Origin of the sequence: Vibrio sp. 1457 (assembly GCF_033340195.1) — a bacterium.
Classification (GTDB): Bacteria; Pseudomonadota; Gammaproteobacteria; order Enterobacterales; family Vibrionaceae; genus Vibrio; species Vibrio alginolyticus.
Map to the genome: position 1 here is coordinate 57672 of NZ_JAWOWA010000015.1, position 49816 is coordinate 107487.

The 49816-nt window shown below is 45.3% G+C and carries 32 protein-coding genes, 1 tRNA gene, 1 pseudogene and 1 riboswitch (1 of these 35 running past the window's edge); of the genes and pseudogenes, 9 read left to right on the forward strand and 25 right to left on the reverse strand.

Annotation, left to right across the window (positions count from 1 at the left end):
* On the reverse strand, positions 1–695 hold the 5' portion of the coding sequence (gene pmbA / locus R7Z41_RS16260) for a metalloprotease PmbA (protein ID WP_206970991.1). The gene continues 649 nt to the left of window position 1, outside the view; the window shows 695 of its 1344 coding nt (coding positions 1–695); its start codon is at positions 693–695; the stop codon falls past the left edge of the window.
* 110 nt (positions 696–805) lie between these two features.
* Here pmbA and yjgA point away from each other — a divergent pair, with 110 nt between their 5' ends.
* A complete protein-coding gene (gene yjgA / locus R7Z41_RS16265) occupies positions 806–1333 on the forward strand; it encodes a ribosome biogenesis factor YjgA (protein ID WP_005381124.1) in 528 nt (175 codons plus the stop codon).
* 88 nt (positions 1334–1421) lie between these two features.
* On the opposite strand, the gene R7Z41_RS16270 is transcribed toward yjgA, so the two are convergent.
* Positions 1422–2384: a D-2-hydroxyacid dehydrogenase gene (locus R7Z41_RS16270; RefSeq protein ID WP_225478038.1), complete on the reverse strand. Its 963-nt coding sequence runs from the start codon at positions 2382–2384 to the stop codon at positions 1422–1424.
* 103 nt (positions 2385–2487) lie between these two features.
* Positions 2488–3240 carry a bifunctional tRNA pseudouridine(32) synthase/23S rRNA pseudouridine(746) synthase RluA gene (rluA, locus tag R7Z41_RS16275; protein ID WP_042523486.1) on the reverse strand — a complete coding sequence of 251 codons (753 nt, stop codon included), beginning with the start codon at positions 3238–3240 and terminating at the stop codon, positions 2488–2490.
* Between the two features lie 342 nt (positions 3241–3582).
* Between rluA and R7Z41_RS16280 the strand changes: the two genes are divergently transcribed.
* A complete protein-coding gene (locus tag R7Z41_RS16280; RefSeq protein ID WP_005381130.1) occupies positions 3583–4848 on the forward strand; it encodes an NRAMP family divalent metal transporter in 1266 nt (421 codons plus the stop codon).
* A 109-nt stretch (positions 4849–4957) separates the two neighbouring features.
* On the opposite strand, the gene rapA is transcribed toward R7Z41_RS16280, so the two are convergent.
* On the reverse strand, positions 4958–7867 hold the full coding sequence (gene rapA / locus R7Z41_RS16285; protein WP_225478039.1) for an RNA polymerase-associated protein RapA: 2910 nt from the start codon (positions 7865–7867) through the stop codon (positions 4958–4960).
* A 561-nt stretch (positions 7868–8428) separates the two neighbouring features.
* Between rapA and R7Z41_RS16290 the strand changes: the two genes are divergently transcribed.
* Complete coding sequence (locus R7Z41_RS16290) at positions 8429–9805, forward strand: PhoH family protein (RefSeq protein ID WP_005381133.1); 1377 nt, start codon at positions 8429–8431, stop codon at positions 9803–9805.
* A gap of 66 nt (positions 9806–9871) precedes the next feature.
* Here the strand turns inward: R7Z41_RS16290 and tldD are convergent, their stop codons facing one another.
* The 18 genes and pseudogenes from tldD to R7Z41_RS16380 form a co-directional block, all read right to left on the reverse strand.
* Positions 9872–11317, reverse strand: coding sequence for a metalloprotease TldD (tldD, locus tag R7Z41_RS16295; protein ID WP_005381134.1), 1446 nt, complete (start codon positions 11315–11317; stop codon positions 9872–9874).
* A gap of 11 nt (positions 11318–11328) precedes the next feature.
* Positions 11329–12150, reverse strand: a complete 822-nt coding sequence (locus tag R7Z41_RS16300; protein ID WP_225478040.1) for a carbon-nitrogen hydrolase family protein — start codon at positions 12148–12150, stop codon at positions 11329–11331.
* A gap of 33 nt (positions 12151–12183) precedes the next feature.
* A complete protein-coding gene (locus tag R7Z41_RS16305; RefSeq protein ID WP_225478041.1) occupies positions 12184–16065 on the reverse strand; it encodes a YhdP family protein in 3882 nt (1293 codons plus the stop codon).
* A 12-nt stretch (positions 16066–16077) separates the two neighbouring features.
* On the reverse strand, positions 16078–17547 hold the full coding sequence (rng, locus tag R7Z41_RS16310) for a ribonuclease G (RefSeq protein WP_005381138.1): 1470 nt from the start codon (positions 17545–17547) through the stop codon (positions 16078–16080).
* A gap of 18 nt (positions 17548–17565) precedes the next feature.
* Complete coding sequence (locus tag R7Z41_RS16315; protein ID WP_206970985.1) at positions 17566–18135, reverse strand: Maf family protein; 570 nt, start codon at positions 18133–18135, stop codon at positions 17566–17568.
* Between the two features lie 4 nt (positions 18136–18139).
* Entirely contained in the window at positions 18140–18628 is a 489-nt protein-coding gene (mreD, locus tag R7Z41_RS16320) for a rod shape-determining protein MreD (protein ID WP_005381141.1), read from the reverse strand.
* Positions 18618–19514 carry a rod shape-determining protein MreC gene (gene mreC / locus R7Z41_RS16325; RefSeq protein WP_005381142.1) on the reverse strand — a complete coding sequence of 299 codons (897 nt, stop codon included), beginning with the start codon at positions 19512–19514 and terminating at the stop codon, positions 18618–18620. The genes mreD and mreC overlap by 11 nt, the downstream gene beginning before the upstream one ends.
* Before the next feature lie 150 nt (positions 19515–19664).
* The gene (locus R7Z41_RS16330; RefSeq protein WP_005381144.1) at positions 19665–20708 is read right to left on the reverse strand and encodes a rod shape-determining protein; all 1044 of its coding nucleotides are present in this window, start codon (positions 20706–20708) and stop codon (positions 19665–19667) included.
* Between the two features lie 151 nt (positions 20709–20859).
* Complete coding sequence (locus R7Z41_RS16335) at positions 20860–23526, reverse strand: DUF6701 domain-containing protein (protein WP_318141604.1); 2667 nt, start codon at positions 23524–23526, stop codon at positions 20860–20862.
* 139 nt (positions 23527–23665) lie between these two features.
* Positions 23666–24883 (reverse strand): annotated as a pseudogene (locus R7Z41_RS16340) (GspE/PulE family protein); the annotation flags it as partial.
* Complete coding sequence (locus R7Z41_RS16345; RefSeq protein ID WP_225478045.1) at positions 24880–25974, reverse strand: tetratricopeptide repeat protein; 1095 nt, start codon at positions 25972–25974, stop codon at positions 24880–24882. The gene R7Z41_RS16345 and the pseudogene R7Z41_RS16340, both read right to left, overlap by 4 nt.
* A complete protein-coding gene (locus tag R7Z41_RS16350; protein ID WP_053306808.1) occupies positions 25971–26816 on the reverse strand; it encodes an ExeA family protein in 846 nt (281 codons plus the stop codon). The genes R7Z41_RS16345 and R7Z41_RS16350 overlap by 4 nt, the downstream gene beginning before the upstream one ends.
* A gap of 44 nt (positions 26817–26860) precedes the next feature.
* Complete coding sequence (gene mshL / locus R7Z41_RS16355; protein WP_225478046.1) at positions 26861–28501, reverse strand: pilus (MSHA type) biogenesis protein MshL; 1641 nt, start codon at positions 28499–28501, stop codon at positions 26861–26863.
* Between the two features lie 20 nt (positions 28502–28521).
* The gene (locus R7Z41_RS16360; RefSeq protein ID WP_225478047.1) at positions 28522–28854 is read right to left on the reverse strand and encodes an MSHA biogenesis protein MshK; all 333 of its coding nucleotides are present in this window, start codon (positions 28852–28854) and stop codon (positions 28522–28524) included.
* Positions 28847–29497: a type II secretion system protein GspM gene (gene gspM, locus R7Z41_RS16365; RefSeq protein ID WP_005381197.1), complete on the reverse strand. Its 651-nt coding sequence runs from the start codon at positions 29495–29497 to the stop codon at positions 28847–28849. The genes R7Z41_RS16360 and gspM overlap by 8 nt, the downstream gene beginning before the upstream one ends.
* Entirely contained in the window at positions 29494–30939 is a 1446-nt protein-coding gene (locus tag R7Z41_RS16370; RefSeq protein ID WP_225478048.1) for an MSHA biogenesis protein MshI, read from the reverse strand. The genes gspM and R7Z41_RS16370 overlap by 4 nt, the downstream gene beginning before the upstream one ends.
* 11 nt (positions 30940–30950) lie before the next feature.
* On the reverse strand, positions 30951–32960 hold the full coding sequence (gene csrD, locus R7Z41_RS16375; protein WP_054728884.1) for an RNase E specificity factor CsrD: 2010 nt from the start codon (positions 32958–32960) through the stop codon (positions 30951–30953).
* A 242-nt stretch (positions 32961–33202) separates the two neighbouring features.
* Entirely contained in the window at positions 33203–33742 is a 540-nt protein-coding gene (locus R7Z41_RS16380) for a single-stranded DNA-binding protein (RefSeq protein ID WP_005381235.1), read from the reverse strand.
* A 277-nt stretch (positions 33743–34019) separates the two neighbouring features.
* Here R7Z41_RS16380 and R7Z41_RS16385 point away from each other — a divergent pair, with 277 nt between their 5' ends.
* The 4 genes from R7Z41_RS16385 (at position 34020) to R7Z41_RS16400 (ending at position 40517) form a co-directional block, all read left to right on the forward strand.
* Positions 34020–34664 carry a LuxR C-terminal-related transcriptional regulator gene (locus R7Z41_RS16385; protein WP_005381237.1) on the forward strand — a complete coding sequence of 215 codons (645 nt, stop codon included), beginning with the start codon at positions 34020–34022 and terminating at the stop codon, positions 34662–34664.
* Positions 34665–34823: 159 nt separating this feature from the next.
* Entirely contained in the window at positions 34824–35696 is an 873-nt protein-coding gene (gene galU, locus R7Z41_RS16390) for a UTP--glucose-1-phosphate uridylyltransferase GalU (protein ID WP_005381239.1), read from the forward strand.
* 149 nt (positions 35697–35845) lie between these two features.
* The gene (gene uvrA / locus R7Z41_RS16395; protein WP_005381241.1) at positions 35846–38668 is read left to right on the forward strand and encodes an excinuclease ABC subunit UvrA; all 2823 of its coding nucleotides are present in this window, start codon (positions 35846–35848) and stop codon (positions 38666–38668) included.
* A gap of 67 nt (positions 38669–38735) precedes the next feature.
* Complete coding sequence (locus R7Z41_RS16400) at positions 38736–40517, forward strand: PglL family O-oligosaccharyltransferase (RefSeq protein WP_021707781.1); 1782 nt, start codon at positions 38736–38738, stop codon at positions 40515–40517.
* A gap of 59 nt (positions 40518–40576) precedes the next feature.
* Here the strand turns inward: R7Z41_RS16400 and R7Z41_RS16405 are convergent, their stop codons facing one another.
* The gene (locus R7Z41_RS16405; RefSeq protein ID WP_206970979.1) at positions 40577–41698 is read right to left on the reverse strand and encodes a pyridoxal-phosphate-dependent aminotransferase family protein; all 1122 of its coding nucleotides are present in this window, start codon (positions 41696–41698) and stop codon (positions 40577–40579) included.
* Between the two features lie 220 nt (positions 41699–41918).
* Positions 41919–42097: riboswitch (Lysine riboswitch) on the forward strand.
* A gap of 101 nt (positions 42098–42198) precedes the next feature.
* Here R7Z41_RS16405 and lysC point away from each other — a divergent pair.
* Positions 42199–43551 (forward strand): lysine-sensitive aspartokinase 3, encoded by a 1353-nt coding sequence (gene lysC, locus R7Z41_RS16410; protein WP_017821324.1) that lies wholly within the window; start codon positions 42199–42201, stop codon positions 43549–43551.
* A gap of 86 nt (positions 43552–43637) precedes the next feature.
* Here lysC and metH read toward each other — a convergent pair whose 3' ends face one another.
* Positions 43638–47318: a methionine synthase gene (metH, locus tag R7Z41_RS16415; RefSeq protein ID WP_154204997.1), complete on the reverse strand. Its 3681-nt coding sequence runs from the start codon at positions 47316–47318 to the stop codon at positions 43638–43640.
* 191 nt (positions 47319–47509) lie between these two features.
* Between metH and R7Z41_RS16420 the strand changes: the two genes are divergently transcribed.
* Positions 47510–48841 (forward strand): cation:proton antiporter, encoded by a 1332-nt coding sequence (locus tag R7Z41_RS16420; protein ID WP_044129501.1) that lies wholly within the window; start codon positions 47510–47512, stop codon positions 48839–48841.
* Positions 48842–49589: 748 nt separating this feature from the next.
* Here the strand turns inward: R7Z41_RS16420 and R7Z41_RS16425 are convergent.
* Positions 49590–49666 (reverse strand) — tRNA-Asp (locus R7Z41_RS16425).
* Positions 49667–49816 lie beyond the last annotated feature (150 nt).

Genomic DNA, 49816 nt, shown 5'->3' on the forward strand with positions numbered 1-49816 from the left:
TCTAGGCGGTTAACCGTATTCTCTGCCGCCTTACGACCCACCGTTTCTGGGGTCCATAAGTCATCACGATGACGTGCCACGGTGTAGCTGTAATCACGTTCCATCTCGCCGTTTTGACCAACGCCAATTACACAACAGCTAGTACTATGTCGGCTAGACGCATAACTAGCTAATAAGCCATGGCTATTGCCATACACTTTCACGCCGTAATGACTATCATAACTCGCGCCATCACTTTGTTTGATTGCACTATTATAATTTAGCGCCTCTTTTTCTGCTGCAATCGCCACATTGGCAGCATAGTCTGGATCGGGTGCGTCAGGGTGGAAAAGATCAAGCTCAGGGATATCTTGCACCATGTATTCTTTTGCTGCAGGGCCTGCAAATGGGTCTTCAGATGTGTAATGTGCAATATCTAGCGCCGCTATAACGGTTTGCTCGATTGCCGCTTCACTTAAATCAGACGTGGAAGCACTGCCTTTGCGTTGACCTCGGTAAACGGTAATGCCCAGCGCACCATCGCTGTTGAACTCGACATTCTCTACTTCACCCATACGAGTTGAAACACTTAAACCAGTGCTTTTAGTAATTGCGACTTCGGCGGCGTCAGATTTTGCCGATGCAAGCTTTAAGGCTCTTGCGACGGCTTGCTCTAGCTCGGTACGTTGCTCAGCAACCTGCTGTTTAATATCCATTGTCTTTCACATCTTGTCTTTGATGAACAATAGGATAACAAGAATTTCGCTTTCTCCCCATGATTCTTGTTAAAATAGTCATAATATTAATCAAAACACAGGCAACTGAAATGGCACGTAAGAATCAAAAAGCGCCATGGGAACCAGAAGAAGAGATCATCTGGGTAAGTAAATCCGAGATGAAGCGAGACATGGAAGAACTGCAAAAGCTAGGTGAGGAGCTTGTCGGCCTCAAACCTTCAGTTCTAGAAAAGTTTCCATTGAGCGAAGATTTGCGAGAAGCAATTGCTGACGCGCAACGCTTTAAAAATGAAGCGCGTCGTCGCCAATTACAACGTATTGGTAAATTGATGCGTTACGAAGATCCAGAGCCAATCCAAGCCGCACTGGATAAAATTCGTAATAAGCACTCTCAATTAACGGCTGTATTCCACAAACTTGAAGCGTTGCGTGATCGCGTAGTGGAAGAAGGTGACAAAGCCATTGATGACGTAATGGAAATGTACCCAGAAGCGGATCGTCAGCGTCTACGCCAACTTGCTCGCCAAGCAGCGAAAGAGAAAAAAGCTGGGAAACCAGCAAAAGCGTACCGCGAAATCTTTCAGATCCTTAAAGGTCTAAACGAAGAAGAGTTTTAATTCGAGGGCTCACGCAATGAGCATTCGATTTAAACGCAAAAAGCAGACGTCAATGTCTGCTTTTTTATCTTTGGTTTTACAGTCAGCGTTACACTAAGCGATTCACGCGGTCTCCGCGCTCGAAAGCGTTAATGTTCTCAATCAAGATTTCCGCTAAACGTTGAATAGATGAGTCGCTGCCCCATGCAACATGCGGTGTCAGTAACAAATTAGGTAAACTCATATTGGCAATCAGCGGATTGCTCTCATCAGCCGGTTCTTGTGTAAAAACATCAAAACCAGCCGCTGCAATTTCTTGCTGTTTTAAGGCATCCACCAGTGCGCTCTCATCCACCAAACCTCCACGCCCTGTATTAATCAAAATGGAGTTGGACTTCATTTGTTGCAACTCTGCTTGACCAATTAAATTCTGAGTATGATCGTTGAGCGGGCAATGCAAGGTCAGCGCATCGGAGCGTTTTAATACTTCCTCAAACGACACATAACCTGGTCTACATTCTGCCGCCCCTTTACGCTCAGAAAACAAGACGGTCATTCCTAACGCTTGAGCCAGATTCGCCGTCGCTTGCCCTAGTGCCCCACTACCAACAACACCTAACGTGCTACCACCAATATCCCCGATTGGGTGAGTAAAAAAACAAAACTGCTGGTTACGCTGCCACTCACCTGCGGCAATATCTTGGTGGTACCCAAATAAATTCCGTCTTAAAGCGAATAACATTGCCATCACGTGCTCGGGCACCGAACGCGTCGCGTAACCACGTACATTAGCAACCGCAATATCATGATTAGCACAGTAGTTCACATCGACGTTGTTAAAACCAGTTGCGGCAACCGCGATCATCCGTAATTTTGGTAGTTGCTCTAATACATGTTGGTCAAGCAGGACTTTATTGCTAATCACGATATCGGCATCTGCTAACCTTTCTATTACCTGCTCAGGCGCAGTTAGGTCGTACTCACGCCAGTGGTGCGGAAAGCCAGGTCGTGGGACCTCAATATGTTCTGGGATGGTCGCTCGGTCTAAAAATACGATGCTTGGCAAAGACATAACAACTCCTTGTTCACGGCTGAAAGACAGGATACATCAACCACAGTAACGAAATAGCCAAAAATAGCGAACTAGAAAGAACCGCTGTTGAGTGCAATTGGCATTAAGGGTGTGGCAACGTTTTATAATCAGGCAATGTACGCTCTGGCGAAAAATAGTTAAAGATCATCGCCTCGGCTTCAGAATAAAAGTCACAGGGTACAAAAATACTGCTCAGCTGATCCGTAGCTGGATGATAAAAACTTAGCTCCGCAGCGTGCAACTCTAAACGTTCTGAAAACTGATACGCCTCTTCGCTTGCATAAAACTCATCACCCACAATCGCATGACCAATCGCCATCAAATGCACGCGTAACTGATGCGATCGACCAGTAATGGGGAGTAACCGCACAACGGTTGTATGGGTGCCATCAGGGTGCACTTCACGCTTCACTACTTGGAATAAAGTTTGAGATGGTTTGCCGTCGTCAAAACATACTTTTTGTCGTGGACGATTTGGCCAATCACAAATTAATGGAAGATCAATATTCCCTTCTTGCGGCTCAACATGCCCCCAAACACGTGCGTAATACACCTTGTGAGTGAGGCGATATTGGAACTGCTTTTTTAATGCTCGCTCCGCGGGTTTGTTTTTCGCCAGCAACATCAACCCTGATGTCGACATATCCAAGCGATGCACAACTTGAATTTCTGGATGCAACTCTTTGAGGCGGCTCCACATGCTGTCGTAATGCTCTGCAAGGCGACCAGGGACAGACAGCAGCCCTGATGGCTTATTCACTGCCAGAATGTCGTCATCCTCAAAAACGATATCAACCCAAGGGTCGGTGGGAGGGGTATATTCAAGCATTGCCATGGGAGATCTCTACAAAATAAAAACGCCACGATTATATACCCAAATAGCACCCAGATGCAGGATTCTGAAGAAAAGTTCAACCCAATAAAACAAAGTCAATCCTTTAGCATAAAAACTAAAAATAGCACGTTGTAAATTTAGTTTGACAACAAGACGCATAACTGAATAGAGTGCTAGATGCACACAGCATGATATTCGCAAAGAATACTTAAAATAAATACACCAAAACACAGCATTTAAAAGACATTACCGTTGCGCAGTATAGGGCGTTCGCTCAGCTTGTCATGTACTGCGGTATGTATCTCTTTAGAAAGATACATAAGATAAAAAGGACAATAAGCAATGGACTCCGCCGTTATAGATAAACCCCAATCCAAACTTTCCTTATTTTTTCGTTCGCTAGGCCCCGGCATATTAATGGCATCTGCTGCGGTCGGTGGCTCTCACCTCGTGGCATCAACCAAGGCTGGTGCGATTTATGGTTGGCAATTGGCTGCACTGATTCTGCTCGTAAACCTGTTTAAATACCCTTTTTTCCGAGCGGGCGTACAGTACACCATGGGGACAGGGCTGACCTTGGTTGAGGGCTACGCGAAATTAGGTCGGCCTTATCTATGGCTATTTCTATTTCTGAGCGTGGTATCGGCCGTCATCAATACCGCCGCTTTGTTGATGTTTAGCGCTAGCTTGCTGGGCTACTTCATTCCGTTTTCACTATCAATGGCATCACTCAGCATCATTGTGATTGTCACCTGCCTGATCATATTATTTGCTGGCCATTACAAAGCGCTCGATACGCTATCTAAGGTGATCATGTCGGTGTTAACCATCGCGACTTTACTCGCTGTTTCTATCGCCTTTGGTAACCCTGTTGAGCAAGTAGCCAACTTCGAGCCGCCGTCACCTTGGTCTATTGCGGCTATTGGTTTTATCGTCGTGACAATGGGGTGGATGCCTGCACCGATAGAGATCTCCTGTTTAACCTCAGCGTGGCTAAAACGCCAATCAAGCCAGCAAGAAGTAACATACCGCTCTGCTCTATTTGACTTTAATGTCGGTTATATTGGCACGGCGTTTCTTGCCATTATCTTTGTATCGCTAGGCTCTTTGATGCTTTATGGTTCTGGCGTTGCGCTTGAAAGCTCTGGCGTTGGCTTCTCCCACCAATTGGTTGGCTTATATGCGGCAACGATTGGCGAATGGTCTCGTTACTTGATCGCGGTAATTGCGTTTTTCTGTATCTTTGGCAGCACGATTACCGTTATTGATGGCTATTCGCGCGTTATTTCGGATTCTCAACGCTTACTGCGCTCGCAACCAGACACTAACCCTAAAACCACTTCAGCGATCATGCTGGTAGTCTCCTTACTTGCATTGGGTATTGTGGTTTTCTGGGCTTCTGCGTTATTGCCTATGCTGAACTTTGCGATGATCCTCGCCTTTATGACCACGCCATTCTTTGCTCTGCTAAATTACACCTTAGTGAGCAAAACTGAGTTACCTGAGCCTTTGGCTGTTGGACCTAAACTAAAGTGGTTGTCGATTGCAGGCCTGATTTACTTGTTTGGCTTCTTGGCTGTATTTATCTGGTGGAAGTGGTTGATGTAAATGAGATAGCTATCAGTGATTAATGCATTCCGCATAAAGAAACTAAACCGTAAATAAAGAAAAAGGTCTTCAACTGAAGACCTTTTTTTAATGAGCAATAAATACTTACTTAGTTGTGGCTCACCACAATCAAACGCAGCGAGTCGAGCTGAACCTGAGCTTGGTTGATATAACCAGTAAGCTCTTTAATTTGTACGTCGATAGCTTCAATTTCTTCGTCACGAATATTTGGGTTCACCGCTTTCAGTGCTTGCAAACGCTCAAGCTCTGCATTCAAACTGTGCTGCATATCTTGATGAGCTTGCTTGCGTACTTCTTCGACCTTCTCTTCAATAAGAACATCACCGGCTTCAATTAAGCGGTGTACGTCTTTCTGTACCGACGTAACCAACTTGCTACCTAAGTGACGGTTTACAGGGCTGAGCTGGCGGTTAAAGCTTTCAAACTCCACTTGAGCAGACAAATCATTACCACGCGAGTCCATCATCAAACGGATTGGCGTTTTCGGTAAGAAGCGCGCGATACCACTGCGTTTTGGCGCTTGCGCATCTACCGCGTAAATCAACTCAAGAAGAATAGTCCCGACTGGTAACGCTTTGTTTTTCAATAGAGATACCGCAGACGTCCCCACCCCTTCACTCATAAGAAGATCGATACCACCCTGGATCATTGGGTGTTCCCAACTGATAAAGTGCATATCTTCACGAGATAACGCTGTATCACGATCAAACGTGATCGTCGCTCCTTCGTATGGCAGACCTGGGTAGCTTGGCACCATCATGTGCTCAGATGGGGTCACAATCAGGGCGTTTTCACCTTTATCGTCTTGATTCAAGCCAATCGTGTCAAATAGAGAAAGTGCAAAGGTGACCAGATTGGTATCGCCGTCGGTTGATTCAATTTTCTCAACGATTTGTTGTGCTTTTTCCCCGCCATTTGAATGCATTTCTAATAGGCGATCACGGCCTTGCTCCAATTGGGATTTCAGCTCTTTATTCATTTTTGCTGACGCTTCAATGATCTCATCTAGCGTGCTGGTATCACCAGAGGCAAGAATTTCAATCAGATCATCGGAGTACTTATCGTAAACAGCACGGCCTGTTGGGCAGGTTTCCGCAAAAGCGTTCAGGCCTTCATCGAACCAACGTGCTAAGATCGCTTGCGATGTGCCTTTCAGGTAAGGAACATGAATGTCGATATCGCGATTTTGACCGATACGGTCCAAACGACCAATACGTTGCTCAAGCAAGTCTGGGTTGAATGGCAAGTCGAACATGACAAGTTGGTTGGCAAACTGGAAGTTACGACCTTCAGAGCCGATTTCGCTACAGATAAGAACTTGTGCTCCACCTTCTTCTTGCGCAAAGTAAGCCGCCGCTTTGTCACGTTCAAGAATCGACATACCTTCGTGGAAAACGGTGGCGCGGATACCTTCACGCTCACGCAGTGCTTGCTCCAATTGCAGTGCGGTACTCGCACGAGAAGCAATCACGAGGATTTTCTCGCTGCGCTTCTCTTTTACTTTTTCAAGCAACCAATTCACACGCGAGTCAAACTGCCACCAGCTCGCGTCATCGCCTTCAAATTCTTGGAAAATTTCTTCCGGGTAAAGGTTCTTCATCGCACGTGCTTCAGAACTCATCTTACCGCCAATCATCCCTGCAACACGCATTGATGTAGTGTATTGCGGTGGAATATCCATTGGCATCAGATGCACGTTACGCGTAGGGAAGCCTTTGATGGCCGCGCGCGTGTTACGGAACAGAACACGCCCTGTACCATGACGATCCATCAAGTTATCGATCAGCTCTTGGCGTGCCGACGCTTTAGCTTCTTCGTCCGCTTCACTTTCGATAATGCGGAAAAGTGGTTCTACGTCTTGTTCAGACAACAACTCAGTGATCTGGTTTTTTGCTTCATTAGGTAGCTTTTCACCGGAAAAGAGTGAAGTAATCGCATCTGCTACGGGCGCGTATTGCTCTTCTTCCTCAACGAATGCTTCGTAATCATAGAAGCGGTCTGGATCCAACAAACGCAGACGAGCAAAGTGACTCTCACGACCAAGCTGCTCTGGCGTTGCAGTCAGTAGCAACACACCAGGAGTACGTTCAGCCAAGCCTTCTACCACTTGGTATTCGCGACTTGGTTTGTCTTGGCTCCACTCTAGGTGGTGCGCTTCATCGACAACCAGTAGGTCCCATTCACCTTCCAGTGCTTGTTCAAAACGCTTGCGGCTCTTGCGTAGGAAATCCAAAGAACACAGCACATATTGCTGAGTATCAAATGGGTTTTCTGCATCCGCAAACGCTTCGATACAGCGCTCTTCGTCAAAGATAGAGAAATGCAGATTGAAACGACGCATCATCTCAACCAGCCATTGATGCTGCAGTGTTTCAGGCACCACAATCAAAATGCGTTCGGCACGACCAGACAGAACTTGTTGGTGGATGATCATGCCCGCTTCGATGGTTTTACCCAAACCTACCTCATCCGCCAACAAGACGCGTGGCGCGTGACGACGGCCAACTTCGTGCGCGATGTAAAGCTGATGAGGGATCAAACCTGCACGCATACCACATAGGCCACGCATTGGGCTCTTATGCTGCTCAAACTGGTTGGTTAGCGCACGATAACGCAGAACAAAGTTGTCCATACGGTCGATTTGACCGGCGTACAACTTATCTTGAGGTTTGTTAAAACGAATTTGGTTGCTAAGAAAAATCTCACGCAGAACAACAGCGGTTTCTTGCGTGTCTTCACGAGTACCGAAATAGGTGTAAAGACCTTCATCTTCCAGTACTTCTTCTACTTTTAGAGACCAACCTTCTTGGCAATCGATGACATCCCCAACATTAAAGGTGACTCGGGTAACAGGTGCATCGTTACGTGCGTAAACTCGGTTTTCCTCTGACGCTGCAAACATCAATGTCACAGTACGAGCATCCATTGCTACAACGGTACCTAAACCTAAATCGCTTTCCGTATCGCTAATCCAGCGCTGCCCCAAAGCAAATGTCATGAATTGACTACCTCGTTATTAGTTCTTGATTCGTATTTCTTGTTGGTCTACTCATGCCCGTGGGCATGGATAATAGTTTAGATCTGATTCTGGCTTCTGCTATGCCGATAGCATTCGTCATTTCAGTATGAACTGAGTATTTTTTAAGCCAGCTCAACATGATAAATCGGACGTAGCCTATACGCAGAAAAAGGTCGCTAATCTTACTTGAAGCTGTGATTTAGGTCACGCCGAAACCGCACCAAGCAGAAACTTTTTTTCCCAAACTCTAAATGCAATCAAATTGTAAAATACTCATGCCAATTATTAAGTTGTAGAACGTAAATATTACGTATACTTCTAATGAGGGGCGTTTAAAACCATTGCATATGATTTAAGCGCGTTAGTACACGATTAGGATCAACACGGGTTTGCAGTAAGTTGTCTTGCTACTCGGTTGCACACTAGCCGACATCAGCCCGACAACCTCTATTGCAAGCAATCAGAGTTAGGTCACTTCACACCTATTTGGAAACGACCTAACAACTCGCATGCAGAGCCGTACTACGGCAAGGAGACGCTATGGGCGATACCGATCGGAAACTGTTTGTACTCGATACCAACATTCTTCTTCATGAACCCTTTGCCATCTTCTCTTTCCAAGAACACGATGTCGTTATCCCCATGACCGTGTTGGAAGAACTCGACCGAATCAAAGACAGTAAGCGCGACGTTGCAAGAGATGCGCGCGTGGCTATTCGCACCTTGGAAGATTTGTTTAAAGAAGCAACGCCAGATGAAATCTCTGAAGGCATTCCTGTTTCTAAAGACAACCCCGACCAAGGTACCATTTCCATTTTGGCGGATTTTGAACTGCAGGAAACCGTCAAAGCCTTCGCCGACAAAGCCGGTGACAACCGTATTCTCAACGCGGTGCTTTATCTGCAAAATAAACGTGCACCACGTGAAGTGGTACTGATCACGAAAGACATCAACATGCGTCTGCGAGCCAAAGGGGCTGGTGTACGCTTTGTTGAGGACTATAGAACCGACCAACTGATTGACGACATTCAATACCTAACCAAAGGCTTTCAATTGCGTGAAGGTGATTTCTGGAGCGGTATTGAGGAAGTAGAAAGCTATGCACTGGGCGGAAAAACTTACCACAAACTCAGTCGCGAACCCTTCGACCCAACCTTTATCAACCAATACGTTATTGATGAAGACAGTGACTTTGCTGGTCGCGTAGAAACCATCAATGAAGACAAGCTAACGCTTCTCGACCTGAGCCGCGAACGTCTAATGCATCGTAAGGCTTGGGACATCACACCTAAAAATATCTACCAGGGAATGGCGTTAGATGCCTTACTCGATCCAGAAATTGACTTGGTGATTCTAACGGGTGCGGCGGGTAGTGGTAAGACATTACTGGCAATGGCAGCAGCATTGGAGCAAACCATTGAAAAAAGCATGTTCGATAAAATTATCGTAACACGTAACACGCCAGATATCGGTGAATCCATCGGCTTCTTACCCGGCTCCGAAGAGGAGAAAATGATGCCGTGGTTAGCGGCGGTGACCGATACCTTGGAAGCGCTACATAAACACGATCACTGCACTGAAGGCTCATTGAAGTACATCTGCGATAAAGCCAACATTCAATTTAAATCGATCAACTTTATGCGTGGCCGTTCGATTCAAAATGCGTTTGTACTGCTTGATGAGTGTCAAAACCTCACTGCATCACAAATCAAAACCATCATCACCCGCTGTGGTGAAGGAACCAAAATCGTCTGCTCCGGTAACTTGGCGCAGATTGACTCCCATTACCTCACCCCAGTGACCTCTGGTTTGACCTACATGGTTGAACGCTTCAAGAACTTTGAAGGCAGCGCGAATATTCACCTTAACGGCGTGGTTCGTAGCCGCTTGGCGGAATTTGCTGAAGAAAACCTGTAATTGACACCGACTCACAAAGCAAAAGAGCGCTCTAATGAGCGCTCTTTTTATAACGATTCAACTGAGTTACTCAGTGCCACCCACTGTCAGTGAGTCCAGTTTCAAGGTCGGCTGACCAACACCAACTGGCACACTTTGACCTGCTTTACCACATACGCCAACGCCCTTGTCGATACTTAGGTCGTTACCGACCATAGAGACTTGCTGCATTGCTTCGATACCTGAGCCAATCAACGTCGCACCTTTAACAGGGCGCGTAATTTTACCGTTTTCAATCAAGTATGCTTCGGATGCAGAGAACACAAACTTACCCGAAGTAATGTCCACCTGGCCGCCACCAAAGTTTGGCGCATACAACCCTTTCTCGACCGTCGAGATTATTTCTTCTGGCGTATGTTCACCTGGTAGCATGTAGGTGTTGGTCATACGCGGCATTGGTAAATGTGCATAAGACTCACGACGACCGTTACCCGTTGGATTTACACCCATTAGCCGCGCGTTTAGCTTGTCTTGCATATAGCCTTTCAGCACACCATTCTCGATAAGCGTGTTGTACTGACCGTTTACCCCTTCATCATCCACATTCAGTGAACCACGAAGGTCTTTTAACGTGCCGTCATCTACGATGGTACACAGTGAAGACGTCACTTGTTGACCCATTTTTCCAGAGAACACTGACGACTCTTTGCGGTTAAAGTCACCTTCTAGTCCATGACCTACCGCTTCGTGTAGCAACACGCCAGGCCAGCCAGAACCCAATACCACTGGCATCATGCCTGCTGGTGCTGCTTCTGCTTCAAGGTTGATTAACGCCATGCGAATCGCTTCGTCTGCATAATGGAAAGCTTGTTTCACACCATTGCTTTCCGTTAAAAAGAAATCGTAACCGAAACGGCCGCCGCCACCAGCGCTACCGCGTTCACGTCGTTCGCCTTTTTGTGCGAGCACGCTAATAGACAAACGCACCAAAGGACGAATATCGCCTGCATAAGTACCGTCTGTTGCCGCAACAAGCATCTGCTCATGCACACCGCTGATGCTGATCGAGACTTCTTTAATCAATGGTTCTTTAGTGCGGATGTAAGCATCTAGAGATTTGAGCAATTCTGTTTTTTGCTGCTTTTCCCATTCAGCTAGTGGATTCACAGCGGCGTAGTACGCTTGGTTTTCGGTGCGTTTAAACGCTTGGACTTTACCATTCTGCCCTTGCTGAGCAATACCGCGCGCCGCCATTGCACTCTGCTTCAGGCCTTCAGGCTGGATTTGATCAGAGTAGGCAAAGCCGGTTTTTTCGCCAGTTACTGCACGGACACCAACACCACAATCAATGTTAAAAGAGCCATCTTTGATGATGCTGTCTTCTAGAACCAGAGACTCATGCCAGCTGGACTGAAAGTAAATGTCCGCATAATCGATCTGGCGCGTCGCAATGCTGGCAAGCGTGTCAGCAATGTCTTGTTCTGTCAGACCATTTGGGGCAAGGAGTGCCTGTTCTATTTGGTTTGTGCTCATAGTTAGCTCTTTTATTTCCGTCTCAATTCATTTTGAAAGCGACTGTGTTGAGTCAGCGGCATATTCTGCCTTACTTGTTGGCTTTGTGACAAATCTATCTCTGTCACCAATAAGCCTACTTCATCCTGAAGCTGTTTATGGATACGTCCCCAAGGGTCAACGACCATTGAGTGTCCCCATGTTTTTCGTCCACATGGATGCGTTCCAGTTTGTCCGCTTGCCAAAATCCAACATTGTGTCTCAATCGCTCTAGCTCGCAATAGTATTTCCCAGTGAGCTTGCCCCGTCACAGCGGTAAACGCAGCGGGCACCACAATGATATCCGCCCCTTCTTGACGTAATACTTTATAAAGTTCTGGGAAACGTAAATCATAACAAATGCTCAATCCAACACTGCCGATATCAGTTTCCGCAACGACTATTTGATTACCCGCCATAAACGTATCCGACTCACGATAACTACCATAACCATCGGCTACGTCGACATCAAACATATGCAGTTTGTCATAGTGAGCAATGCATTTACCGTGCGGCGGAAATACAAGTGTTGTGGTGGTGACACCTTTTGCGGTTTGAATGGGCATGCTTCCGACAATTAGCGTTAACTGGTTCTTTCTAGCGATTTCACAGAGCCGCTGTTGAATCATGCCACTGCCAAGTGGCTCTGCATGTTGATGATAAGCTTCGCGACTGGAAAATAGCACTGTATTTTCAGGAGTAAGAACAAGTTTGGCACCTTGCTTGCTCGCTAAAGCACACTGTTTTTCAATGAAGTCCAAATTCGCGTTAATATCCGGACCCGAAGTCATTTGAATAATGCCAACACGCTCCATGTGTTTCCTCCCTATTCCATTATATTCGGTGAGTTATTTGGCCTGTTCACGCAGTTTTTCTGGCAGCTTGTATTCACCTTTACTTCGCGAAATTTCTTTCACCGTTGGTGAATCTAGTGAGCCTTTCACTTCATAATTGACTTGAGTGAAGACCTCAACCACCGGAGATATCACCGTAGAGATGGCCAAGACATACAAAGCAGTTTGAGGCGCAACGGCAAACGCGGTCAGCATTGGTAGGCCTGATGTGATGTCTGGTGTGAATTTCACTTCCGCATCAACCATTCTGCTGTTCATATTAGCGATACCGCGGATTTGCATTTCCCCTGCTAACGCATCCATTACGATATCATTGGTGATAAACACACCGTCTTGGATTTTGCCCGTTCCCGTGATCGAGTTGAATGCCATGCCTTTATCGAATACGTCGGTAAAGTCGAGCTGCATCTTACGGATGATAGAATCCAAGCTAAACAAGCCTAACAAGCGTGCCGCACCACTAACTTCACTGATCACGCCTTTACCAAATTCCGTTGAGACGTTTCCTTGCAAGGTTTGTGTCTTCATTGACCAAGGTGCGCCGTCCCATTCCATATTGGCATTGATCTCAAATGGTGCTTGTTGAATGCCTGATGTAATACCAAAGCGCTCCATAAGATCGGTGTTGTTATCACCTTTCATTTTCATGGTTAAGTTGGAATGACTACTCTCTTTCGTCAGGTCCCACCAACCACTCATATCAATGCGGTTTTTGCCGCTACTAAAGGTGATATTTTTCCACTCCAAGCGGTTCTCGCGACGCTGCAAATCAACATTAACTTTGCCCACTTTGTAACCTTGCAGCCAAAAATCATCGATGTTCAAAGTTAAGTTTGGCATCTCTGCGTGAAACTTGCGGTCAAAATTGGTAATCAAAGGTGCGTTTTGATCTTCACTCGCAAAGATTGAACTGCGCTCTTTGGTCATCTCTTCAAACCCTGGGATGTACAGATGCAAGTGCTCTAGAGAGACCGATAGATCATAGGGTTTCAGATAGTTAGCTTTCCCTTTAACCTCTTGACTGTCCACATCGAGTTGCCAACTCAAATTTTTCTTGCTTGCTGAAAAATCCACATCATGAAACTCAATCCCACCGAGCTGTAAGTTTGGCGTTTCAACTTCAATGCGTGTCGGCAATGGAATGGTCGGCGTTTTCATGCTTGCCAAAACAGACGATGAAGGCTTGCTCTCAGAGACCTGCGCAAGCTCCGCCCATTGGTCTAAATTCAGTTCTTCGACACGCACCGAAGCATCGTGCCCGACAATAGGACTAATCCGGAAGCCACCTTTGCCAACCATTAAATGAGTCGCAGTCAGAACCGGGACATCGCCAGCGATATCTATCTCAGTTTGATACTTCACATTTGGGATCTGTAGTCGTGCTGAAATACTCTCTTGGTTGCCGGATGCTTGCAGTTTCGCTTGCCCAGACTCACCAATTTTTTTCGCTAAAGGATAAGGATATTGACTAGCCAGACGATTTAGCTGCGCCAGCACTTCAAGCTGATAAGTGAAACCAACATCATTGAGTTGCAAGTCAATATCCATTTGCCACGGCGCATGGCCAGAAACAAGGTTTAACCAACGCTCACCGACATAGGGTTTGAGCGGCTCGACATCCCAATCTCCTAGTGTATTAATTGTCACGTTGTAGCCTTGCTCCGCACTCTCTCCATGGAAATCAAGAGAGATAGGCTGTTGTAATAATTCGGCCGACAAACCCCATGTGGTAACCACATCATTGTCGAAGGTGATACGTCCTGTGGCGTTTTCAAGCGTCATTGGCGGCGCTTCAATATCAACACGATTTTCTGTTAAATCGGCATAACCCCAAGCGCGAGAGTCTTTCTCAAAATCAAACGGTATGTTGAGTTGAAACTCAGAGTAAACGGGCCCACTCACTTGCAGCGCTGTCAATGCGGCACCGACTGAATCCACTAATGGCGTCGCCATCATGTAGTCACGGACTTCATTACCCGGCGCGCTTGCTTTCGCTTCAATCTCGATGTGTCCACCTTCTGCCAACTCAGGGATTCGCCCAGTGATACGCTTGGCATGAACGCCATTTAGTGTGGCTGATTTTGAATCCAAATACATGGCATCATTTTCAAACAGCAAGTCTAGCTGCAAATCCGTGATGGTTGGCCATGCCGTATCAAAGCTAAATTTCGCGTCTTTTAATCCAACCCAAGCTTGGAACATGCCATTATGTTCTTTGTAAGGAAAATCACCTAACTCGCCATACCACAACAATTTCGCTGTGTTCACTTTACCGCCCTGAATCGCGGTCGAAAGATAGTCGGTCAAGTCTTGTCCAAGTGCCAGAGTCGGTAGATAGCGCCATGTCTCACCCGCGTTGTAGAGATCCGCTTCGGCATAGAACGATAAAAATGGGCTTTGTTCTTTTGGAAAATCAAGACGGAATGCCCCCAAGACTTGAAGATCAGGCGTTGCTGCCGTCACTTTATCCGCCCACAAACGCCAACCCGCATCATCTTGCTGCCAGATAATATCGACTTCACCTTGTTTGATATTCAGCGGAGCTTGGAATACATCGCCGTACGGAAAGACATCATCAATGACGGTGACTTTTGCTTTAGCTTGATTCACATCCCCCGATACGCTGCCCTGTACGTGATGAAACCCGGGTAGGAGCTCCCATTGTGTCATCGCGAGTTCATCCAGTTCAGCCGAGTAGCGTAAGGTGTCTAAACCACCGTTCATTGACAATCGGACATCTTCGACCCGACCTTTCGGTGCTAGTTTGTTAATAAGGTCACTGGTCGACTCTGACTCTGGAGCCAGCTTAATGAGCGGAATGAGTGCTTCAATGTCGAGTTGAGAGAGATTAAGCATCCAGCCGTTTGGTTGCCAATCAAACGCGACGTCTAGCTCTGGCCAAGGGGTATTATCGGTTCTGATCTGAAGTGAGTGGCCATTTACTTTCCAGCCTTGTTTATCTGGTCGAAGATTGAAAATTCCAGACTCAATAAACAGCTCATGATGTCCATCTTCATTCCACACCAACTCGGAAGGCAGTAATTCAACATAAGCATCATGCGGTTGGCTATGTTTGAGCGTTAGCCAAGTATTTAAGCTGACTTTACCCGACTCTGCTCCTGACTCTTCTTGCATGTAAGTGGTCAGCCAAGGTGTGACCGAGACATCTTGAGCACTCACATAAAACTCACCAGATACATCACGCAACGAGCCATGATCTTTAAAGTTAGCGCTTACCAACAATGAATTCAGGCGAACATCGGCAATGCTAACCGTGCCTTCGGCTACGTGACGTTTCCCTTGATTGCTCCAACGAAGCTGCTCAATATCTAAACGGCGAGTTTCACCAGACACCGACTTATACCAAATCCGTGAATCGCTAATAGTGAAGTCTTCGAACTGACGTAAAAGAAGTGAGTCGAGTTGGTCAATGAGTTTCACTTCGCTCTTATCCACTTCAGGCTTCGGATCTTGACGATGAGAAGTCGGCAGAATGTCTACCGTGTGAATGTCTAAAGCGAGGTTATGAATGGTAAGGTCTGCAACTACAGGTTTAAGTTGAAAAAGAGATTGAATAAGATCGAACTCAATTTGGACTTCTTCAACAGCGAAGCGGGCATCTTGCACGTTTGGTAGATTTGCCTCTAAACCCAGTAACGCAATTGAGGGATGATTATTGCGCCACGTCCCTGCGACATTGGCAATAGAAACGTCAAAACCTGTGCCTTGTTTGACCCAGGTTTTGATCTCATCTTGGAAATGGTTAAGTTGCGGCAGTGTGACGCGAAGCGTGGTTACTAATATGGCTAATAACACCAATACAGTAACTAAACTCCACGCACAAAAACGCCCAAAACGGTTAACACCAGAATTCACAAATGTTCCAAATTACATCATTACGACGTCAAACTGTTCCTGAATGTACAGGGGTTCAGCCTGAACTCGCACTTGCTTGCCAATAAATACTTCGAGCTCAGCCAGCGCATGAGACTCATCGCCCAATAGTGCTTCAGCAACAAACGGCGATGCGTACACGACAAAATTATCGGCGTCGTAAGCACGGTTCACACGAGTAATCTCGCGTAATATCTCAAAGCATACGGTTTCGACCGTTTTCACGCTGCCACGGCCTTCACAAGTAGGACAGCCAGAACACAAGATATGTTCAATACTTTCTCGTGTGCGCTTACGCGTCATTTCAACTAAGCCAAGCTGGGTAAAGCCGTTGATGTTGGTTTTTACTCGGTCTTTCGCCAGCGCCGTTTCCAGTGAGGTAAGCACTCGCTGACGATGCTCTTCGGATGCCATATCGATAAAATCAATAATGATGATACCGCCGAGGTTACGTAAACGTAGCTGACGCGCAATAGCTTGCGTTGCCTCTATATTGGTATTGAAGATAGTCTCTTCGAGATTACGACGACCAACAAATGCACCCGTGTTGATGTCGATGGTGGTCATGGCTTCGGTTTGATCGATGATCAAATAGCCGCCCGATTTTAGCTCGACCTTGCGCTCTAAAGAACGCTGAATTTCGTTTTCGGTGTCGTACATGTCAAAGATTGGCTTGTCACCTTCGTAAAGCTCAAGCTTATCTGTTAACTCCGGTACATACTCAGAAGTGAATTCTTTCAGGTTCTCGTATTCAAGGCGGGAGTCGACCATGATCTTATCGAGCTCTGTGCCAACAAAGTCACGCAGAATGCGTTGAGCTAAGCCGAGTTCACCGTAAAGTGTTGAACGCGTTTTGTATTTTGAGCGACGCTCCATGACTTTTAGCCACAAACGCTTTAGAAATGCCGCATCTTGAGAGAGCTCTTTTTCATCAGCGCCTTCTGCCGCGGTACGAATGATAAAACCACCGTGCTCATCGCAGTAATGGTTCACCACCTTTTTCAAACGCTCACGCTCTTTCTCACTTTCAATACGCTGCGAAACACCGACATGGCTGGCCCCCGGCATAAAAACAAGATAACGCGAAGGTAAGGTGATATCCGTCGTTAAACGCGCACCTTTCGTGCCGAGCGGATCTTTGACCACTTGCACAACAATGTCTTGTCCCTGGCGTACCAGTTCAGAGATATCACGGACTTGAAACTGCTGTTTTTCGTTTTCTGCCACACATTCGGTATGAGGAACAATATCTGACGCATGTAAAAACGCCGCTTTATCTAAACCAATGTCGACGAAAGCCGCCTGCATACCTGGTAACACTCGGCTTACTTTGCCTTTGTATATATTGCCCACAATACCGCGACGCGATTCGCGCTCGATATGTATTTCTTGTAGTACTCCACCTTCAATCATGGCCACACGAGTTTCACTCGGGGTCACGTTAAGCAGCAATTCTGCACTCATGTGCACACCTCAAAACAATTATAAAAATTCTTGAATTAGCTGATCGGTTTCGAACAAAGGTAAGCCTACTACAGCGTGATAACTGCCTTCGATCCGGGTGACAAATCGCCCTCCGAGTCCCTGAATACCATAACTTCCAGCTTTATCGCATGGCTCTCCTGACTGCCAATATTGTTCGATTTCTTCGTGAGTCAGTGGTTTGAACCACACGTCAGTGGTAACGACCACTGAATGTTGTTGTTCCGATGATACAACGCTCACCGCAGTCATCACTTGATGGCGACGACCCGATAAGTCAGTAAGCATACGCTTTGAATCTTCAAAACTTTTTGGTTTTTCTAGCACACGGTCATCGCATACGACGACCGTATCAGAGCCCAATACAACGGAATCAGGCTTAGCCAACGCTAAGCCTGCCTGAGCTTTTTCCAAAGAAAGACGCAACACGTAATCTTGTGCTTGCTCATGAGCCTGTTTGGCTTCCTCAACATCAGGCAATACGATCTCAAAATCATAACCCAGTTGAGCAAGCAGCTCTTTTCTTCTCGGAGAACCCGATGCGAGAACGAGAGATAAGCTTTTCTTCACCGCTTTACCTTACGTGCCATGCACGACGAACTCGTCGCATTAATAAAAACATCCATGGCCAAAGTATACAGTTTATTGCCGCCGTCCACAGAGATAATGGATTAAATACTACGTCCTGGTTCAAATATTCCCCACAGAATATCAAAACTTCCAATAACGCAGTAAAAAAGGCAATTAAAATCGACTGTTGCCACAATGCCATGTTGCGAATCAACAGGAAATTCAGCGCCACAAGGTAGATAACGATCGACATCATCATGCCACGAATTCCAAGCGTTGAGCCGATCAAGATATCCCACAATAAGCCCAACACTAGCGCAGTTCCGACGTTCACTCGGTGCGGTAGTGCCAACACCCAATAACACGTGACAAGGAACAACCATGACGGACGTAACACATCTAACACACCTGGCCATGGAATGGTTTGCAGTACCAGCGCAACGAAGAAACTGACGCCAATCACCATTCGGCTACTCAATACATTATTGGCCATCGGTTACCTCTTGTTCTTGCTCTAACCCTTCATCTACATTGGACCGCAGTACTTTGTGTTGACGGTCTTCATTCGGCCAAATCAGCAGTAGGTAGCGTAAGCGATCAAACTCCACTACCGGCTCAGCCTTGATTGAGGCGAACTCTTGACGCGTATCGTGATCCACATTGGTAACCGTCGCGACTGGATATCCCTCAGGGTAAATGCCACCTAAACCGGATGTCACCAATAAATCACCAACCTGAATATCTGTGCTGGTTGGAATGTGCTCCAGTTGGATTTCATCCATTTCACCATTGCCCGATGCGATCACTCGGATATCATTGCGGATCACCTGGACAGGAATTGCATTTTTCGCGTCCGTTAGCAGCAGAACACGTGCGTTGTGCGCTGCGACAAACGTAACCTGACCGACGATGCCTTTCTCGTTGATAACAGGCTGACCAACGTAAACACCATCAATACGGCCTTTATCGATCACCACTTGATGACGATAAGGTGAAGTATCCACCGCCATTACTTCTGTCACGACTTTCTTTTCATCACGGACAAATGAAGATCCTAGCAACTTACGTAGGCGTTGGTTTTCTTCTTTATATTGGTCGAGCAAGATAAGCTCGCTTTTCAGGCGTAGCACTTCTCGCTTTAAGCTGCGATTGCCTTCAACCAATGCCTGATGAGAATTAAAACGTTCAAATACGCCATCGAACATACTACGAGGCAAATTCGCTGCGTACTGAATCGGTGCAACCATACTGTTTAGTAGGTATCGAACGTTGGAAAACGTATCTAGACGACTATCGGCCAGCATTAAGCTCGCCGACACGATGACAGCAAAAAACAGACGTAATTGCAGAGACGGACCTCTGCCGAAAATCGGTTTCATCTTGTTTTTGACCTGATTGCTTCCATGATTATTGAGCCTTACTTGGCAACCTAAAAATACTTAACTAAATACTTTTAGGTATGGAGCATGTTTGAATTACAGAGAGAGCAGAAATGAAGGTGAAGCCCGACATGAGCTTCACCTAAACCTTTATTCTTCAGAGAACAGATCGCCACCGTGCATGTCGATCATTTCTAGTGCTTTACCGCCACCACGCGCAACACACGTTAGTGGATCTTCCGCGATAACCACAGGAATACCCGTTTCTTCCATAAGTAGGCGATCAAGATCTTTCAGTAGTGCGCCACCACCGGTTAGCACCATGCCGTTTTCAGAGATATCTGAAGCTAGCTCTGGTGGACACTGTTCTAGTGCAACCATGACTGCTGATACGATGCCAGATAGCGGCTCTTGAAGCGCTTCTAGGATCTCGTTTGAGTTCAAGCTAAAGCTGCGTGGCACACCCTCTGCAAGGTTACGACCGCGAACTTCAATCTCTTGAACTTCATCACCAGGGTAAGCAGAACCGATTTCGTGTTTGATCTTTTCAGCCGTTGCTTCACCAATCAAGCTGCCGTAGTTACGACGTACGTAGTTGATCACAGCTTCATCAAAGCGGTCACCACCGATACGTACAGACGATGAGTAAACCACACCGTTTAGAGAGATAACGGCAACTTCAGTTGTACCACCACCGATATCGACCACCATTGAACCTGTCGGCTCAGATACGCGTAAACCAGCACCAATTGCCGCCGCCATTGGCTCGTCGATTAGGTAAACTTCACGGGCACCAGCACCAAGTGCTGATTCACGAATTGCGCGACGCTCAACTTGGGTAGAACCACAAGGAACACAAACAAGAACACGTGGGCTTGGCTTTAGGATGCTGTTGTCATGCACTTGCTTGATAAAGTGCTGAAGCATTTTTTCGGTTACGTAGAAGTCAGCGATTACGCCGTCTTTCATTGGGCGGATAGCGGAAATGTTGCCAGGTGTACGACCAAGCATCTGTTTTGCTGCGTGACCGACTGCAGCAACGCTTTTTGCAGAACCTACACGATCTTGACGAATAGCAACTACAGAAGGTTCATCAAGGACAATTCCTTGCCCTTTTACGTAAATTAGAGTGTTGGCTGTACCTAAATCGATAGATAGATCGTTAGAAAACATGCCACGAAGTTTCTTAAACATACTCTTCGCTCATCCTGCAAAAATATAGAAGACAAAAATTGCTCTAAATGTACCAATGCCTCGCTGTCACAGCAAGGTATTGGTACACAAACATGAGCAGAAAGCCTCAATTTCTTGCAGTTTCCTAACTTAAGGGCAAAAACCTAAGTTGTTACTGTCCGGTTAACCCTGGCTCACCACGGTAAATCACACGGTCATTACCACGGTGAATACCGAAGGTGACGACGGAGGATGGGTTTTCTTCACCAGCTTTCTTATTGTCCCAGTTGTACTTGAGCCAAGGGCGTGCGTCTAAATCTAACCACACACGTGTTTGTTGGCGGTACGGACTTGCTTGCTCTGCGGTCACGGTACGTGAAACACCGGAAGAAACCACACCACCGTCACCTAACGAGACATCGGTCGGCGCTGCATTTGTTCCCGTAGGCCAAATGTGATTTTGAGCGGCGGTCACACCGGCCACATCGGTTTGGCTATCATCGGTGTTGGTGATGAAACGGCTGCCGTTCCAATACTCGGTTCTCAGTGGGATATACAAGGTCGTACCTTGGTTGCCACCTACATCGTCCAAGTCAATTCGACCAAAACGGATATCGGGTTGGACTTTAAGTTCTTTTGTACCAATCGTTACACCCGACTTATCTATTGAGTCCAATGACAAATCAATAGAAATTGAAGTGTCATTGGACTTTTCAAGATAATTTAATGGACCATCTGGCTGAGTAATAACTTTTTCCCATAAAAGTGCATTAGCACTGAATTTTCCAACACTTTGTCCTGATACGTATGGTTTGTTGCTGCTGTTTAACCATTCACCTGAATATGTGTTTGGGGCACTGAATCTACCTATATATTTGGAGTCACTTTCATACAAGTTAAACTTCGCGAAGTGATCATCGAAATAAGCATAGTTACGCAGCGCTCCGCCCCCTTTCGTCAACGCTTCAATATAGAATTGCTTTAGTCCAAAAGGCTGTCTCATATACGTAAAACTTTGCTCATTGGGGTATGCCCAACGAGTGGACATATCAGCGTCTATATTTTCGTAAACGCTAAATTGTCCGGGATAAAAACGACCAACCGTCAAATTACCATCTTGGATTTTAAACGCACTACTACCAAGATACACAGACGTACCTAAATCATCACCATTCGCGTCCGTTGCAATCGGTGCTTGCGCCTTAAACTCAAAAGCCCCCACGTCAGTCACAGATTGAGCAAACGTCACACTGCCATTAGACCATTGACTTGATTCAGGTAACTCATCATTCAAAAGTTGGGCTGATGCTCCAACTGATGGGTACTTAACCTCGTTGCTGATTGCAATCGTCTCTTCATGGTAGTTTTTCGCTACAGAGCCATCATCTTGATAAGCGGTAATGGTCATATCAAACTCTTCACCCGCAGCTAAAAATCCTACTGAACAGCCATCATCACTGTTGTTACAAGTGCCATCTTGGGCAGTAGTACTAGTTGCATTTACTTCAAGGTACGCCGGGAAGCTAACAAAACTACTTAAGTTCTCTGATTCAGAATCATCTTTAATTCTTGCTTTAACACTAACTTTTCCTACTTCAGGATAACGAAGATCAAAACTAGCTTTCCCACTAGATGTAAAGTATACATTATCAATGGATGTCCATTCTGTTGTTTTGAGCTGTACTGGTTCGCCAAATTTTCCGTTTGAATTTTTAAAGCGAACAGAGACCGTTTCACCAGATTCTGGCTGCTCGTACGCAAACCTCATTTCAATATTCTTGACAATATCTGTCTCTGGCATCGAAGATACAGACTCACACAAACTGACAAACGGGGTATTGCTGTATTTGCTGTACTGGTTGCCGCTTTCATCAAAGAATGGCAGAGAGGCAACTTTATCGGGAACACCGACAGTAATCGAGCTATCAAAAACTATGGTACACGCAGAATTAAAATCATTTTCCCCATTTAGTTTACATTTTATAGGCTCAATATTCGGAGCCTCAATGGACATTTTCTCAAGACCAAGTTTGGCACTACCTGCTCCCTGTGAACGAATTTGCAAATTAATCCGATCATTAAATTTCAGAACTCTTAATGGAATGCTCTCTCCATTAGAGTCCTGCCACTCAGCATTTGATAAATCTTTCAGTATAACTTCTAGCTCTTTAGGATTGGTTAAATTACCAGGGTAAGTCTCAGTACATTGGGAATTCATACAAGCACTTAAAGTCACTCGTTGCGCTTCACAAACATCTCCCGAACCGTCATATTCAAATCGGAAATGGTCTATTTTAGGCTCTCGATTGAATCGGTCGGCACATAACTTCATATTTGCCACTTCATGGATATTCGTATTAGCACCAGTACCCGCAGTGATTGAGACCATAAAGTTTTCTGGTGGTTCTGGCTGTCCGAAATTCTTCATTACATCGAATGGCTCTATGATAGATTCCCATTCCGAACCATTAATTTTCCGCTCAATTGATACCCAAACACCACTCTCTCGCCCAGGAATATCTTCCCGACTATCAACTATCATTCTATAACGATGAACATCCGATGGTGCTCTACCTACCAAATAATTGCCGTGACTATTCCAGCCTCCTTTCTCATCTAGAGAGCCCACACTGGTGTTGTTTTTAATAAATTTATAACCGCCAAACCAAGCATTGGACAAAGAGCCATTGAAGGTTTTTTGATAACCCGCTCCACGTATAGTAATCGAGTGTTTTTTCCGACCCGGCCTATATTGTCGATCTTCAAAGCTACCTTGTTCGGAGAAGTTACCATACTCATCAATACCAAATGCTATCCACCCCCCAGCAAAGCCTTCCATATCGGGTTTGACACCATAACCAAGAGCGCCACCTGTCGCACCTGGTGAGGGTGGTATATTTGAGTCAGATAGCACAATAGCAATACCATCACCGCCAGGGTTGGTATTAGAATCACGAGCATAATGATCAAATTCGATTTGAAGCTCGCAGACCAATTTCTACCGTCTCTTGATCACGCATCTCACCAACAAGAATGATGTCTGGGTCTTGACGTAAAAAGGTTCTAAGGACACGCGAGAAAGTTAGATCGATCTTACTGTTAACCTGTACCTGAGTGATGCGAGGCAGACGATATTCAACCGGGTCCTCTGCTGTAATGATCTTTTTCCCAGGTTCGTTGAGCTCACTCAATGCGCCGTAAAGCGTGGTGGTTTTACCAGAACCTGTCGGCCCGGTAACCAAAATCATGCCGTGCGGACGCGCCAGCTGTCGACGTAAGCGAGCAAGCAAGTCTGGCGGCAAGCCTGACTCTTCTAACGGACGCAAACCAGCGGACTGGTTAAGCAGACGCATTACCACAGATTCTCCGTACTGCGTTGGTAACGTCGACATACGAATATCTATTGATTGGCCACGAACTTTGATATTGAATCGGCCATCTTGTGGCAAGCGCTTTTCAGAAATATCTAGGTGTGCCATCAACTTCAGTCGAAGAACCAAAGCCGATGCAATATTCACTTCATTTAAGAGCGTTTCATGCAATACGCCATCAATACGCTGGCGCAAACGCAATACTTGATCGTCTGGCTCAATATGAATATCCGAAGCTCCAACCTGTACCGCATCTTCAAACATGGAATTAACCAGCTTTACAACGGTAACCTCTTCACTATCGGCTTCATCAATACCGTAATCAAAGCTTTGTACATCTTTATGCTCTTCATGCAGCTGCTCAGCAAAGGAGGCGATTTCTTTAGTACGGCGGTAATAGCGGTCAAAGCTTGAAATGAGCTGACGCTCTGAAGCCACAATGAACTCAAGGTTGTATTGGCCCAACAAGTTCATCAATGATTCTTGGATGAACAAGTCCGCAGGGTCACTCATAGCAACGCGCAGTGTGTCCCCATTTCGAGCAACGACCATCGCACGTAAGCGACGTGCGTGTACCTCAGGTAGAATCTGCACGGCTTCGGCATCCACAGGCGCACGACCAAGATCGATCAGTGGCAAACCAAGCTGCTGAGACAAGAAGTCCAACATTTGCTTTTCGGTAATAAAGCCAAGGTCAATTAACGCATCCCCTAGCTTCTGCCCGGTACTGCGTTGTGCGTTTAGTGCTTGCTGGATTTGTTCTTCAGAGACGATACCTTCCTCTACCAGAAGGTCGCCCAAGCGTTTTCTCAACTGAATTTTCATTGTGCGCTCTCCAACTCTTTCAAGATGCTCAAACGGTCACGGATAAATGCTTGCGATTGATTCGAAATGCCAACTTTACCCAGAGCTTGGTTGTAAGAGTTGATCGCGGTAGTGAAAGCCAGGGCACGCTCTTGTTGAATAGCCAAACCTAACCACCAGCGCGCGTTTTCCGGTTCACGCTGAGTGAGGAGTTGATAGCTCTCAAGCGCAATGTCATTTTGCTTGTGTTTTTGTGCCAATGCCGCACGCATCGCCAAGTAATCTCGACTTGGTACTGGAGGCAAATGAACAAGCGGGCTCAGCGCCGCTTCAGGTTGATTAGCTTTCACTAACAACTTAGACAAGGCCAAGCGAAGTACTTGGTTGTTCGTATCTAGGTTAATGCCTTCTTGAATAATCTCATATGCTTTACGCGTGTCACCTTTACCAAAGTACAACGCTGATAACTTTTGACGCGTGTCTGCATTCATTGGCTCATAACGCAACGCCTCGGCATAAGCCGACAACGCTGTTTGCATATCGTTAGCATCGAGTGCCTTTTCCGCTCGACTAACAGCCTTAAGGGAAAGCTGACGATGTGTAAGCTCAACCTGCTCAATACGCATTGAGCTGTTTTCTGATGTCGTGCGGGTTACGTGATCGTATTGCTCCTCGCTCGGCATCGTTGCTAACTGCGCGAGTAAAACTTCATCTTCAGAGGCGATATTTATCTCAGATTTTGGCGTGAACCTATCAGTCTCTTGCATGTGAGGCTGTTGCGCGACCGGCTGTGTGGCTGGTTTAGTGTAAACCACTTGAGTTGTATCGGGCGTCATTTTACTCGTTGGCGAGTGAGTGCGCTCCGATGAAACAATTGGTGAGACATTCACAGACGACAATGGCATAGCATCGGTTTGAAATTGTGATAGCTCGCCTGAAGGGACAGGACCGCGAGAAACCGCCCAGCTTCCGACCGCAAGGCTTAACGAAAAACCGGCAACAAGCCAAAGCCAAGGTTTACTGCGTGAGACACTTGGAATCTCCGCACGAGTAAGCTCTGACGGCGATGTTTTTTCAGCAAGTTCTGATAATGCTTTATTGATGGCACTCAAGGTTGACTCCATCCCCAAAATACGGGTGTTTTAAACTTAGGTTTACGGGCATCAAACGTATCGTGCATAGCGGCGTAAACGTGATGATTTTTCAATAGTGTGCAACGCTCATTAAATGCAGCAAGCAACGACTTGTGGCTAATTTGGTTTATCAAGCGCGGAATCCCCATGGATGAACGCCAAATCGCTTTTTTCTGTTCAATAGAAAAAATGTGTGCCCCATTACCTGCTTTATCTAAACGATTATTGATGTAAGCCACGCCTTCATCGATAGAGAGAGGACGTAACTGGCAGCTAAACGTAATGCGTTGACGAAACTGCCTTAGCTCATGGTTAGCCAATCTTTCATCCAACTCAGGTTGTCCGAATAACACCAATTGAATGAGCTTATCTTGTTCCGTTTCTAGGTTGCCAAATAGACGCAATGTTTCTAAAGCTTGTGGGGAAAGAGCTTGCGCTTCATCAACGATCAAGACGGTTTTCTTTCCCAAGGAGTGTACTTGAATCAAGTGCTCTTGAATGAGGGAAACGATACGCAGCGGATCATCGTTCTCGATACCCAACTCTCTGGCGACAGCAAACTGCAACTGTTCCCCATTCAACACTGGATTGGGTAAGTAAATAAGCTCAACTTCAGATTCAATCTGCTCGATCAGCTTACGGCATACCATGGTTTTTCCAGTGCCGACTTCTCCCGTCACCTTAATCACCCCTTCTCCCATTTGCACGGCAGCTAGGATGGTTTGGATCGCCTCATAGTGAGGGACTAACCCCAAGAACATTTCTGTATTTGGGGTTAACGAAAAAGGCTGAACTCGGAATCCAAAGTGTGACAAGTACATACTCGAATCACAAACCTTTTGAAAAACAGAACCTTTCCCAGCGCTTATTGCGCATCTGGGAACCACTCTTGCAGCAGATCACGAGAGCGCTCTAGCTCTTTCTGCCAAGAGTTCACGCCAACTACGGTCGGTTTTAGCAAGATGACCAATTCTGTTTTCTCAGTTACGTTATTTACGTTGCGGAACAAATGCCCCAGTGCTGGTACATCGCCCAAAAATGGGACTTTAGAAACAAGCTCACGATTTTGCTGTTTCATCAACCCGCCGATAACCACAACATCGCCATCTTTAGCACGAATAACCGAGTCTGATTCACGAATAGAGCTTTTCGCTAATGGCAGTTGGATGTTTTGGAAATCTCCGCCCAAGTTCAATTGCTTCACTTCTTCTGTAACTTCAATAACTGCGGGGTGAACATGCAGGAACACATTGCCTTTGTTATCAATTTGCGGAGTCACATCGAGGGAAATACCCGAGAAGAATGGCGTCAGTTCTACTTCAGGAACTGCATTTGAGTTTTCACCGTTGCCTGCATTGCTCGATAGCTCGGTAACAAAGTACTCATCGGTACCCACTTTGATGACAGATTTTTGGTTGTTGGCAGCGGTAATACGAGGGCTCGAAAGGACGTTCAAGTCACCTTGCGTAGACATAAAGCTCAACACGGCATTGAAGTTACCATCAGAGATAGTCACGTTAGTTTGACCGCCCAATAGCGTGCCAATCGCATCCAATGATGGTAATGCCGATTCAGGGCGGTTGACTACGATACTACCCGAGTTACCAATTGACGCCGATAAGTTTGACCAGTTGATGCCTTGTTGGTAGCCATCATTCAACGTCACTTCTAGGATTTTAGCTTCAAGAATGACCTGGCGCTGCATGCGCTCCTGCGATACACCTAAGAACTCGCGTACTTCGCGAATATCATCTGGAAATGCTCGAACCGTAATAACTCCCGCTTGTGGCGTTACAACCACACTTTGCCCTTTGCCTGAACCAATTAGATTCGCAACGGCTTGCTGCAGCATAGGCCAGAAGTCACTTTCAGTGATGGTTTCGATGCGTGTACCACCCGTAGATGTGGTTGAGCTATCGTTGTTGTTTCCATTGTTAGAGTCTGACGAGTCAGAACTGTCTGAGCTACCACCAGAATTAGACGTACCAGCCGAGGTTACAGAGCCCGTAACAATGCTGGTTAATGAGCGACCAGAACGCTTGAACTGCAGGTAATCGACTGGAATGGTCACAGTACGCATACCTGCTGGGTAGATTTGAATAACTTTGCCAGACCTCACCACGTCATAGCCATACATATTCTGTACGACATTCAGAACTTCATCCAATGTCACATCTGATAAGTTGACAGTGATATTACCTTGTACCGATGGGTGAATCGCCACACTGTACTCTGTGCCTTTCACCAACGAAGCGAAAAAGCTTCTTGCATCGACCGCATTCGCTTGAATACGAAAACGCTTCGAGGTGCCTTGCTCTGATGCAACGTTCGAGTCTAAATTTGGCATCAAGTCTGCCTCAACAGAAGAAGGGATTTCTTCCAATGTGCGGCTGTTCGCTTGATTGATCGATTCATTGAGCGCTTCTTTAACTTCCACTGGATTCCGATGACCCATTGAACATCCCATTAAAGAAGCAATCGCTATTCCTACAACTAATTTGCGCATATCTGATCGGGCTCTGGTTATTATTGTTTTACGTTTAAATCAAAAAGCTCTAGGTCCCACTGACGGTTACCACGCTTTAAAGTTACAAATTCACTATTAATGCTCGCGACGCGATAACCCTTAAATAGCTCGCCTTTTTCGACAAGTTTGTTATCCATAATCGCGATACAATCAGTACTTGGCTTACACACAATACTGTTGAGCTTAGGCAGTCGATACCGTTTAACTTTTAGTTTCGCTGACGTTTCAACCGCTGGCTTTTCCCAACCAAGTGGGGCCGTTGGGTCCTGGTTTGCCCAAGCGGTTCCTGCCGCTGCCATAACAAGCAATGAGATGATGAGTTTGTTAACCACCAATAAACTCCTCTCTAGATCCTAGTGTGTAGACTTCTAACACAAGCTTCGCTTTCGGGTACTCTTCGACTTTATAACTAAAGCTGCGCCAGTAATAACTCGCAGGAAGGCTCTCCAATTTATTCAGATAATTAGCAATAGAAAAATAGTCACCAGTCAGTTCCATACGAACAGGATGCACGTAGTAACCAGAGTATTGCGATGCTTCTTTATCTTCCGTTATTGGCTCAGATGGCAAGGTTTGCAGAGACAAAAGGTGAATGCCACTTTGCTGCTCCAACACATTTTCAAGCAGCTCAGCCATTTGCGAAGGTGTAATAAGATGCTCGATGATCTCCGCTAATTGCATCGAAAGATGCTGACTCTCAGCTAACAGATTAGATATCGCGCGATCAATCTCAGCATTTGGATCTTTCTTAAGTTGCGCCTGAATACGTAGCGTATCGATTTCAATCTTTTGATTGGCTTGCTTTAAATTACTTAGTTGCCTCTCATTACTGATGATCTCGTTAAGCTTTGGCTCCAATACCAGCGTAAAGAGCAACATGATCACGACAACTAAACCGCATAATGCGGTGAGCACTTTTTCACGCGTACTCATTTCGCCAAAGCGCCCTTCTAATGAGAGCCAGAATTCGTTCATTTCTCTTTATCCTCGCGCGTTTTTAGTTCAAACGTCACAATATCCTTATCATTTCGACCTATTTTGACGTCGTCAAACGTTCGACCAACCAAGCTAATTTCGTTTTTAAATTGGCTAACCCAATTTGGCACTGAGCTCGGTTTTTTCGCTAGTCCCTTCAGGTCTAAGGTATGGGTATTGATTCGAATTTCGGACAAAGAAATTTCTTGGTTTCCTAGCTTCGCTAATGATTGCATCACGCCAGAGTAACCCGTGCGTTGCGAGTCATCGTATTTCCCGACAGCTTTAAGCGAGTCTCGCTTCGCCTTGACTTCACGCTCTAAGCGGGCTTTAGCTGCCAGCTTATTATTGTCAGGTTGATGCTTACGTAGCTTGACTTGATAACGTTCAAGCTCTGACTTCATGATATCGCCTTTACTTTTTACAATAGCAATCTCATCTTCCAAACCACTACTCTGCCAAGTCACATAGCCGTAAGAAAATAGAATTGCAGCCGCCGAAACGCCCCAAGATAACGCGATATTTTTTAGCGTCAGGAGCTCTTTTTTCGGCTTTAAGTAATCGGGATATAAGTTGACGCGTCGAGTATTTGAAGTAGCCGCAGTGTCAGCCAAAACATGTCCAGATAGTTCATGTTCTGGTGGTAATAACGGTGAAACCTTAGTGCTTAAACGGTAATTAAGAGCCTGAACAAGCTCGCTCTCATCCTCTTCATCACAGCACACTTTCAATTGATGTAATTGCACATGGCGTAACTGAGATGAAAGATAATCAATCGAACGTTGCAGTTCTAACGACAGACTGTCCATCTGTAAATCGCTAGACGGAACCCCCGTTAACGGTGGCGTCACACTGCGAATAGAGCGGTGGAACGCAATAGTATTTTCAACAAAAGCGCTTATACGGAAATGACCACGCACACTGCGTTGTAACAATAGGAAGTTTCCTAGTTCACCCGCAGTCTCTCCCCAAATATCGTCTTCAGGAAGAATAGCTTCTAATGGTAACTGGGCTCGGCTGGCCAGTAACACAATCTTATCCAATATTTTTCGCGATAAGACGTATGCTTGCACTTTGGTTGAATTCGGTAACTCGACCGCATCGGCAATAATGTCGATAGCACGCTCAGAGATCAGTTCTTTCAACAAAAACGGTAATGCGGCTGGCCATTCTTGACGCGGCATGATCGGTTTGTCGATTTGGTACATCTGGTAATAGTTATGAGAAAGAACAACCGTTAATGAATCATACGCACTCGCTGCAACGCTCAATGCTTGCTCAACGGCTTTTTCCCAATTGGACTCAGAAATATCAAATTGGTATGGACGACTACTTTTGATTGAAGATGATAAATAAACGGCGTCTGGCTGAATAACCAAAAAGCAGGAGCGACCACCACTAGATGATCGCTTAAGCTTGTCGAATAGTGCTTTGAAATCCATGATTATTATCTTTATTTTTTCCGCCAGCGATTTCGTCTTCCCAATTTAACTTGGGATTCTGATTGAGAATTCGGCAACGCTTGGGGACGAGGAAGAAACTGCTGCTCCGCAGAAAAGTAACGCCCTTGCCCACCATAAACCCCGAGCTCAATTAATGTGTTGAGCTCGTTCTGATTCTCAATTCCCACTGCTATAATTTTAGTTTTACTGTTTGCCGCCGCACCTAGCATACTGCGGACAAATAGCTGGTTTTCATGTCGTTGGTCGATTTTTGCTACTAAACTGCGATGAAGTTTAAGGTAACGAATGTCCACTTCTTTTAAATAGTGAGTGCTGACGATGGTACGCCCAGCCTGCCCAACCATTAAGTGGCACCCTAAACCGGCCAGCATTTTAGCGACTGGTCGCATAAAGTCTAAGTGTCTTACAAATTGTGCTTCAACAAACTCAAAACTGAGACACTTTCTCTGCTCACGTGACAACTGTAAGAGTTCATCACGAAACCATTTAAAGTACTCTCGGTTAGAAAATGGCGTTACATTCAAATTGAGCGCATACGATCTTGAGTTATCAAAATTATCCTTAAACTCTCTTAAGAATTTATTAATAACCGACTTATCCATTTGCGCTTCATAACCAACCTGTCTGATCGCAGAAATGAACCGAGACGCTTTAACAATCCCATTCTCAGGATCGCGAATCCGACATGTTAACTCTTCATATAATGATTTTTTATGCGTCGCGTCACTTATTGGGTGCACAGATTGTGCGTAGAGTATCACACTTTCAGGTGTAAGTGCTGTGTCAAATAACGTTCTCCACCTCACACTTCCGCGAGCTTCTTCATCGTGGTTCCATTTTTTGAAGCGACTCCAATTATTGTTATTTTGTAGTTGCGCACTACGCAAAGCAGTCTCGGCTTCATCAATGATTTGGCTGTGTCGCTCACCTTCTTTATAAGTGGTGATGCCAATATGGCACCAGTTGTCTGGATCAAGTGGCTCTGGCGGCATTAACTTTTCTAACTGGCGAATGCATTGCGAGGCAAGGTTAGCCACATCTTTCGCACTTTGGTGCGGTAGAAAAAGCGCAAAATCAGCATCGTAATAACGGGAAAATACAACATCTGGGTATCGTTGAACTAAATTGGACAATAAACTCCCAACTTCAACAATAAACTCATCCGTAATTTGCTTATCTTGCTCTTCTTCAACCAGTTTCCAGTCTTGAATACGCACTAGCAACACGGCGCCGCGAGCCCCACTTTCTAGTAACGCCGATTCCAACTTGCTATCAAATAACACTCGGTTAGCGGTACCGGTTAGCTTATCAAGGAAGGTTTGAGTTCGAATAAAGGTATCAAATCGGCTTCGCTCTTGACGCGCATCTTGTAACTCTTCGATTAATACATCGAGCGCTTCACTGGCGGTGTAAGGCCATTCTTTTTTGTCACCTTTGGCATACTGCTCCACCCTACCAGCCAGGATCATTCTGCCTCGCTCTTCGAGCATTTCGGAGCCTTCTAATTGCTCTTTAAGCCATGCCACGCCGCGCATTAAGCAGAAGATGATCAATACAACGGCAAGCGTGATCGACCAAAGCGCCTGCATTGAGTAGCTGTAACCTAAGTAAGGGGGAATTGCTTTAAAGTGAATCGTGTAATCTTGATTGTGAGTCAACTGGTACTCAGCCTCAAACAAGACTGACGCTTCCATTTGATGAGAAGTATCTTTGAAGCGATAAACAACGGCGTTGTTGGTCGACAACGTCATTTCGACAATATTGGAAGCCTGCAGCATCTTCGGCATCCAGCGCTGCATAGAATAAGCAGCGTCAGGATCTTCCATCTCCTTGTCGACCACCTCTACGATCCCTTCTAAATAATGGGTGAGATATTCCTGCCCAAGACGTTTAAAAGAGAGGGTGCCACCGACAAACAAGATAAACATGGCGCAGATAACGATCATGGTGACAAAGGCCACCAGCCGTGTGCTTAACTTAAGAGTTGGGGTATACCTCATGAATACCAAATTCCTTTTTTATTCATCATATACCTTATTGAAATATTTATACTTGATAAGAGTTCATCAAACAATCGGATTAGTCTGATAGTGAGAGGCTGGAGCATAAAGAAAATCACACTCATTGATAAGTTTTATTGTTACGCCTAACCTTGCCAAGATAAGCCTGTGAGATCATTAGATTGCGACAATAAAAAAGGCCGCGATATTCGCGGCCTTTTCGATTCAAGCATAAGCAGAATTTAGAACGGGATATCGTCGTCAAAATCCATTGGTGGCTCATTGTACTGCTGCTGTGATTGCTGCGGAGCCTGTTGTTGTGGTTGCTGTTGCTGAGGCGCATTGTACTGCTGCTGAGCTGGCTGTTGAGGCTGACCCCATCCACCTTGCTGCTGCTGTTGACCGCCCATAGGTGCGCCGCCACCTTGAGCACGACCGCCAAGCATTTGCATCACACCATTGAAGCCTTGAACAACGACTTCAGTTGAGTAGCGATCTTGACCACTTTGATCTTGCCATTTGCGAGTTTGCAGTTGCCCTTCAATGTAAACTTGAGAGCCTTTACGCAAATACTCACCTGCTACTTCCGCAAGTTTGCCGAACAACACAACACGGTGCCATTCCGTTTTTTCGCGCTGTTCGCCAGTCGCTTTATCACGCCATGAATCAGAAGTCGCAATAGTAATGTTTGCTACTGCACCGCCATTCGGCATGTAACGAATTTCAGGGTCGTTACCTAGATTCCCCACCAAAATAACTTTGTTAATTCCACGGCTGGCCATGATGTGCTCCGTTTCACTCTGGATATATAAAATTTTAGCGCATTAGAATAGCACGCTTTAATGTTTTGATTAAAGTCTAATACCATTGTGATCTATTGAGTCATCCTCTAGAACCCAAATCGTATTTCAACTTACGTGTGTAGCATTTTTGATTCGCGTTGCAGACATCGTTTCGTGAAGCTTTGAATTCGAACGCATTTATTCAGTAAAGCGATGGTTATGGCCTCTCTTTAATGCCAGTTTATGGCTTCTATTGAACCCAGGGAGATTGGAACACGTGAGAAAGTCGGCTTACGCAAGAAAGCTATTTCTGATCAGTATGGAAGATAATGCGCAAAAAAAAGTGGCGGCACTCGAAAAGTACGTTGATATGAGCATCCCGGTGATTTCAACCGCAGCACTCATGGAAGCCAAGCCACAACACCGTAATAAAATTCTACTGATCGACTTCAGTGAACATAAATCACTTGTTCAATCGATCAAAAACTTGCCTCTTGTATGGAAAAACTTTGAAACCGTTGTCTTCAACGTGCCTAAAAGACTAACCACAGATGAACTTCTTTCATTTGGTCAATTAAAAGGTGTGTTTTATTCTGAAGATACGCTAGAGCAAATTGGAGAAGGGTTAAAAGGCATTGTTAACGGTCAAAACTGGCTGCCGCGTAATGTAACCAGTCAACTTTTACACTATTACCGCAATGTCATTAATACTCATACTGCACCAGCTACGGTAGACCTAACCATTCGTGAGCTACAAGTACTGCGTTGCCTACAAGCTGGCGCCTCGAACAGTCAGATGGCCGAGGAGTTATTCGTCAGTGAATTCACCATCAAATCGCACTTGTATCAGATATTCAAAAAGCTATCCGTAAAGAACCGAGTACAGGCAATCGCCTGGGCAGACCAAAACTTAATGTCATGATGCAATGTGAGCGGCTCTGATAACTGAAATGACGAGTCGCTCATCTTTTTTCCGCACCGAGTCTCACATTTTTTCCTACTTTATTCATGATTCATTGATACCTCTCGTGTTAAAGTTATGCGCAGATTCTTGATAAAAACGAGATAGGATATTCCCCCAATGATAAAAAAATGTCTGTTCCCTGCTGCAGGCTATGGCACACGCTTCCTACCGGCAACGAAATCTATGCCAAAGGAGATGATGCCAGTCGTGAACAAACCGCTTATTGAATACGGTGTCGAAGAAGCAATCCAAGCTGGTATGAACGGCATGTGTATTGTGACAGGTCGTGGCAAGCACTCGATCATGGACCACTTTGATAAGAACTACGAACTGGAACATCAGATTAGCGGTACCAACAAAGAAGAGCTGTTGGTAGATATCCGTGAAATCATTGAATCTGCAAACTTCACTTATATACGTCAACGCGAAATGAAAGGCTTGGGCCACGCGATTCTAACTGGACGAGAATTGGTAGGCGATGAGCCATTTGCTGTTGTTCTTGCTGATGACCTTTGTGTGAACGAGCAAGAGGGCGTACTGGCTCAGATGGTGGCACTATTTAAGCAGTTCCGCTGTTCTATCGTTGCAGTGCAAGAAGTACCAGCCGAAGAAACGCACAAATACGGCGTTATCTCTGGTGAAATGATCAAAGACGACATCTACCGCGTAGACGACATGGTAGAAAAACCAGAGAAAGGCACGGCACCTAGCAACCTTGCGATCATTGGTCGCTACATCCTGACTCCCGATATTTTTGAACTGATCGAAAACACCGAACCAGGTAAAGGTGGTGAAATTCAAATCACTGACGCGCTGCTGAAGCAAGCAAAAGCGGGCTGTGTATTGGCTTACAAATTCAAGGGCAAACGCTTTGACTGTGGTAGCGTTGAAGGTTACATCGAAGCAACTAACTATTGTTTTGAAAACCTGTATCTAAAAGATGAAAAAACCTCTGAGCTAGGTAAGCACGCAACACAAAAAGCAGTATAAAGCATCGTCTTAGTACGAAATTACTGTATCGAAAGCCCAGCACAACGCTGGGCTTTTTACTTTACTGTTTTTTTATCCAGTAATTTTCTTTGCACATTTCTCACACTATGTAATACTTGCCCCACTTGGTTATACATAGAGCAAAAACGATGGATAAAATAGAAGTTCGCGGTGCCCGAACCCATAACCTTAAAGACATTAATCTTACAATCCCTCGCGATAAACTGATTGTCATTACTGGACTAAGTGGCTCCGGTAAATCCTCTCTCGCTTTCGATACATTGTATGCAGAAGGCCAACGACGCTACGTAGAGTCTCTCTCTGCCTACGCTCGTCAGTTTTTGTCTCTGATGGAAAAACCCGATGTCGACCACATTGAAGGGTTATCACCTGCGATTTCTATTGAACAGAAATCTACTTCTCATAACCCGCGTTCAACCGTCGGTACAATTACCGAAGTCTACGACTACTTACGTCTATTGTATGCTCGTGTGGGCGAACCCCGCTGTCCAACGCACCATGCCCCTCTTGCTGCGCAAACCATCAGCCAAATGGTGGACAAAGTCCTAGAGATGCCGGAAGGCAGCAAAATGATGCTATTGGCGCCTATTGTCAAAGAACGTAAAGGTGAGCATGTTAAAACGCTTGAGAACTTAGCGGCTCAAGGCTTTATTCGTGCGCGTATTGATGGAGAAACTTGCGATCTTTCCGATCCTCCAACCCTTGAACTACATAAAAAGCACACCATTGAAGTTGTGGTAGACCGCTTTAAAGTTCGTCCAGACTTACAACAGCGCTTGGCCGAATCTTTCGAGACAACACTCGAATTATCAGGCGGAATTGCAGTTGTCGCGCCAATGGATGGCGACGGTGAAGAGATTATTTTCTCCGCCAACTTCGCTTGTCCACAATGTGGTTACAGCATGCAAGAGTTAGAGCCGCGACTTTTCTCATTCAACAACCCTGCTGGTGCATGTGGCACTTGTGATGGTTTGGGTGTGCAGCAATACTTCGATCCAAGCCGAGTCATTCAAGATGATTCATTAAGCTTGGCACAAGGTGCGATTCGCGGTTGGGATCAAAAGAACTACTACTACTTCCAAATGCTCACCTCATTGGCCGATCATTATGGTTTTGACCTCCATGCCCCTTTTAATTCTCTGCCAAAGAAAACGCAAGATGTCATTCTAAAGGGCTCAGGTCGTACTGAGATTGAGTTTAAATACATCAACGATCGTGGCGATATTCGCGTTAAACGCCATCCATTCGAAGGTATTCTGAATACCCTAGAACGTCGCTATCGTGATACAGAATCCAACTCTGTCCGTGAAGAGCTTGCAAAATACATCTCCACTAAATCTTGTTCAAGCTGTGGCGGTACTCGTCTACGCCTTGAAGCACGTAACGTGTTTATTGCTGATACGACACTACCTGAGATTGTTGAACTCAGCATTGCTGATGCATTGGAATTCTTCCATTCCTTGAAACTGGAAGGTCAACGCGCCCAAATCGCTGAAAAAGTGATGAAGGAAATCAACGACCGCCTGCAATTCTTAGTTAACGTCGGTTTGAACTACCTAAACTTATCACGCAGTGCAGAAACCTTATCAGGCGGTGAAGCTCAACGTATTCGTTTAGCAAGCCAAATTGGTGCAGGTCTTGTTGGTGTCATGTACGTCTTAGATGAACCGTCGATTGGCCTCCACCAGCGTGATAACGAACGACTCCTAAAAACACTGACTCATTTGCGCGATTTAGGTAATACCGTACTTGTGGTAGAACACGATGAAGATGCGATTCGCTGTGCAGATCATGTCATAGATATTGGTCCTGGTGCTGGCGTACATGGTGGTAATGTTGTTGCGGAAGGCACCATGGAAGAGATAGTCGCGAATCCGAATTCTCTGACAGGTCAGTACTTAAGTGGTGTTAAAGAAATCGCAGTACCGAAAGATCGCACGCCGCGAGATCCGAAAAAAACGGTTGAGCTATTAGGCGCTACAGGTAATAACCTTAAAAACGTTAATCTTTCAATTCCTGTTGGGTTATTCAGCTGTATTACAGGAGTATCTGGCTCAGGTAAATCAACGCTGATTAATGATACTTTCTTTAAAATTGCGCATACCCAACTTAACGGAGCGACAACGGCTCAGCCTTCACCTTATAAATCGATTAAAGGTCTAGAGCACTTCGATAAAGTCATCGATATCGATCAAAGCCCAATTGGCCGTACACCTCGCTCTAACCCTGCAACCTATACGGGGATCTTTACACCAATCCGTGAACTGTTTGCAGGCACACAGGAGTCGCGTTCTCGCGGTTACAAACCGGGCCGTTTTAGTTTTAACGTACGCGGTGGTCGTTGTGAGGCCTGTCAGGGTGACGGTGTTATCAAAGTAGAAATGCATTTCCTACCAGATGTTTATGTGCCATGTGATGTGTGTAAAGGTAAACGCTACAACCGTGAAACGCTCGAAGTACGTTACAAAGGTAAAACTATTGATGAAGTGCTAGAAATGACGGTCGAAGATGCACGCACCTTCTTCGATCCAGTTCCTGCCATCGCTCGCAAACTACAAACACTGATGGATGTCGGTTTGTCGTACATACGATTGGGTCAAGCGGCAACAACACTCTCCGGTGGTGAAGCACAGCGTGTGAAACTGGCGCGAGAGCTATCCAAACGTGATACAGGAAAAACCTTGTACATTTTGGATGAACCAACAACCGGCCTTCACTTCCATGATATCCAGCAGTTGCTCACTGTACTGCACAGACTTCGCGACCACGGAAATACTGTCGTGGTGATCGAGCATAACCTGGACGTCATTAAGACTGCGGACTGGATTATCGATCTTGGTCCTGAAGGGGGTCAGGGTGGCGGCGAGATAATCGCTCAAGGCACTCCGGAAGATGTGTCGCAAATCGAGGGTTCGCACACAGCTCACTTCCTCAAGCCTATGTTGAAGTAGAAAAAACAGGTAAAGTATCGAGACCAGCAAGTGCTGGTCTTTTTTCATTCAAAACAACGCAATAACTATGGCTACTATACATGTAAGTGGAACAAAGCTTTCTCCCGAAAAAGTACAGGTTCCCCTCAATCGCAAGTTTCTCATTGCCTTGGCAACACTATTTGTGTTGGCAATGCACTTTTTCATGCCCAACCCCGGCGGTTCGGGGCTTTCGCTTTCGTTCAATGCGACAACTTGGATTGCTTTTAGCTTTGCATTAGGCATTGGGTGTTACCAACTTGCGAATAATCGAGTACTACGTTACTCAAAACTAACCATCGGCTTGTTCATTAGTGCTCTTATCATGACGGTGCCCATTCTGTACCCAAATGCGAATAGCAGTTTGGCTGCCAATAAGCTCATTGGCCTGTGGTGTGGTGTCCTGTTCTTTATTGTCTTACAACAATTTCATTTCAGTAATAAACATCGCCAACGCCTATTATGGTTCATTGTCCTTGCGGTTGTTATCGAAGCCATTTTTGGTTTGACACAATATCTGTATCTCAAACCAGGCAATCCGTTTGGTTACGACACGGTGGCCAATCGTCCTTATGGTATTTTCCAACAGCCCAATGTAATGGCCAGCTTTCTTGCGACAGGGTTGGTGATTGCCAGCTATTTACTTGCACGTCAGCCCTACAAATACGATCGTAAGTTAAGCGATGTTTACCTTCTCTATGCCGTACCAGTTTTAACTTTACCACTAATTGTGGCGTTGGCTTCACGCACTGGTTGGTTAGCCTCGGTCATCGCCGTGTTGTTGGTCATTCCATACATGTACCGCTTTGCAACCAAAGGGCGCTTTATCCGCTGGGTTGTGTCACTTGTAAGTGGGCTCTTACTCTCAGTCGTTGTCATGCATCTTGCCTTTCCTGATGGAGGTGGGTTAGCCGCAGAAAAAGTAAATATGGAGTCTCCTCGAGCGTATACTTTTCCGCAAACATTAGACATGGTGATTGAAAAGCCTTTTACTGGTTATGGATATGGCAAGTTTGAATCTGAGTACATGCTGTATACGGCTCGTCAACATGCCCTAAATGAGAATTACCCAGCTGGTTTGCCAGCCATGGATCATCCGCATAACGAGCTACTTTACTGGGGAGTAGAAGGTGGCTTACTGCCAATACTCGGCATCTTCTTAGCGATGGCACTGGTACTGTATCGAATCTATCAAGCCAAACGCGGAACTCGTCTTGCGTTGCTGGCCTTGTTTATACCTATCGTATTGCACTCACAACTGGAATACCCTTTCTACCACTCTCTCGTGCATTGGTTGATCTTCGTTATCCTACTGTACTGGGTCGATCAGCGCGTCTCTCGTTATCGACAAGTCGGCTTTAGTAATGTGACCAAAAGCTTGCTGCGTGTTTTTAGTTTGGTACTTCCCGTTGCGTTTACGTTTTACATGGTAAGCGCATTACATACGAACTATGTATTGACGAAGTTTGAGACCACTAGACCAACTAACCCTGATATTCTGAATCAAGTCAGTAACCCTGTGGTTTGGAAAGACAGGTTTGATTGGGATGTCTATAGCACGTTTTTAAACCTTGGGCTGTACCAACAAGACGCAACCTTGATTCAGCCTTATATCGATTGGTCGCTAAAAATCATCAAAGATAAGCCTCGTCCTGCATTTTATAATAATTTGATTTTGGCCTACCAAGGCTTAGATGACTCAAGTAAAGCGGAGCAAATTAGAGCTGAAGCGCAGTTTTTGTTCCCGAAGATTGATTTCAGTGACGTCAATTACCAACCACCTTCTCAAGCAATCTCTGCCTCACCAGTCCCCACTTCAGGAGCTGAGTAATAAATACCAAAAAGCGAAGGGATGACCTTCGCTTTTCTTTATCTCATTACTGTATGATTTTATTCAGTGAGTGACTCTTCTAACGCTTTTAAGCACAGCGCAACGTTTTCAGATCGAGCGCCGTAACCCATTAAGCCAATACGCCACGCTTTACCAGCTAATGCCCCAAGGCCTGCACCAATTTCTAGGTTATAGGTTTCTAGCAAGTGAGCACGAACTTTTGCTTCATCAATTCCTTCAGGCACGTAAATCGCATTTAATTGTGGCAACCGATGGGCTTCGTCCACAACAAATTCAAAGCCTAACTTTTGTAAGCCATTTTTGAGTTTTTCATGCATCAGTTGGTGACGAGCCCAAGCGTTTTCTAATTCTTCATTTTTCAGTATCAATAAAGCTTCATGAAGCGCATACAAGCTATTAACTGGCGCCGTATGATGGTAACTACGCTTGCCTTCTCCACTCCAATACCCCAAAACTAAACTCTGATCGAGGAACCAACTCTGTACTGGTGTTGTTCTTGCTTGAATCTTTTCAATCGCGGCAGTAGAAAACGTCACTGGTGAGAGCCCTGGTACACATGACAAACATTTTTGACTGCCAGAGTAAACCGCATCCAGTTGCCATTCATCCACTTTTAACGGCACACCACCAAGCGATGTCACCGCATCAACAATAGATAATGCATTATGCTGTTTCGCCAGCTTACCCAATGCTTGAGCATCACTGACTGCACCAGTTGAGGTTTCCGCATGCACAAAAGCAAGAATTTTTGTATCTGGGTGCTGTTCGAGTGCTTGCTCGACTTTATCAATAGAAACAGGCGTCCCCCATTCATCATCGACGATAACAACTTCGCCACCAGCACGGACGACATTTTCGCGCATGCGTTCACCAAATACACCGTTACGGCAGACGATCACTTTGTCGCCTTTCTCGATCAAGTTTACAAAGCAGGTTTCCATCCCTGCGCTACCAGGCGCTGAAACCGCAATAGTGAACTCATTGTCAGTTTGAAAGGCATACTTCAATAGCTGCTTGAGCTCATCCATCATACCGATAAACAGAGGATCAAGGTGACCTACCGTAGGACGGCTTAGTGCTTGTAACACTTGAGGATAAATATCAGAAGGACCAGGTCCCATTAAAATACGGTGAGGCGGAATAAAGCTTTGGATCGACATGTCAGCTCCTTGATTATCTTTTATCCTGAGCATTCTAAAAGTTCTATTCAATAACATGGCTCAGGTGTAGGGTTCTTCACCCTAATAGATTTTTCCTCTATCAGCAATTAGCCGTAAGTATGGAGGTCAAACCAGTGTCACAAAATCGTTAATAAAAAACACCATAAAGGTTGAAATATTGATTGACATTAAGGCCTCAAAACCGTTCAATGTTTGAGCTTTATGTAGAAGAGGAGCGCTACCCAGGTAGATGATTTGTGGAACCGCAATTCCAACACCAATCATTGAGGGGGAGTAGTGCCGAGGTAAGTCAAAGTTGCAGGATTTGACTTGTCGGTTGAATTGGGCTGAATCCCATCAACTGTCATCAGCGCAGTCTGATGAAGGGCTTCTGAGGGTAAATTTTTCAAATAGCATTCTAAATACCTCTCTTTTTGCTCTGTTCCTTTTCTCACTAAACATTGGATGTACAATTTTTTAGGAAGTCGTGGGAGAACGCAGTGAGCGCATTTAACGTAGCTAAATTCGGTGGAACCAGTGTTGCCAACTTTGAGGCAATGAGTCGTTGCGCCACCATTATCGAAAACAATCCAAATACTCGCCTGGTCGTGAGCAGCGCTTGCTCTGGCGTCACCAACCTATTGGTAGAACTCGCCAACGGTGTTCAGGATCAAACGCACCGTACTGAGCTGCTGCAAAATCTGGCCAACATTCATGACGCCATTTTAACTCAGCTCGAAGACAGCACGAAAACTGCTGCCGAGGTGTATGGCATATTAGATACCGTAACCAGCCTGGCCGAGGCTGCATCTATCCAAGCTAGTGCGAAGTTAACCGATCATTTAGTCGCATGTGGCGAACTCATGTCGACGCATATTCTAACTCAGTTAATGTGTGAGCGAGGCATTCAAGCTGTGCGCTTTGATATCCGCGATGTGCTGCGTACTGATGACAACTTTGGTCGCGCAGAGCCAAACATTGAAGCAATTTCGACGCTTGCGCAAGATAAACTCGTACCACTTTGCCAACAATCCGTTGTTGTTACTCAAGGCTTCATAGGATCTGACGAAGCCGGTAATACAACAACACTAGGTCGAGGAGGCAGCGATTACAGCGCCGCCTTAATTGCTGAGAGCGTCAAAGCGGCAGGGTTAGAAATCTGGACTGATGTTCCGGGCATCTACACAACAGACCCGCGAATTGCGCCAAAAGCCTCACCAATTCCTGAGATCAGCTTTAGTGAAGCTTCAGAAATGGCTAACTTTGGCGCTAAAATCCTTCACCCTTCTACGCTAGTACCTGCATTGCGCCACGACATTCCGGTATTTGTGGGGTCATCGAAAGAGCCTGAAAAAGGGGGAACTTGGATTCGCCACCAAGTCGAAAGCTCACCGTTATTCCGTGCGCTAGCTTTGCGTTGTAACCAAACCATGGTAACGCTACGCAGCGCCAATATGTTCCACGCATACGGTTTCTTAGCAAAGGTCTTTGAGATCCTTGCAAAGCATAAGATCTCTGTCGATTTGATCACGACATCTGAAATCAGTGTATCGTTAACACTTGATCAAACTGATACATCTGGCGGAGCACCACAGCTGCCGCAAGCTGCACGAGAAGAGTTAGAAGAGTTATGTAAGGTAGAAGTTGAACATGACCTATGCCTCGTTGCTCTCATTGGTAACAACATGAGTGAGAGTAAAGGCTACGCGAAACAGGTTTTTGGCACGCTAGAAGATTTTAACCTACGCATGATTTGTTATGGCGCTAGCCCTCACAACTTATGCTTCTTGCTCCATGAATCGGTATCGAAACAAGCCATACAAAAACTCCACACGGAGTTGTTTGAGAAGTAAGTTCAACTCAATAAAACAAAGGGCTGCGTATCTGCAGCCCTTTGTTGTTTCATTAGTTGTTATATTTGGACGAGGTAAACATCAATTTAACCATTAATGTTTGGCCCTAACCATTTTTCAGCCTCGATCCTATCCCACCCCTTACGATCGGCGTAACTCTCTAGCTGATCTTCTTGGATCTGTGCGATCGCAAAGTAACGTGAGTCAGGATGAGAGAAGTACCAACCAGATACTGACGCACCCGGATACATTGCATAGCTGGAGGTTAGAGTCATGCCAATATTCTCTTCCACATTAAGTAGCTCCCAAAGCGGTCCTTTTTCAGTATGCTCAGGGCACGCTGGATAACCTGGTGCAGGGCGAATACCTTGGTATTTTTCACGAATGAGATCATCGTTAGATAAATCTTCATCCGCAGCATAACCCCAAATTTCTTTACGGACACGCTCATGCAAATACTCAGCAAACGCTTCGGCTAGGCGATCCGCCACCGCTTGAATCATAATTGCGTTGTAATCATCTCCCTGTGCTTTGTATTCATCAGCAAGCTCTCGTTCACCAATACCACCAGTGACAGCAAATGCCCCTATCCAATCATGTTTACCCGACTCTTTAGGTGCGATGTAGTCGGATAAACAATAGTTGAATCCTTTTGGTTTCTCGGTCTGTTGTCGCAAGTTACGTAATACTTTCACAACGTCGGTACGAGTTTCATCAGCATAAACTTCAATGTCGTCCCCCACGCTCGCAGCAGGGAATAAGCCACACATTCCACGCGCTTTTAACAGGCCTTCTCGCTCAACTCGATCAAGTAACTCGTTGGCATCTTCGAATAAACGTTTTGCTTCTTCACCAACTTCTTCATGTTGGAAAATTGTTGGATACTTACCCACAAGTGACCAAGTCATAAAGAATGGTGTCCAATCGATGTATTGACGTAATATAGCCACATCAAAATCATCGAAGATATGAATGCCAGGCTTAACAGGCACTGGAGGAGTATAAGCTTCCCAATCGATCGCAACTTTATTCGCTCGAGCCGCTTCTAATGTCACTGGTTTGGTTCTCGGTTTCTTTCGATTATGTTGATCACGTACTCGTTCGTAATCAGCTTGAAGTTTTTCAACAAATTCAGGGCGACGTTCATCTGACAGAAGAGAAGTACATACGCCCACTGCACGTGAGGCGTTGTTCACGTAAACCACTGGATGCTTGTAATTTTGCTCAATCTTAACTGCTGTATGGGCTTTTGACGTTGTTGCGCCACCGATGAGAAGAGGTAAGTTAAAGTCGAGACGCTCCATCTCTTTTGCAACATGCACCATTTCGTCTAATGAAGGCGTGATCAACCCTGATAAACCAATAATATCGACGTTTTCTTCTTGCGCTACTTTTAAGATCTTTTCGCAAGGAACCATGACACCAAGATCGATAATTTCGTAGTTATTGCACTGCAATACAACGCCAACGATATTTTTCCCGATATCATGTACATCACCTTTGACCGTCGCTAGCAAAATCTTACCGTTTGTTTGTCCCACCTGCTTTTCTGCATTGATGTAGGGCTCCAGATGCGCGACTGCTTGCTTCATCACTCGTGCAGATTTTACGACCTGAGGAAGGAACATTTTACCTTCACCAAACAAGTCTCCGACGACGTTCATCCCATCCATTAGTGGGCCTTCAATCACCTCTAATGGCTTTGAAGCGTTGACACGAGCCTCTTCGGTATCATCAACGATGAACTCAGTTATTCCTTTCACTAACGCGTGCTCTAAGCGCTTTTCAACAGGCCAAGTTCTCCACTCAAGTGCAGAGGCATCCTCCTCTTTACCTACCCCTTTGCCTGCATATTCCGCCGCGATATCTAACAATCTCTCAGTGGCGTCATCACGACGGTTAAGAACGACATCTTCCACAGCCTCACGCAATTTTTCAGGCACGTTATCGTAGATTTCTAACTGACCCGCATTCACAATCCCCATATCCATACCATTTTTAAAACAGTGGTAGAGGAACACCGCGTGAATCGCTTCACGTACATAGTTATTGCCACGGAAAGAGAATGAGACGTTAGAAACACCACCCGAGATCATCGCATGTGGTAAATCACGTTTGATATCGCCAACGGCTTCAATGAAATCCACCGCGTAGTTATTATGCTCCTCGATCCCCGTAGCAATGGCAAAAATGTTTGGGTCAAAAATGATGTCTTCTGGTGGAAAGCCCACTTCATCAACAAGAATTCGGTAAGCGTTGGTACAAATTTCTACTTTGCGCTCACGTGTATCTGCTTGCCCAATCTCATCAAACGCCATCACAATCACAGCCGCACCGTAACGGCGGATCAACTTAGCTTGTTCAACGAATTTCTCTTTGCCTTCTTTGAGAGAGATCGAGTTAACAATGCCTTTGCCTTGGATGCACTTAAGACCGGCTTCAATAACCTCCCACTTGGAAGAGTCAACCATGATTGGTACTTTTGAGATTTCAGGTTCTGACGCACAAAGGTTTAAAAAGCGAACCATACAAGCTTGTGCATCCAACATGCCTTCATCCATGTTGATATCGATAATTTGAGCGCCATTTTCAACTTGTTGACGAGCCACATCGAGCGCTTCATCGTACAGCTCTTCTTTAATCAAGCGCTTAAAACGCGCAGAACCGGTTACATTCGTACGCTCACCGACATTGATAAATAAAGAGTCTTTATCAATCGCGAGCGGCTCTAAGCCAGACAAGCGACAAGCAACGGGAAGTTCAGGTAATTGACGAGGGGCGATATTTTCAACCGCGAGTGCCATTTGGCGAATGTGCTCAGGAGTTGTACCACAACACCCACCAATCAAGTTTAAAAAGCCACTTTGAGCCCACTCTTTAACATGCTTAGCCATATCTTCTGGCGACAAATCGTATTCGCCGAATGCATTCGGAAGCCCAGCATTTGGGTGAGCGGAAACAAAAGATTCTGATATACGAGAGAGCTCTTCAACATAAGGACGCAGCTCATCTGGACCAAGTGCACAGTTCAAACCAAACGAAATCGGTTTAACATGACGTAATGAGTTGTAAAACGCTTCTGTGGTTTGACCGGATAATGTCCGACCGGAAGCATCAGTAATAGTCCCCGAGATCATCACAGGTAACTCAATACCCATCTCTTCAAACACACTTTCAACAGCAAATGAACAAGCCTTAGCGTTAAGCGTATCGAAGATGGTCTCGATAAGAATAAGGTCTGAACCACCTTTAATAAGCGCTCGAGTCGATTCAGAGTAAGCCTCAACTAACTCGTCGAAAGAAACATTTCGATATCCGGGGTCATTTACATCAGGAGAAATAGAACAAGTTCGGTTTGTTGGCCCTAAAACCCCTGCGACATAACGTGGTTTATCGGGTGTTTTTGCGGTCCATTCGTCTGCAACTTCACGTGCAAGCTTGGCAGCTGCAAAGTTAATTTCTTCACTTAGGCTTTCCATCTCGTAGTCAGCCATCGCAATGGTTGTTGCGTTAAAAGTGTTGGTCTCAAGAATATCTGCACCCGCTTCTAAATATGCAGCGTGAATTTCCTTGATAAGTTGAGGCTGACTTAGAACCAACAGGTCGTTGTTACCTTTTAGATCACAATGCCAATCCGCAAAGCGCGTTCCTCGATAGTCTTGCTCTTCAAGTTTGTACCCTTGAATCATGGTTCCCATACCACCATCAATCAAAAGAATACGTTGCTTCAATTGAGCTTCAATCTGTTGTCTTACGTTACTTCCCACAGTACAGCCTCATTCCTTTAGTTATCTTTCCATCCTATCACACAAACTTCAGGAGTCTAGACGTCTAAACGTGGAATTAATGATTATTTTATCTCCTTCTTAACTTACAAAATAATCACGAAAAAATGTTTGCTATTTAAGCAGCATCAGCCGAGAATTCCATTCATAAAATGTTACAAATAGAGAGCTCTATGTCGGTCTATCATACTTTATGTTTTCTATCCGCAGCTGCGATGCTAATTGCTTTTGTAAACAGCAAGATAGGGAAGATGCAAACCACCATTGCGATTACCGCAGGTTCAATGGTGCTTTCACTTCTAATCTTAATTGCGGGTCAAAACAACTGGTTCCATCTCACCGAAATTGCGACGGAGACGGTCACAAGGATTAACTTCGAAGATTTCTTGCTCAAAGGCATTCTTGGCTTCTTACTATTTGCTGGTGGACTAGGCATCAAACTCCCGAACCTTAAAGATCAAAAGTGGGAGATCACTGTTTTAGCCCTTGGAGCTACACTGTTTTCTACGTTCTTTATTGGATTTACGCTGTATGGGTTTTGTCAGTTAATTGGCATCCAATTTGATTTGGTCTACTGCTTACTATTTGGTGCTCTAATATCGCCAACTGACCCAATCGCTGTATTGGCTATTGTGAAAAAACTCGATGCTCCTAAACGTATCTCCACTCAGATTGAAGGAGAATCGCTCTTCAATGATGGCTTCGGTTTGGTTATCTTCGTCACTCTATTTACGATTGCATTTGGCACTGAGGCACCAACTGTAGGTAGTGTCACCTTACTCTTCATCCAAGAAGCTATCGGTGGTATCACATATGGTTTCGTCCTCGGTTTGCTATTCCACTACTTGATCAGTGCCACCGATGATCACTCAATGGAATTGTTACTTACCATTGGTGTCCCAACAGCAGGTTACGCATTTGCTGAATACATCCATGTATCAGGCCCACTCGCAATGGTTGTATCCGGTATTATGATTGGCAACTGGACACGCTTTATTGGCTTTTCAAAAGAGAGTGAAGATCACCTTGACCATTTTTGGGAGCTTGTTGATGAGTTCTTGAATGGCGTGTTATTCCTACTGATCGGCATGTCGATGCTGCTCTTTGAATTCCACAAAGAAGACTGGATTATGATGGCTATTTCAGTCCCTCTTGTACTAGCAGCTCGCTATCTAAGCGTATTTCTCTCGTACATTGGCTTTAAGCGTTACAGAAAATATAACCCGTGGTCAGTACGTATTTTGACGTGGGGCGGCTTACGCGGGGGCCTTGCATTGGCAATGGCACTTTCCATTCCATCTGGTATTTGGGTGATTCAAGATAAGTTAATCGATGTAAAAGAGATTATTCTTGTAATGACCTACTCCGTCGTTGTTTTCTCTATCCTCATTCAAGGCTCAACAATCACTCCAATGATTGAAAAAGCAAAAGCAGAAGAGAAGAAGATGGAAGAGAACAACCAAGCAATAACCACTCCGGAACATACGGAGACAGTGGACTCTTAAAGACACGTAACTTAATAAATAAAAAGCAGCTACCTAGCTGCTTTTTTCATAACTAATTTTCAGACTCCCCTTCAAGGACGAAGGCTCCTTATTCTTTGATATACCATCAAATATACGAAGAATCGCTACGCTACATTTTCATAGATACTAACTATTGCTGATAGATAGTATTCATAGACGAGCCTTTTAATTTACCCATTTTCATCTGTATCACTTCTCTTACCTTGGCAATATAGGCTCCTCGCAAACATCAAAGCTAAACTTCCACAATACTTAGCAATGAGCGAGTTTGTATTTTTATGAGAAAGAGGCATTTAGGGTAATTGCGTTCAGAACCCAAACAGGTTAGCAACCTCACCAAGATAAAACTGAGCTAGCATTCAGGTAGATCAAAGCCTTAACAGAAATGTAGCCCCCCTCCCTCTTGATCTCAGTGAGACTAAACTTGTATTCAAAGTCCTCCTGTTTTCAAATTAGAAACAAGCGACACTTCAAACAATTAAACTCTGTCACATAACTAGATTTTCTAATATCGAATAAAAGGAGCTTTGGTTAGAGCTTGGTATCGGAATAAGGCTAAGACTAAGGCACAGAGTTACATGCTAGCTCGTTCACGACGATATTAAAACCATGTGAAGAGGGTAGTGTAACTCTAGATGCAAGGTTTCAATATGAAAGTGAGTTTCAGGTAAGTCGGGGGAACCAGAACGAAAAAAGCCTCAGTCTTTCGACTGAGGCTTAATATAAGTGGCGGAGTGGACGGGACTCGAACCCGCGACCCCCGGCGTGACAGGCCGGTATTCTAACCAACTGAACTACCACTCCGCAGTGGTATCACTCGCTTTAATAAGCAAGCGTCCGCTTTTGTCTTCACTTTTCGAAAAAGTGAAAATAAAACTAAAGCCTGGCGATGTCCTACTCTCACATGGGGAAGCCCCACACTACCATCGGCGCTATTTCGTTTCACTTCTGAGT

Bases quoted from the DNA above. Each gene is read 5' to 3' on its own strand.
- yjgA (WP_005381124.1), top strand. From the start codon at position 806: ATGGCACGTAAGAATCAAAAAGCGCCATGGGAACCAGAAGAAGAGATC.
- R7Z41_RS16270 (WP_225478038.1), bottom strand. From the start codon at position 2,384: ATGTCTTTGCCAAGCATCGTATTTTTAGACCGAGCGACCATCCCAGAA.
- rluA (WP_042523486.1), bottom strand. From the start codon at position 3,240: ATGGCAATGCTTGAATATACCCCTCCCACCGACCCTTGGGTTGATATC.
- R7Z41_RS16280 (WP_005381130.1), top strand. From the start codon at position 3,583: ATGGACTCCGCCGTTATAGATAAACCCCAATCCAAACTTTCCTTATTT.
- rapA (WP_225478039.1), bottom strand. From the start codon at position 7,867: ATGACATTTGCTTTGGGGCAGCGCTGGATTAGCGATACGGAAAGCGAT.
- R7Z41_RS16290 (WP_005381133.1), top strand. From the start codon at position 8,429: ATGGGCGATACCGATCGGAAACTGTTTGTACTCGATACCAACATTCTT.
- tldD (WP_005381134.1), bottom strand. From the start codon at position 11,317: ATGAGCACAAACCAAATAGAACAGGCACTCCTTGCCCCAAATGGTCTG.
- R7Z41_RS16300 (WP_225478040.1), bottom strand. From the start codon at position 12,150: ATGGAGCGTGTTGGCATTATTCAAATGACTTCGGGTCCGGATATTAAC.
- rng (WP_005381138.1), bottom strand. From the start codon at position 17,547: ATGAGTGCAGAATTGCTGCTTAACGTGACCCCGAGTGAAACTCGTGTG.
- mreD (WP_005381141.1), bottom strand. From the start codon at position 18,628: ATGGCCAATAATGTATTGAGTAGCCGAATGGTGATTGGCGTCAGTTTC.
- mreC (WP_005381142.1), bottom strand. From the start codon at position 19,514: ATGAAACCGATTTTCGGCAGAGGTCCGTCTCTGCAATTACGTCTGTTT.
- R7Z41_RS16330 (WP_005381144.1), bottom strand. From the start codon at position 20,708: ATGTTTAAGAAACTTCGTGGCATGTTTTCTAACGATCTATCTATCGAT.
- R7Z41_RS16335 (WP_318141604.1), bottom strand. From the start codon at position 23,526: ATGGAAGGCTTTGCTGGGGGGTGGATAGCATTTGGTATTGATGAGTAT.
- R7Z41_RS16350 (WP_053306808.1), bottom strand. From the start codon at position 26,816: ATGTACTTGTCACACTTTGGATTCCGAGTTCAGCCTTTTTCGTTAACC.
- mshL (WP_225478046.1), bottom strand. From the start codon at position 28,501: ATGCGCAAATTAGTTGTAGGAATAGCGATTGCTTCTTTAATGGGATGT.
- gspM (WP_005381197.1), bottom strand. From the start codon at position 29,497: ATGAACGAATTCTGGCTCTCATTAGAAGGGCGCTTTGGCGAAATGAGT.
- R7Z41_RS16370 (WP_225478048.1), bottom strand. From the start codon at position 30,939: ATGGATTTCAAAGCACTATTCGACAAGCTTAAGCGATCATCTAGTGGT.
- csrD (WP_054728884.1), bottom strand. From the start codon at position 32,960: ATGAGGTATACCCCAACTCTTAAGTTAAGCACACGGCTGGTGGCCTTT.
- R7Z41_RS16380 (WP_005381235.1), bottom strand. From the start codon at position 33,742: ATGGCCAGCCGTGGAATTAACAAAGTTATTTTGGTGGGGAATCTAGGT.
- galU (WP_005381239.1), top strand. From the start codon at position 34,824: ATGATAAAAAAATGTCTGTTCCCTGCTGCAGGCTATGGCACACGCTTC.
- uvrA (WP_005381241.1), top strand. From the start codon at position 35,846: ATGGATAAAATAGAAGTTCGCGGTGCCCGAACCCATAACCTTAAAGAC.
- R7Z41_RS16400 (WP_021707781.1), top strand. From the start codon at position 38,736: ATGGCTACTATACATGTAAGTGGAACAAAGCTTTCTCCCGAAAAAGTA.
- R7Z41_RS16405 (WP_206970979.1), bottom strand. From the start codon at position 41,698: ATGTCGATCCAAAGCTTTATTCCGCCTCACCGTATTTTAATGGGACCT.
- R7Z41_RS16420 (WP_044129501.1), top strand. From the start codon at position 47,510: ATGTCGGTCTATCATACTTTATGTTTTCTATCCGCAGCTGCGATGCTA.